At 40.8% G+C, this 50,279-nt stretch carries 40 protein-coding genes; 37 read left to right on the top strand and 3 right to left on the bottom strand.

What is annotated here, in order from left to right; translation table 11 throughout:
• The 21 genes from DWW23_RS15855 to lptB form a co-directional block, all read left to right on the top strand.
• A partial coding sequence (locus DWW23_RS15855) for a radical SAM peptide maturase (RefSeq protein WP_233564361.1) occupies positions 1-1,460 on the top strand: 1,460 nt, incomplete at its 5' end.
• Between the two features lie 9 nt (positions 1,461-1,469).
• Positions 1,470-2,633: a TIGR04150 pseudo-rSAM protein gene (locus DWW23_RS15860; RefSeq protein ID WP_122354293.1), complete on the top strand. Its 1,164-nt coding sequence runs from the start codon at positions 1,470-1,472 to the stop codon at positions 2,631-2,633.
• A gap of 2 nt (positions 2,634-2,635) precedes the next feature.
• Positions 2,636-3,820: a 6-bladed beta-propeller gene (locus tag DWW23_RS15865; RefSeq protein ID WP_122354249.1), complete on the top strand. Its 1,185-nt coding sequence runs from the start codon at positions 2,636-2,638 to the stop codon at positions 3,818-3,820.
• Between the two features lie 12 nt (positions 3,821-3,832).
• Positions 3,833-4,612 carry a hypothetical protein gene (locus DWW23_RS15870; RefSeq protein ID WP_122354250.1) on the top strand — a complete coding sequence of 260 codons (780 nt, stop codon included), beginning with the start codon at positions 3,833-3,835 and terminating at the stop codon, positions 4,610-4,612.
• 13 nt (positions 4,613-4,625) lie between these two features.
• Complete coding sequence (locus DWW23_RS15875; protein WP_122354251.1) at positions 4,626-5,855, top strand: TIGR04157 family glycosyltransferase; 1,230 nt, start codon at positions 4,626-4,628, stop codon at positions 5,853-5,855.
• Between the two features lies 1 nt (position 5,856).
• Positions 5,857-7,929, top strand: coding sequence for a TIGR04157 family glycosyltransferase (locus DWW23_RS15880; protein WP_158583201.1), 2,073 nt, complete (start codon positions 5,857-5,859; stop codon positions 7,927-7,929).
• Between the two features lie 12 nt (positions 7,930-7,941).
• Positions 7,942-9,375, top strand: a complete 1,434-nt coding sequence (locus DWW23_RS15885) for a Gfo/Idh/MocA family protein (protein WP_122354253.1) — start codon at positions 7,942-7,944, stop codon at positions 9,373-9,375.
• 14 nt (positions 9,376-9,389) lie between these two features.
• The gene (locus DWW23_RS15890) at positions 9,390-10,781 is read left to right on the top strand and encodes a galactosyltransferase-related protein (RefSeq protein WP_122354254.1); all 1,392 of its coding nucleotides are present in this window, start codon (positions 9,390-9,392) and stop codon (positions 10,779-10,781) included.
• 40 nt (positions 10,782-10,821) lie between these two features.
• Positions 10,822-13,017, top strand: a complete 2,196-nt coding sequence (locus DWW23_RS15895) for a peptidase domain-containing ABC transporter (RefSeq protein ID WP_122354255.1) — start codon at positions 10,822-10,824, stop codon at positions 13,015-13,017.
• Positions 13,018-13,054: 37 nt separating this feature from the next.
• Positions 13,055-13,999 (top strand): HlyD family efflux transporter periplasmic adaptor subunit, encoded by a 945-nt coding sequence (locus DWW23_RS15900; RefSeq protein ID WP_122354256.1) that lies wholly within the window; start codon positions 13,055-13,057, stop codon positions 13,997-13,999.
• A 77-nt stretch (positions 14,000-14,076) separates the two neighbouring features.
• Positions 14,077-14,535 (top strand): hypothetical protein, encoded by a 459-nt coding sequence (locus DWW23_RS15905; RefSeq protein WP_233564362.1) that lies wholly within the window; start codon positions 14,077-14,079, stop codon positions 14,533-14,535.
• Between the two features lie 139 nt (positions 14,536-14,674).
• Positions 14,675-15,835 (top strand): 6-bladed beta-propeller, encoded by a 1,161-nt coding sequence (locus DWW23_RS15910; RefSeq protein WP_122354257.1) that lies wholly within the window; start codon positions 14,675-14,677, stop codon positions 15,833-15,835.
• Between the two features lie 316 nt (positions 15,836-16,151).
• On the top strand, positions 16,152-16,595 hold the full coding sequence (locus DWW23_RS15915; RefSeq protein WP_122354258.1) for an HU family DNA-binding protein: 444 nt from the start codon (positions 16,152-16,154) through the stop codon (positions 16,593-16,595).
• Positions 16,596-16,606: 11 nt separating this feature from the next.
• Positions 16,607-16,813 carry a hypothetical protein gene (locus DWW23_RS15920; protein ID WP_122354259.1) on the top strand — a complete coding sequence of 69 codons (207 nt, stop codon included), beginning with the start codon at positions 16,607-16,609 and terminating at the stop codon, positions 16,811-16,813.
• Positions 16,803-17,282, top strand: coding sequence for a D-Ala-D-Ala carboxypeptidase family metallohydrolase (locus tag DWW23_RS15925; RefSeq protein ID WP_122354260.1), 480 nt, complete (start codon positions 16,803-16,805; stop codon positions 17,280-17,282). The genes DWW23_RS15920 and DWW23_RS15925 overlap by 11 nt, the downstream gene beginning before the upstream one ends.
• On the top strand, positions 17,279-17,719 hold the full coding sequence (locus DWW23_RS15930) for a hypothetical protein (RefSeq protein ID WP_122354261.1): 441 nt from the start codon (positions 17,279-17,281) through the stop codon (positions 17,717-17,719). The genes DWW23_RS15925 and DWW23_RS15930 overlap by 4 nt, the downstream gene beginning before the upstream one ends.
• Before the next feature lie 134 nt (positions 17,720-17,853).
• A complete protein-coding gene (locus tag DWW23_RS15935; RefSeq protein ID WP_122354262.1) occupies positions 17,854-19,014 on the top strand; it encodes a 6-bladed beta-propeller in 1,161 nt (386 codons plus the stop codon).
• Positions 19,015-19,048: 34 nt separating this feature from the next.
• The gene (locus DWW23_RS15940) at positions 19,049-20,203 is read left to right on the top strand and encodes a 6-bladed beta-propeller (protein WP_122354263.1); all 1,155 of its coding nucleotides are present in this window, start codon (positions 19,049-19,051) and stop codon (positions 20,201-20,203) included.
• A 267-nt stretch (positions 20,204-20,470) separates the two neighbouring features.
• Positions 20,471-21,388 carry an endonuclease/exonuclease/phosphatase family protein gene (locus DWW23_RS15945; RefSeq protein WP_122354264.1) on the top strand — a complete coding sequence of 306 codons (918 nt, stop codon included), beginning with the start codon at positions 20,471-20,473 and terminating at the stop codon, positions 21,386-21,388.
• A 10-nt stretch (positions 21,389-21,398) separates the two neighbouring features.
• Positions 21,399-22,925 (top strand): leucine-rich repeat domain-containing protein, encoded by a 1,527-nt coding sequence (locus tag DWW23_RS15950; protein ID WP_122354265.1) that lies wholly within the window; start codon positions 21,399-21,401, stop codon positions 22,923-22,925.
• Positions 22,926-22,991: 66 nt separating this feature from the next.
• Positions 22,992-23,744: an LPS export ABC transporter ATP-binding protein gene (gene lptB, locus DWW23_RS15955; RefSeq protein ID WP_122354266.1), complete on the top strand. Its 753-nt coding sequence runs from the start codon at positions 22,992-22,994 to the stop codon at positions 23,742-23,744.
• A 4-nt stretch (positions 23,745-23,748) separates the two neighbouring features.
• Here lptB and DWW23_RS15960 read toward each other — a convergent pair whose 3' ends face one another.
• Together DWW23_RS15960 and DWW23_RS15965 are read right to left on the bottom strand one after the other, a co-directional pair.
• A complete protein-coding gene (locus tag DWW23_RS15960; protein WP_122354267.1) occupies positions 23,749-24,663 on the bottom strand; it encodes a CPBP family intramembrane glutamic endopeptidase in 915 nt (304 codons plus the stop codon).
• A gap of 81 nt (positions 24,664-24,744) precedes the next feature.
• Positions 24,745-24,990 carry an RNA-binding protein gene (locus DWW23_RS15965; protein ID WP_122354268.1) on the bottom strand — a complete coding sequence of 82 codons (246 nt, stop codon included), beginning with the start codon at positions 24,988-24,990 and terminating at the stop codon, positions 24,745-24,747.
• Between the two features lie 324 nt (positions 24,991-25,314).
• On the opposite strand from DWW23_RS15965, the gene tig reads away from it, so the two are divergent.
• The 16 genes from tig to DWW23_RS16045 all read left to right on the top strand — a co-directional run bounded on the left by tig (position 25,315) and on the right by DWW23_RS16045 (position 49,494).
• Positions 25,315-26,667, top strand: a complete 1,353-nt coding sequence (gene tig, locus DWW23_RS15970; protein WP_122354269.1) for a trigger factor — start codon at positions 25,315-25,317, stop codon at positions 26,665-26,667.
• Positions 26,668-26,857: 190 nt separating this feature from the next.
• Complete coding sequence (gene clpP / locus DWW23_RS15975; protein ID WP_122354270.1) at positions 26,858-27,526, top strand: ATP-dependent Clp endopeptidase proteolytic subunit ClpP; 669 nt, start codon at positions 26,858-26,860, stop codon at positions 27,524-27,526.
• Positions 27,527-27,592: 66 nt separating this feature from the next.
• Entirely contained in the window at positions 27,593-28,822 is a 1,230-nt protein-coding gene (gene clpX, locus DWW23_RS15980) for an ATP-dependent Clp protease ATP-binding subunit ClpX (protein WP_122354271.1), read from the top strand.
• Positions 28,823-28,850: 28 nt separating this feature from the next.
• Entirely contained in the window at positions 28,851-31,034 is a 2,184-nt protein-coding gene (gene recQ, locus DWW23_RS15985) for a DNA helicase RecQ (protein ID WP_122354272.1), read from the top strand.
• A 158-nt stretch (positions 31,035-31,192) separates the two neighbouring features.
• Entirely contained in the window at positions 31,193-32,668 is a 1,476-nt protein-coding gene (gene guaB / locus DWW23_RS15990) for an IMP dehydrogenase (protein ID WP_122354273.1), read from the top strand.
• A gap of 109 nt (positions 32,669-32,777) precedes the next feature.
• The gene (locus DWW23_RS15995) at positions 32,778-34,367 is read left to right on the top strand and encodes a peptidylprolyl isomerase (protein ID WP_122354274.1); all 1,590 of its coding nucleotides are present in this window, start codon (positions 32,778-32,780) and stop codon (positions 34,365-34,367) included.
• A 13-nt stretch (positions 34,368-34,380) separates the two neighbouring features.
• Complete coding sequence (locus DWW23_RS16000; RefSeq protein ID WP_122354275.1) at positions 34,381-35,235, top strand: peptidyl-prolyl cis-trans isomerase; 855 nt, start codon at positions 34,381-34,383, stop codon at positions 35,233-35,235.
• 21 nt (positions 35,236-35,256) lie between these two features.
• On the top strand, positions 35,257-36,627 hold the full coding sequence (locus DWW23_RS16005) for a peptidylprolyl isomerase (RefSeq protein ID WP_122354276.1): 1,371 nt from the start codon (positions 35,257-35,259) through the stop codon (positions 36,625-36,627).
• The gene (locus DWW23_RS16010; protein WP_122354277.1) at positions 36,624-38,369 is read left to right on the top strand and encodes an OstA-like protein; all 1,746 of its coding nucleotides are present in this window, start codon (positions 36,624-36,626) and stop codon (positions 38,367-38,369) included. The genes DWW23_RS16005 and DWW23_RS16010 overlap by 4 nt, the downstream gene beginning before the upstream one ends.
• A 25-nt stretch (positions 38,370-38,394) precedes the next feature.
• Positions 38,395-38,700, top strand: a complete 306-nt coding sequence (locus tag DWW23_RS16015; protein ID WP_122354278.1) for a hypothetical protein — start codon at positions 38,395-38,397, stop codon at positions 38,698-38,700.
• Complete coding sequence (mutL, locus tag DWW23_RS16020) at positions 38,697-40,604, top strand: DNA mismatch repair endonuclease MutL (RefSeq protein ID WP_122354279.1); 1,908 nt, start codon at positions 38,697-38,699, stop codon at positions 40,602-40,604. Before DWW23_RS16015 ends, mutL begins: the two co-directional genes overlap by 4 nt.
• 41 nt (positions 40,605-40,645) lie before the next feature.
• On the top strand, positions 40,646-41,182 hold the full coding sequence (locus DWW23_RS16025; RefSeq protein ID WP_122354280.1) for an RNA polymerase sigma-70 factor: 537 nt from the start codon (positions 40,646-40,648) through the stop codon (positions 41,180-41,182).
• Between the two features lie 83 nt (positions 41,183-41,265).
• Positions 41,266-42,273 (top strand): FecR family protein, encoded by a 1,008-nt coding sequence (locus tag DWW23_RS16030; RefSeq protein WP_122354281.1) that lies wholly within the window; start codon positions 41,266-41,268, stop codon positions 42,271-42,273.
• 217 nt (positions 42,274-42,490) lie between these two features.
• Entirely contained in the window at positions 42,491-45,736 is a 3,246-nt protein-coding gene (locus DWW23_RS16035; protein ID WP_158583202.1) for a TonB-dependent receptor, read from the top strand.
• A gap of 12 nt (positions 45,737-45,748) precedes the next feature.
• Positions 45,749-47,371 (top strand): RagB/SusD family nutrient uptake outer membrane protein, encoded by a 1,623-nt coding sequence (locus DWW23_RS16040; protein ID WP_122354283.1) that lies wholly within the window; start codon positions 45,749-45,751, stop codon positions 47,369-47,371.
• A 17-nt stretch (positions 47,372-47,388) separates the two neighbouring features.
• Positions 47,389-49,494 carry a hypothetical protein gene (locus DWW23_RS16045; protein WP_122354284.1) on the top strand — a complete coding sequence of 702 codons (2,106 nt, stop codon included), beginning with the start codon at positions 47,389-47,391 and terminating at the stop codon, positions 49,492-49,494.
• A gap of 86 nt (positions 49,495-49,580) precedes the next feature.
• Here the strand turns inward: DWW23_RS16045 and DWW23_RS16050 are convergent, their stop codons facing one another.
• Positions 49,581-50,192 carry an HU family DNA-binding protein gene (locus DWW23_RS16050; RefSeq protein ID WP_122354285.1) on the bottom strand — a complete coding sequence of 204 codons (612 nt, stop codon included), beginning with the start codon at positions 50,190-50,192 and terminating at the stop codon, positions 49,581-49,583.
• Positions 50,193-50,279: the final 87 nt, after the last annotated feature.

Genomic DNA, 50,279 nt, shown 5'->3' on the forward strand with positions numbered 1-50,279 from the left:
TTATTTATATATATTATACTATTCATATGATTTCCTCTATCATCCATACCTCAGAATATAAAAATTCATACATATATGATCACCAATCAAGGTTGTCAATGTTAATACATCCTGAATTAGAAAAAGCTTATCATAAATCAACAGATGTCGATCCGTACTATTTGAAGAAATATGAGTATTTAAAGAAACATAATTTTTTTTCAATATCCCAATCTTTGACTAATGGTAAAATTAATGAGTCAACAGTTATGGATACTATTGCTCAAACCTCTCAAATTGTATTTGAAGTAACAGATTTTTGTAATTTAGAGTGTACATATTGTGCATATGGTGAACTATATAAAGGATATGATATAAGACATCAGAAAGAAATTAATACCCACAACGCTATTAATTTTCTAAAATATATATTTAATCTAAAACACAAAAATAAAGACAACAAGTTGTTTATTGGTTTTTATGGAGGTGAGCCTCTTCTAAACGGTGGTTTCATCAAGCAAGTAATTGCAACTGTTAATCAATTGAAATCAAAAAAAGAGATGGAGGTAGAGTATAATTTGACAACAAATGCAACATTGTTACACAAATATATTCCTCTTTTAGCTGAAAATAATTTCCAGCTACTGATTAGTCTTGATGGAAATGAAAAAAATCATAGTTATCGTCCTTTTATTAAAAGTAAAAAAAATTCTTTCAAAAAAGTAATTGAAAATGTAGATTTACTACAAAGAACGTATCCGGAATATTTTAAGAGCCATGTTAACTTCAATGCAGTATTGCATGACAGAAACTCCGTTAAAGATATTTATGAATTCATCCATACGCGTTATAATAAAATTCCAAGAATTGCGGAGTTGTCGGCAAGTGACGTAAATCCAGATAAAGAAGCTCTTTATAATAAGATGTTTAAAAGCAGATGGAAAAGTGAGGTGGAATATCAAAAGGATAGCTCCAACCTGTTGGAGAAGAGTGAATTATCCTACTATCGTAATTTGATTAATTTTTTCAAATATAATTCTATTAATTTTTATGTTTCCAACATAACAGACTCATTGCATAATATAGAAAGAAAATTTCCTGTCTGTGCTTGTTTACCTGGTCAAAGAAAAATTTTATTTACTACTAATAACAAATTATTGCCTTGTGAAAGAATTAGCTCTAAATTTTCTGCGGGAGAAATGAATGAACATCTTATAATGGATATTCCTGAAATAACTCGTCGATACAATTCTTATTATGATCAAATGGAAGAACAATGTCAAAACTGTTATAATAGCTGGTCTTGTCTCGAGTGTCTATTTCATATGGACAACTTTGACAAATTGGGTACAGAAGAATTTGTTTGTAAACATTTTTGTGATTCAGAGGAGTATAAAAATAGATTATATAGATATTTTTCTTTCGTCGAAGTGAATCCGAAAGATTATGTAGAAATAATAGAAAATGTAGTAATTATTTAAATGACTATTATGGAAAATGCAACCAATTATTGGTTCACTGTTGAACCATTTGTATATATTGGCATGAGCAAGAATCATGCTTTGCTTTACAATACCCTTGATGGTATGAACATAGAATCAGATAAAATTGAAGTTCTTCAACTATTGGATGAAGTACTTCAAGAAGAGAACTGTGGCGTTGTTTTATTAACTCATGAAAGGACTAAACAAAAGGACATCAATGCTTTTATCAAAGAGGCTCGTGAAAAATACATGTGTGATATAATTGATGTGGCCTTATCTATTGGTAAACCTGTTCAGTTGTTACCTTATTACAATTTTTCGGATAAGTATGATGTATATAAAAAGAACAGTATTTTAACGAGTAGAAAAATCCTGGAATTCCTAACAGAAATCAGTATATATGTAGATCAATCTATCAACATAACAAATCTTATTCTATTTTTACAATCGTTGCCGGGAAATATAACATTTAATATTGTTGGAAATTTAGCGAATGTTGTGAATTATAAAGACTTGTTGTCTTTTTTTGATTTACATGACTCACCCAAAAATTTGTGTTGTTCATATTCTGACGTTATTTCTTTACAATCAATATCGAAAAGTAATTTTTCATATATCATATCAGCCCATTTTCCAATAGATGTGAAAAAGTGGAATCATTCCAGGCAACTTTTGCTTGATCAATCATTACCGGTTACCTATATTTTTGATGTATCATCTTTAGATGATTGTCAACAAGTAGAAGAACTTGTTGAACAGTTTCAAATTGAAAATTATCGGTTGAATCCTGTATATACAAAAGATAATATTGATTTTTTCAAGCAAAATGTTTTTCTAACAAAAAAAGATATTTTATCCTCATCTATATCGATAAAAAATATTTTTGCTAACCAGTCAATAAATATACATGACTTTGGAAAAATTAATATTATGCCTAATGGTGACGCTTACGCTAATCTAAATTATCCAATATTGGGAAATATTAATACGCATAGCATTCATGAGATCGTAGATAAAGAAATAAAAGAAGGTATGTCCTGGTTTCGTATCCGGAATCAGGCGCCATGTAATGAATGTGTTTATCAGTGGTTGTGTCCTTCACCATCCAATTATGAAATATCTATTGGCAAACCGAATCTTTGTCATGTAAAAACAATAACAAATCAATAGAAATGGTAAAAATAAACTCGTATTTACTTATTATTTTGTTTGCTATTACAGGGTGTAAAGAAAAAAAACAAGCAATTGATATAATTGGTGATGATTTAATTACAGTGGATGTCATGACTACAGATTATCCTATAAAAGAGCTGATACTTCAGGATTTTATGGATGTGGAGTATATTGCACTGGAAACAAATGACGATTTTATTACTCAGGGATATGTTCAGGCAATAGGTCAGAAAATTGTAGTAGTTAAAAACGGAATTAATGATGGGGATATTTTTATTTACAGCCGAAAAACAGGAGAAGCAATCCGGAGGATAAATCATAAGGGACAAGGAGCTGAAGAGTATGTAACTATTTCTGGAATAGTTCTGGATGAAGATAGGCATGAAATGTACGTTATTGACAACGTGGCAAAGAGAATGTTGGTATACAATTTAAATGGAAAATACAAGAGAAGTTTCAAATTTCAAAAAAATGCAATGTATAAAAAGAGTTACAATTTTGACAAGCAAAATCTGATATGTTATAATTTTAGTTCGAGCAATGAAGGGCAATCTTTTGCTATTGTATCTAAACAGGATGGAAGCATTACCCAAGAAATTCAAATTCCATTTGAAGAGAAAAAAACAATTTATATTTTTTTGAGAGATGAGGCAAACGATATGACCTATGGTGCAGCCCCTTCTGCTTATCCCATAATACCTGTCCCCAATAATAATTGGATATTGGTAGAACCTTCGTCTGATACTATTTATAGCTATTCATCTGAATACGAAATGAAGCCTTTTTTGACAAGAGTCCCATCAATCCAATCCATGAATCCGGAAGTATTTCTTTTTCCTAGTGTTGTAACCGACCGTTATTGCTTTATGGGAATCGTAAAAAAAGAATATTCTTTTAACACAGGCAAAGGATTCCCAAGTACTTATCTGATGTATGACAGGCAAGAAAAATCATTATTCAGATATACTGTGCACAATAATGATTATTCTTATAAAAATGTAGTAAATATGGTTATAACCCCAGAGAATAATGAAGTTGCATTCTATCATAAAATAGAGCCATACGGATTAATTGATTCTTATAAGAAAGGAGAACTGAAAGGCAAATTGAAAAAAATTGCTGCGACACTAGACAAAGACTCTAACCCAGTAATTATGTTGATTAAACATAAAAATAGTGATTAATAGTAAGTGAAAATGATACAATATCAAACGGAAACCATAGAAAAACAGTTGCAACAAATAGCCGATATGTTAGTGCTTAATGGGACATTAACCGAATGTCCTGGATTAGTACATGGGAAGATGGGAATATCTATTTTCTTTTTTCATTATGCAAAATTCACAGCTAATGAATTGTTTGCAGATTATGCTATGGATGTAATTGGCAAAATGCTGGATCAAATTCATGTCAATAGTTCTGCGGATTATGAGAAAGGAGTTGCTGGTATTGGTATGGGATTTAATTATCTTATTCGTAATAGTTTCTTGCTTGCAGATGATGATATTTTCGAGGATTTTGATGCTAGAATGAGGCGAGCAGTAATGTGTGAACAATGCTCGGATTTTAGCTTGTATGGCGGACTGACTGGATATGGACGATATTGGATTTCACGATTGTGTTATAGAGCTCCGGAAGTGTGGGCTCGAGAAAGTTTATCATATATCACAGATCAGATAGAAAACAAGTTTAATACAATTACACTTGAAGAGAAAACAGATGTGGTATATTTTCTTTCTGATTTGCGACAAATATCAGGTTTTGAGAAAAGGTCATCAGAACTAATTGAGCAGTTCCTGATGATCAGGGGAGCACAAACATCTAATAAAACGAAACTTTACGAGAAACAAATATCGAATTTGGATATGGAAAAGGCACCTACTGATATGGGACTTCTCAATGGATATGCAGGTGAAGGTATGTTGAGGTTGACTGCTCTGGATGAAACAAATATGTCTTGGGTGAATCTATTGTAATTCTAATAGTGAAATGAATCTATACATTTTCAATCAAACTCGTCGTGGTTCTTTATTTGGCGTGGGCACCTATATTCGTGAACTAACAACTGCGTTGAAAGGTAGTGAAATCAATGTTTGTGTGGTGAATTTAATATCAGATCGGCCTCAAATACATATAGAGCGAATAGATGGTATTGATCATTGGTATTTTCCATTAGCCATATTCGATCAACGAACTATAAGCCATCAAGAACAATGGGACTTATATTACCGTAATGTAGTATATTTGCTTAAATTACATATCAATGATAGAAAGAACTTGATATTCCATTTGAATTTTTTCGAAAGTGGTAAATTGGCTGAAGAATTAAAGGATGCATTTGATTGTAAGTTAATAACTGTTACTCACTTTTTTGATTGGGGATTTGCCATTTATGATAATCCGCAACGTTTGTGCCATATTCTGAAAGAAAAACATCCGGATGCTTTTGAAGAAAAATTACAAAGAACATTTGAAGAGGAGAAATTATATTATTTAAAGATGGATCATGTTATATGTTTGTCGGACTACATGAAAGAATTTTTGTGTCGGGATTATGGACTTGATATAACTAAGATATCCCTCATTCCAAATGGTTTAAGTGATATGTTTGATGTATCACCTGATATTGAACGTCTTCGAAAGAAATGGAATCTATCATCTCAAGAAAAAATTATCCTTTTTGCTGGTCGTATAGATGAAGTTAAGGGTGTGATTTATTTAATCAAGGCTTTTCGTGAAGTATTGAAAACAAATAAAGATTGTCGTCTGATAATGGCTGGTAGTGGCGATTACGATAAGTGCTTTCAGGAATGTAAAGATATTTGTTCTAAAATTACGTTTACAGGACTATTGAAAAAGGATGATTTGCATGAACTTTATCAGATGGCAGACATAGGTGTTATTCCTTCGTTATTCGAACCATTTGGTTATGTTGCGGTTGAAATGATGATGCACAATTTACCTGTTGTGGTGACTGCTACTTCGGGATTGGATGAAGTTGTGGATGATACTTGTGGGTTAAAAATCCCCCTCACTATATTTCCTGATTGTGTGGAAATAGATTCTAAATTATTGTCGGAAAAAATTATATATCTACTAGAACATCCGACTGAAGCCAAATTGATGGGAGATAATGGACGGAGAAGGTATCTTTACAATTATTCATCGAAGATATTCTGCAATAATATGTTACGAATATATAAAACGATATGCTTGTGATATGAATCTATATATTTTCAATGAAATTCGTCTTGGAGCAGTGTATGGAATTGGTACTTATATTCGAGAGTTAGTTGTTACTTTGAAAAATAGTGATATAAATGTTTGCGTAGTAAACTTAAATTCCGATAAACCACAGATAATATCAGAAGAGACAGACGGTGTCATTCATTTGTATTTCCCCTCACCAATACAATGGTCAAAAGAACTTTCGGAGCATTGGGACTTATATCATCGTAATGTAGTATATTGGCTTCAATTGCATATAAAAGACAAAGATAACCTGATATTCCATTTGAATTATAACCAAAAGAGTGGACTTGCTAAAGAGTTGAAAAATGTATTCAAATGTAAAATTATATTGACAGTGCATTACCTTGATTGGTGTTTCAAATTGTTAGGAAATCAAACTTGTTTCAAAACAATATTGGAAACGCTAGAAAAAGTTCAGGATGACAAAAATATAGAGCAGTTTAAGGAAACTTACCTAATAGAAAAAGATACTTTTCAGGTAGTAGATCATATCATTTGTCTTTCAAATAAAACACGACAAATATTACAGGATGATTATAAAATAAATTCTGACAAAATTGTGACCATATGTAATGGACTAACTGATACTACTTCTGTTTCTGAAAAATCCATGTTGCGGCAAAAATTTAATATACCATTAAATCTTCCTATCATACTATTTGTAGGGAGAGTAGATAATTGTAAAGGATTGAAGTATGCATTACGGTCTTTTCGAATTATATTAAAAATGTATCCTAATTGTCGTTTTATTATTGCAGGAAATGGAGACTTTGATCTTCATATGGCAGAATGTGAAGATATTTGGATGAATGTTACTTGGACAGGATTGATAAAGAAGGAAAAAGTCTATGAATTATATACAATAGCAGACATTGGTGTAATGCCTTCATTTCATGAACAATGTAGTTATGTTGCTATAGAAATGATGATGCATGGATTGCCAATCATTGGCACTTCTTCCTGTTTGGGAGAAATGATAGAGAATAATATTACGGGTTTGCATATTCCGGTAATAGAAAATAACGATAGAACAGAAATTGATAGTTCTCTATTAGCTGAAAAGATATTATATCTGTTGGAACATCCAACTGAAGCTAGACAGATGGGTGATAATGGTCGGAAAAGGTATCTCGATCGCTATTCTTCGAATGTGTTTCGTGCGAACATGTTGAATATGTACGAATCATGTTTACATTCTGGAGATAATAAAATTAAAACATTAATAGTAACAGGGCAAAGTAATCATAAATGGAAGGTCAGTTCTGTTGCAATCAAACAGATTCTTGAGAATTCCGGTCTCTTCGCAGTTAATGTCGCTGTATCGCCTGAAACCGGAAAAATCATGTCTAATTTTAAACCAGATTTTGCATCTTACCAATTGGTCGTACTCGACTACAACGGCGATAGATGGCCGGAAGAAACAGAAAAATCTTTTTTGGATTTTGTTGAAAAAGGAGGCGGGGTAGTAATCTATCATGCTGCGAATAATGCTTTCAAAGATTGGAAAGAATATAATCGGATAATCGGTTTTGGGGGATGGGAAGATCGTAATGAAATGGCCGGTCCTTATATTTATATGCGGGATGGTCGGTTGGTGTATGATAAGGAATCTCCCGGATGTGCCGGTTCGCATGGCTTTCAGCATGAGTTCGTACTTAATTGCAGCAATCCGGAACATCCGGTAACGAAAGGTTTGCCTGTGGCATGGCGTCATGCACAGGATGAATTGTACGATCGTATGCGTGGTCCGGGTATCGTTAAGGATGTTTTATTTGGGGGATATTCCGATCCGGCAACGAAAGGTTCCGGGCGTGATGAGATGGCTATATTTACAGTCGATTATGGGAAAGCACGTATTTTTCATACGACTTTAGGACATGCAGGAAATACACTAGATGATAATATAGCAATGCAATGTACAGGATTTCAAGTCACATTGCTGCGCGGTGCCGAATGGGCGGCAACCGGCAATGTTACACAGCCAGTACCTGACGATTTCCCGACGGAGACAACTATTTCATTGCGTAAAAATTATAAATAAAAACAGTCTGATATGCAAATAGCTTCCAATTCTATTTTAGGCAAAAGCCATGGACATACAGCTCCTTCGGACAAATTGAATATTGCTGTCGTTGGTATTGGTGGTATGGGGATTACAAATATTCAGCATGTTTTTGAAACGGAAAACATCGTAGCTCTTTGTGATGTAGACTGGAAGTATTCAAAACCTGTCTTAAATTGTTTCTCACGGGCAAAAAAATATAAAGACTTTCGTAGGATGTATGATGAGATGGATAAAGATATTGATGCCGTTATGGTTGCAACACCTGACCATACTCATGCTATTATTGCTGCTACTGCTATAACATTAGGTAAACATGTGTATGTCCAGAAACCATTAACTCATTCGGTCTATGAATCAAGATTGCTTACAAAGTTGGCTGCAGAATATAATGTCGCGACACAAATGGGAAACCAGGGAGCTTCTGACGAAGGTATTGATCTGATATGCGAATGGATCTGGAACGGTGAAATTGGGGAAGTAAAGAAAGTTGAAACCGCTACCGATCGTCCTATGTGGCCGCAAGGATTGGAAACTCCTTCCAGAATACATAAAATACCTTCTACATTAGATTGGGATTTGTTTATCGGCCCAGCTAAAATGAGACCTTTCAATTCTATTTATCACCCTTGGAACTGGCGTGGCTGGTGGGATTTCGGAACCGGTACTTTGGGGGATATGGGGTGCCATGTTCTGCATCCTGCATTCAAAGCGCTTAAATTAGGTTATCCTGTGTCAGTGGAAGCAGCCTCTTCACCAGGGTTTATCGATTGCGCTCCACAGTCTGAGTATGTGAAATTTGTTTATCCGGTTCGGGAAAGCATGCCTAAAGTGGATTTCCCGGAAGTGGAAATTCATTGGTATGATGGTGGTTTTATGCCAGAGCGTCCGACAGGATTTCCCCAGGGACGTCCGCTGATGGGAGTGAGTGGTGGTTTGACAATTTTTCATGGAACGAAGGATACGTTGCTTTGCGGCTCTTACGGACTCAGGCCCTGGCTGCTCTCCGGACGTGTACCGAATATTCCCAAAACGATTCGCCGTGTAGATAGAGCGATGGAGGGTGGTCATGAACAGGATTGGGTACGTGCATGCAAGGAAAGTCCGGAAAATCGTGTAAAAACCAAATCTGATTTCTCGGAAGCGGGTCCGTTCAATGAAATGATCATGATGGGGGTATTAGCAGTTCGTCTGCAATCTTTGAATAAAATATTGGAGTGGGATGGAGCGAATATGGAATTTGTGAATATCGGTGACAATGAACAAATCCGGCAGATGATTTCAAACGGTTTTATAATCAAGGCTGGTCATCCTTCGTTTAATGCTAAAATGTCGGATCCGATCAATGCTAAAGAGTTTGCTGCCGGATTGATTAAACATAATTATCGTACGGGGTGGAATCTTCCTTTGGGGAATATCCTGTAAAAAGAACTGTAATTATGGAAGCTCCTCAGAATATACATCCGGAAATCTTGTCTGCCATTCGTTTATTGTCGGAAGACAGAAATATGAATATGGATACAGCCGTATCAATAATAGAAGATACTGTGTATAATTGTGATTTAAGTATATATCCGGATTTTTCAACCGGTTTAGCTGGTATTGGATGTGGCATCCAGTATATGATTTGTACCGGGTTAATAGAAGGGCGGGCTGATGAGGTTCTTGAAGAATGCGATCAGTATCTTTTTTCTGTAGTTTGTTTTCGTATGCATACTGATTTAACCCATGCAACAGGGTTGATGGGAATAGCTTCTTATTTTTTAGGGAGATTAGAAGATCTCCACGCTGGTGATGGTAATTTGAGTACTGTGACAAGCAAATCTGTATTGTTATCTATTTTGGATATTTTGTTGATTCGATTGGGAGTTGAAGGCTATGCTTCTTTTGAAATCAGAGAACAATCCCCGATCAGTACGATTGAAAAGCAGGATATCAAATTGTTCATACGGCATTTTTTACAGCATAATATATGCAATGAACTGGCTTTGAAATTATGGGATAGGATGGAACAAAAAGATATTTTACCGGCAAGGAAATGTGAGAATTCGATCTGTACGGATATGGGGGACGTAACTATTGTTATACCGATACGTGTAGATAGTAGTATCCGGATAGCAAACTTGCTAACTATAATTCGTTTGTATTCGGATCTTGAAAATATACATTTTATAATCTGGGAAGCAGATAACTTGCAGCGTCTTTATATAGAAGAGAGTGAACGAATTGATTATTTGTTCTGTCGGGATAATAATCCCGTGTTTCATCATACTCATTATCGAAATGAGATGATAAAACAGGCAAAAACTCCGATTGTAGTAGTGTGGGATGTGGATGTTTTAGTCCCTGAGGAACAGTTGTATAAAGCAGTAAATGATATAAGAAATAGGCATGCTATTTTATCCTATCCTTATGATGGCGTTTGTTATAGTCTGTCGTCTGATATTAGTGATAATTTCAGGGAGACGTTGGACTGGGGAGTTTTACTTTCTGAAAAAGAAAAATTTCCGACCATGTTCGGGCAATTGACTGTCGGAGGTATATTCGTTGTCGATCGTGAAAAATACATGCAGGCCGGAATGGAAAATGAGTATTTTATCGGTTGGGGACCGGAAGATATTGAACGGTTAAAACGGCTTACGATTTTGGCTCTGCCTGTATCCCGGGTCACAGGGAGTATCTATCATTTATACCATCCTAGAAAGTTAAACTCTGGATATGTGGATCAATCTCAAAATTTGTCAGCAAAACAAGAACTGCTTCGAGTATGCAAAATGAGTAGAGGTGATTTATTGAAAGAGATCGCTGATTGGTCATGGATTTGTAAGTAGAATTTTGTGATAATTAGTTATAAAATCGAATGTTAATCCCATGAAAAGAATATTTCCTCATTATCACCAACTAGATGCTTTTGACTGTGGCCCAACCTGTCTCCGCATGATAGCGAAGTACTATGGTCGTACCTATTCGGTTCAATATTTACGTGAACATGCTTTCATCTCACGTGAAGGAGTATCGATGTTGGGTATTAGCGATGCTGCGGAACTAATCGGATTTCGAACAATGGGGGTGAGGATTACATTGGAACAATTGCGGACAGAAGTTCCCATGCCATGTATTTTGCATTGGAACCAGGAGCATTTCGTTGTTTGCTATAAAATAAAGAATGGAAAATATTATATTGCGGATCCGGCTAACAAGAAAGTTGCCTATGATGACAAGGAGTTGGAACGTTGCTGGTGTAGCACTTTGGTACAAGGGAAAGATACCGGAGCAGCTTTGTTATTAGAACCCGGACCGGACTTTTATGATCGCGGAGAAATGGAGGAACGAAAAGATAGGAAATTTTCTTTTTTCTTTCGTTATCTGACTCCTTATAAGCGGGAACTTTTTCAGTTGATACTCGGAATGCTGACGGCAAGTATCTTGCAGTTAATCATGCCGTTTCTAACTCAAAGCCTGGTTGATACCGGTATTCGGGATAGTAACCTGAATTTTATTACTCTGATTCTGATTGCTCAGTTAGTTATTTTTATTGCCAGGTTGTCAGTTGATTTTATCCGTAGTTGGATTTTATTACATGTTAATACCCGAATCAATATCGCTTTGATTTCTGATTTTCTGGCGAAGCTGATGCGTTTACCCCTTCATTTTTTCGATACGAAAAAGGTAGGGGACATTATGCAACGTATTGGGGATCATAACAGGATAGAATCTTTTATGACAGGTTCTTCAATTAGCACTTTATTCTCTTTTGTCAATTTTATAGTTTTTGGTTTTGTCCTGGCATATTACGATCTGTCTATACTTGGACTTTTTTTGTTGGGGAATGGCTTGTATGTCGCCTGGATCTTAGCATTTATGAAATATCGACGTGACTTGGATATCAAACGTTTTGCACAAGCTTCCAATGAACAGAGTAATCTATTCCAATTGATCACCGGTATGCAGGAAATCAAACTGAATAATTGTGAAACAGAAAAACGCTGGGAATGGGAACGTATCCAGGTGAAATTATTTAAGATTAGTATTAAAGGGTTAGCTTTAGGGCAATATCAACAGCTCGGGTCGGTGTTTTTTAACCAAACTACCAATATCCTTATCTCCTTTCTCGCCGCCCGGGCTGTTGTTTCCGGAAAAATGACGTTAGGTATGATGATGTCATTGACTTATATTGTGGGGCAGCTGACGGCTCCTATTGAACAGTTTATTGGTTTTGCCCGTTCGTTCCAGGATGCGAAGATCAGTCTGGAACGTTTGGGCGAGATCCACCAGCGAGAAGACGAAGAACAAATGTTAGCTATGAAAGTGAACACTTTGCCTGAGAACCGGGCTTTGCATATTGAAGATGTGAGTTTCAGTTATGACGGGGCGGATCGGGATTATGTATTAGAGAAGGTAAGTTTGACAATTCCACAACATAAAGTGACGGCGATTGTCGGTGCAAGCGGAAGCGGGAAGACGACGCTTATCAAGTTATTGCTCGGTTTTTATGATCCTAACAAAGGACATATAAAGGTGGGTGATCTGTTGTTGAAAAATATCAATCCGCATGTATGGCGGGCACGTACGGGGTGCGTGATGCAGGATGGCTTTCTCTTTTCAGATTCGATCGCAAAGAATATTGCGATAGGCGCGGAGGTGATCGATAAGGAACGGTTGTTGCATGCAGTGACTGTCGCTAATATCCGGGATTTTATCGATTCGTTGCCGTTGGGTTACAATACGAAGATCGGTATGGAAGGAAACGGAGTGAGCCAGGGGCAGCGACAACGGATCCTGATCGCACGGGCGGTGTATAAGAATCCGGAGTTTATTTTTCTGGATGAAGCGACAAATGCGCTGGATGCGAATAACGAACGGGAGATCATGGAACATCTGCATCAGTTCTATAAAGGAAGGACAGTGGTTGTTGTAGCTCATCGGCTGAGTACGGTACGGGATGCAGATAAAATAGTGGTGCTGGATAAGGGACAGGTTGTGGAAGAAGGTACGCATGAGGAACTGACGGCACAACGAGGCGTTTATTATAAATTGGTGAAGAATCAGTTGGAATTGGGTTCGTAGGGGTGGTTCGCGAACCACCCTTACAGGGGACAGTCATATGGAAACAGGAAAAAAAATAGAATTACGCAGTGAAGAGGTACAAGAGGTGATGGGGCAAATCCCTGCCTGGATTGTACGATGGGGTATTACGTTGTTGTTTGTCGTGGTACTGGCTCTTTTGGTGGGTAGTTATTTTTTTATTTATCCGGATGTGATTGAGACGGAGATGACATTGACAAGCCGGGAACCGGTGGTGAAGGTCGTGGCTCGTTCGTCGGGAAAGATCAGCGGACTTTATGCCTTTAACGGACAGGAAGTGAAAATGGATGCTCTGCTGGCTGTGGTGGAGAATCCAGCGAAGACGGAAGATGTACTTCGATTAAAGAAATTATTAGCTCGTTATATGGGTGAGCCGGAACGACTGAGTTATTATTTATTACAGGATGTATGGTTGCTGGGTGATATTCAACCGGCATATATGGATCTGGCATCGAAAGATGTTTCTGCCCGTGATTACCGTGCTTCGGTCGGGCAGTTGCTGGCGGCGATCCATGCCTGGGAGATGTCGTATTGTCTGATAGCACCCTCGGACGGACGAGTGCAACTGCTTGTTCAGGAGGCTCCGAATCAGTATTTATCGTCGGGCGATGTGTTTGCGCGTATTGTACCCAAAGAGGGAGAAACCTGGGTCGGACGGGCATTGCTGCCGTTACAACGGTCGGGAAAGGTGAAGACCCGGCAGCGGGTGATCGTGCGTTTTACGAATTTCCCGGATCAGGAATTTGGAATTGTGAACGGCATCGTTTCGACGATCTCGTTGGTGCCTGCGGAAGACAATTATATGGTGGAGATTGCCTTCCCGAACGGACTGACCACCAATTATGGGAAGTGCTTGCCCGTATCTCATGAAATGAAAGCCACCGCCGAAATTGTAACTGATGATTTACGTTTGATAGAACGCTTCTTTCAACCACTGAAAAAGATACTGAAAGAGGGGTTCTAAAATCTTTTCGTAGCCAATATATCTCGTTTAGTGGCTTTCGTGCCGGGAAGGATGAATAATCCCCTTCCCGGCACTTTATGAAAAATTCACTGATGGTACAGCTGGGTGCCAAACCTACCCTCCAGCATTTCCGCAAAATAGTGATGAACCTGCCGACGAGAGAAAGAGCCGGTTTTATGAAAGAGGCTTTCGGATTGGCTTTCTCTGAATGGAGAAGTCTGGATGTCGTTTATCAAAAGTTTCTGGTTGCGCTGATAAAAAGTGAACGGCAACAGTTTGTAGAGTTTGTACGTAAGGAGACTGTCCTGGGTGAATTCCTGTATGACCTGAAAAACGAAGACCTGTTTGTAAGAATCCTGAATCTTCTGGAACGGCCGTCTAAAAAGCATAAAACCTCTTATTCCAGGTTGGCTTTTTCTGTTTTATTTGCGTTTAATGTGGATTGGGAAATAAAAGGTTTATCGGATAAGATCAGGTATGCGAAAGTGGATAGGGATGATCTGTTTGAGTTGTTTGAAGGGATAAAGATTGACTGATCGGTTATACCAGTCAATTAATTTATTCGGATATTGATTTTTGAATAGGATTATGCCCTGAATATGGTGCCTTCTCACTATATTTGTGATTATTGCTGCTCTTTTCTTTCTTGGGGTTTAATCTTAAAAAGACGAAATTATGAAGACAAAGCACTTTCTTTTGATGATATTCTTTTATCTTATGGGAAGTCAGGTAATAAGCTCTCAATCGGAAAAGAGTCATTTACCGGTAATTGATATTTCAAAAAGTTATCCTAAAAAAGAGATACGTCTTCAAGATATCGCTGATAGTGAATATATTCCGCTTGAAACAACAGATGATGTTTTGTTAGGGAATAGACTTGCTCTTTCTTATGTTTCTGACAAATATATTCTTATTCATGAGCCTATACGAGGATATATTTTTATATTCAATCGTGATGGAACAATATACTCTCATTTCAATAATAAGGGGCAAAGCGGTAAGGAATATGCATGGATTGGAGATGCAGGTGTAATTTTTGATGAAAAAAATGAGGAAATATTTGTGTGTAACCAATCTATTCAGGTCTATTCACTGAAAGGAGAATATAAACGGACTTTGAAAATAAATACTGTTGATAATTATTCGAAAGTTTTTAATATTGATGATGAAGCACTGCTTGTATATGATGATGTGATTGTAGATCCAGGCCTTGAAGGTAATACAAAAGAATATCCTTACCGGCTTGTGTCAAAAAAAGATGGCAGCTTGATTTCTGTTTTGAATATTCATTTCCCTAAAAGATATTCAACTCGTCTTGCTAAAACAGATAAAAATAGTTGGAGTTTTGTTTATCAGTTTTATACTGAAAGTATGTATTATGGTCGAGATATTATGATTGCTGATATATCGTCTGATACACTCTATCAGTTGACTCCAAACAGAAAGTTAATTCCCATATTGACTCGTAAGCCATCGGTTCATCTATCTGGAGATCCAAGGAATGTATGGGTTACTTTTTTAACAACCGATAAATTTATGATAGTTGGTACTATTCTTTTGGATTTCAATTCCGCAGGAGGAAAAATACCGTTTTTTATGTATGAGTTTGAAACCGGAGAAGTGACCAGAGTGTCATTTTTTGATGCTGAATATGCCACGAAGTGGGGACCAGGAAATTCTCCTGCCATAGCCAAGAATAAGATTGCCAGTTTGATTCAGCCATCGTCAATAATAGATGCTTATGAGAAAAAGCGACTAAACGGGAATGTAGATAAGTTTATAAAGACGCTTAGCGAAGATGATAATCCGGTAGTAAGGATTTTAAAATTCAAGTAGAGGAAAATATACATAACTTATTATACCTATGGCTTAGTCTTGGGGAGATTTGTCATGATCTTATAAAGGATTTATGATTGTTTGACATATTATTCCAATTTACCCTTGTCGATCTTAATGATTGTGAAATATCGCTGCTTTTGAAAAGCAGTAAGAGCTGTGTTTTCAATACCTTTTTAAGATTTGTTATAATGTTAGTCTTTTGTACATTAGTTTGTTACGTCTTTTTTTAGCCCTATTCTTATTGCTTTTTAGCCTTTTTCTGCCAACATACCTTTGTGTCGTACTTAATTATTCACTAAAAACATTTTTAATTATGGCACAAGGTTACAAGTTGGTTCTGCGCCCGTCAGAACCGGGAGTCAAAGATTCCAAGAAGTTGTATTATGCAGTATCTAAAAGTACAGGATTTACGGATATCAGACGCTTATGCAAGTTGGTTGCTGCGAGAAGTACGGTATCGAGCGCGGATGTGAAAGCGGTACTGGATAATCTGAATTATATTCTGGATCTGGAATTGCAGGATGGTCGTATTGTTCAGTTGGGGGAATTCGGTAATTTCCGTATTACGGTCGGGAGCGAGGGCGTAGAGGATAAAAAGAAGTTCTCTGCAAGTATGATTCGTGCTCCGAAGATTGTTTTCACTCCTGGGTTTGATTTACGTGAGACTAAGAAAACGATGGGCTATTCTTTGATTACTCCGGAAGTAGAAAAAGCGGAGAATCCCGGAGGTGGTGGGGATCGTCCGGAAATCGAGTAAACCGGTCGAGGATGAAAAGAATGAATGTTCAACTGGTAATGGCCGTGCTGCTTTGTGCAGCCGGTCTTATCCTGGTCTTTTCCGGTTTTTGGGTGGCTCCGGCTGGAGAGATACATAACAGTGTGTTAGTAGCTTTCGGAGAGATCAGTACGTTTGCCGGAGCATTATTTGGGGTAGACTATTCATATAAAATAAAAAAGAACGAAAATGAAAAATAAAGAATTTACATTTGAAAAGCCTTTGACTGTAAAGCAACAAGCATGGAGATGCAAACATCCGGATTGGATCAGTGATCATTTTTACATGGGGGAGTTTATCTACAGTGCAGTTGCTGTAGAACAGGGCCTGAACAATACTCCACCACCGGAAGCGCAGAAAGCGATTAGAAATCTGGTTAGAAAGTTATTGGAGCCGCTTCGGGAATATGCGGATTGTCCTATGGGAATGCATATTTCCAGTGGCTATCGGAGTGAAGAATTGAATCGTCTGGTAAGAGGTGTTGCTAACTCGCAGCATATGACGGGAGAAGCAGCCGATATTTATACATTCGGAAGTTGCCGCTTGTTGGAGGCTTTACAGAAAAGCCGTTTGAATTTCGACCAGGCAATTTATTACCGTCGTCGTGGGTTTATCCATTTGTCATTAAAATTGACGGGTAAGAACCGTCGCCAGGTGATTATCAAATGAGAGCTGTTCTTTACTTGTTTTTGGCGGTGATAGGATTATCCGGCTGTGTGACACGCAATCGAAGCAGGGAGCAGTTTTATGCGTATAAGGATTCGATGGTGTATATACAGTTGGATACATCCTGTTTACATTATGATCGGCAGAAGCATTTGCGGGGTAACTCCCGATTGAAGGAAATTTATTTTTCTTCACCGGATAGCTCAGGCAAGCAGCATGTGGAACGTGTTGCGTATGTTACGGAAGAATGGAGCATGACGGATTCAGCAGAAGTCCTTTCTACAAAGAAGAGTGCAACAGAAAAGCAGGACATTAATAGCATTATATCGACGGAGAAAGTGATGACAAAACATGAACCGGGACATATTGCCGGATGGGTGTTGGTTCTGTTTTTGCTTTCTTTTGTCTATTGGTTATGGAAAAAATGGAGGATTAAGTAACTTTTATCTTTTTATTTACGAAATGTTCGGAATAATATGTATATTTCGGAAATAACAGAATGTTAGCCTGCAAAGTGGTGATTATACAACAAATAAGGAAGTGCATTAGGTATTAATATTTAATTATAATAAGTATGAAAAGTATGTATTCAATTTTATTCATCCTCCTGTTGTTTATGGCGGGGGGCGAAGGAAACAAACAATCGGCTGATGATTTCATAACTGTTGATGTTACTGCAAAATATCCTTATAAAAAACTGATTTTGCAAGATTTCATGGATGTAGAATATATTCCGTTGGAGACGAATGATGAATTTGTCTGTGGCAATTTTGTTCGAGCTGTTGGTCGTAATCATGTTATTGTGACGAACCGTAGTAATGATGGAAACATCTATGTTTTTGATCGGAAGGGAAGAGCCCTGAGAAAGATAAACAGGAAAGGACAAGGTGGGGAAGAATACAATGGATTGTCAAGCATTGTGTTAGATGAGGATAACAATGAACTGTTTATTAACGATTCATATTCAAACAAGATACAAGTGTACGATTTGAAAGGAAATTTTAAACGAAAATTATCGACCAATAAGGATTTCTTATTTGTTGATATGTATAATTTTGATGAAGAACATTTAATTTGTCATGATTCTTTTAATGATAACAGTACTGTTGCTTTTCATGCCGGACAATCATTTATGCTAATATCAAAATTGGATGGTAGCATCTCTAAAGAAATTCAAATACCCTATGAAGAGAAAAAATCGATTGTGATAAAGACTCCTAAAGATGAAAAGACTGGATTATATCATGCATTTATGCCTTCAACCGTCCATCCTATAGTCCCTTATTTTGCAGATTATGCGTTGAATGAGATTTCAGCAGATACAATATATTGTTTCTCAGATCACATGATGAAGCCATTAGTTGTAAGAACGCCTTCTGTTTGTTCTATGACTCCGGAGCGATTTCTGTTGTTGAGTTTGCTTACCGATCGTTATTATTTTATGGAGGCTATAACTAAAGAAATAGAATTCTCTCCTACAGATTTAGTATATGATAAGCAGGAAAAGGCCTTATTCAGATATAAAGTATATAATAGTGATTACACAAATGATAAAGAAGCTTTCCTGAAGTCAACACCTTTAAATGGTGAAATTCCTTCTTGTCAATATTTAGAAGCTTGGGAACTTGTTCAGAACTACGAGGGAGGACGTTTAAAAGGTAAATTAAAAGAAGTTGCAGCAAAATTGGATTCGGAGGATAATCCGGTGATCATGTTGATAAAACATAAAAAATAAGGCTTTGGCGTGTTAAACTATAATATAGTTGTTAATGAAAAACTTAATTTTAATTTTTATCCTATTCATAATGGTAGGATGTAGAGAAAATAAACAATCTGCAGATAAATTTATTTCTGTTGATGTTACTGCAAAATATCCTGAGAAAGAGTTGGTTTTGCAGGATTTTATGGATGTCGAATATATACCATTGGAAACGAATGATGAATTTATATGTCAAGGTTTAGTTATGGCTATAGGTAAGGATATTATATTAGCTAGAAACTATATTAATGATGGTGTTCTTTTTGTTTTTGATAGAAAAACAGGTAAAGGGATAAAGAAAATAAATCGTAAAGGACAAGGTGGAGAGGAATATACTTTTATACAAAGAGTGGTTCTTGATGAAGATAAGAAGGAAATATTTATTCATGATCATTTTGCCAAGAAAATAGTTGTGTATGATCTGGATGGAAACTTTAAGCGGAGTCTTAAACACGATGATGACCTTTATTTTGCTCATATCTATGATTTTGATCGGGATAATTTGATTTGCAATAATTATTGGGTTACTGATAGAGAATCGTTTATGATTGTATCTAAACAAGATGGAAGTATTATTCAAAAAATTCAAATACCTTTTGATAGAAAAATTTTAATGGATGTAAGTACAAAAGATGAGTCAAAAAATATGACTTATAGTGTGGTTCCTCGTACGTATTATCCAATAATATCTACTCCAAATGGGTATGTTTTAGTAGAGCAGTCGTCTGATACCGTATATCAATATCATTTTGACCATAGTATTGTACCAATTTTAGTTAGAACTCCAGTCATTAGATCAATGGATCCGGAAGTTTTTCTTTTTTTGAGTATTATTACTGACCATTATTATTTTATGGAAACGGTAAAAAAGGAATATGATTTTAGTAGTGGTTCTGGATTTTTTGGAAAAAACTTGATGTATGATACTCAAAAGAAGGCTATTTTTGAATACAAAGTATATAATGATGATTACTCTGAAAAGAGAGTCGTAAATATGAAAACGACTCCTGTAAATAAAGAAATAGCATCTTGGCAAAGCATGGAAATAAGTCAGCTTATAACTGATCATCGAAAAGGAAAGTTGAAAGGTCAGTTAATGGAAATTGCTTCACAATTAGACGAAGAATCTAATCCGGTGATCATGTTGATTAAACATAAAAAATAAAATGTGACATAATATCCTCTATGGCGATAGAAGAGTAGTTGTCTCGCTTGTTTTGCACTGTGAGAGTGCATTTCTTAGTATATATAGCCCAATATTCTATCATATTTCGAATTTTCAGATTGAAGAAAGAACTTTTGAAGTTAGGTGAAAGCACTTAGAATATATGTGGATTGGTGATATAGGTATGATTGGTTTATTCATTGAAGGGAAAATACAAACGAATTTTGAAAATAAAATATTACCTTGCATTCGTTAATTATACAAGCCATGAAAAAGATCATTTATTCTTTTGTTTTTATTTTTTGCGCCTTACTGACTTTACAGGCGCAAACAATGATAGTTGGATCCTATAATCTGAGGTATGCCAACAATGGGGATTCAACAAAGGGAGACGGTTGGGGACAACGTTATCCTTATATTGCTCAACTGGTACAGTTTCACGGTTTTGAAATATTCGGAACCCAGGAAGGTTTATATCCTCAGTTACAGGATTTGAAACAAGCCATGCCTGGCTATGATTATATCGGTATCGGACGTGAGGATGGCAAACAGGCAGGGGAACATTCTGCTATTTTTTACCGTACGGATAAGTTTGAAGTGCTGGAACATGGGAATTTCTGGTTATCTGAGATAACGGACCGTCCGAATAAAGGGTGGGATGCAGTTCTTCCCCGGATTTGTACCTGGGGAGAGTTCCGGGATAAACAGACTGGCTTTACCTTTTTGTTTTTCAATCTCCATATGGACCATGTGGGGGTACAAGCCCGTGCCGAGAGTGCGAAATTGATTTTGAAGAAAATAAAAGAGTTTCCTAAAAAGTTACCTGCTATCCTGACCGGTGATTTTAATGTCGATCAAAACAGTGAGTCTTATAAATTGTTGGACGGTTCCGGTGTCATGCGTGACTCGTATGAAATTGCGGATTTCCGCTATGCGCCAAATGGAACATTTAATGGTTTTCATACGGATCGAAAGACCGAAAGCCGTATCGATCATATTTTCCTGACAAAAGAGTTCGATGTGAAAAAGTATGGGGTATTAACCGATACCTACCGTTCGGAAGTGGCTGAAAGTTCTCAGAAGGAACAGAATGGTAATTTTCCCAAAGAGGTATCTTTGAGTAAATATAAGGCTCGCACCCCCTCAGATCATTTTCCTGTGATGGTCGTTTTGTCAATCTTATAAATGAATTATTATGAAAACACCTAAGACAACTTTTTCTTTCTTCTTTCCAACTTTGTTGGTATTGGTACTATTATTGGTTTCCGGCGAAAAGTTATCGGCGGAAGATCTTGGTTATGAACTGAAGGATGGTACATTGACTATTTTGATGTATGGTGGTTTTGATGATTGGAAAAAGGCTAGTGTAGCTGATAGGAACTCTGTCACTCAGATTACGATAGAGGAAGGAGTTCCCATTGTTCCGAATCAGATATTTAAATATATGTCGCATGTAAAAACCGTGCATATTCCATCGTCCGTGACTTCGATCGGAGCAGGAGCCTTTTTAGCTTGCAGGGATTTGTCATCCGTAACATTTGCAGAGAATTCCAATTTGAAATTGATCGGAAGATATGCTTTCTATCAGACATATCTGGCTTCGATCACTGTTCCGACTACTGTGGAATGGATCGGGAAGGCTGCTTTTAGAAATTGTTCGAATCTGTCGTCAGTGCAATTTGCAGAAGAGGCGTGTTTGAAGACGATCGGAGAGTGGGCTTTTTATGAGACAGCTCTCAAGTCAGTTGCTATTCCTTCTTCTGTAGCAACAATCGGGAAGGCTGCCTTTTGGGGATGCAGAAAATTGTCGTCCATAGCATTTTCCGAGAACATGAAGCTTGAAAAGATCGGTGATGGTGCTTTTTCCAGAACGGCTATAATATCTGTTACCATCCCGTCTTCTGTCGTGGCTATCGGAGAGGGGGCTTTCAGACTCTGTAAAAGATTGTCGTCGGTCACTATTGATGGTTCGAAACTGGAAACGATCGGGGGACGGGCTTTTTCCGAGACTTCTCTGACTTCTTTTTCGATCCCGTCTTCTGTTACTACGATTGGTGCAGGCGCTTTTGCGAAGACGTTTCTGAAATCGATAGTGGTCCCTTCTTCGGTGACAAATATAGAAGGAGCGGCTTTTACGGATTGCAGAAGATTATCCTCTGTTACATTTGCCGGAAAATCGGAGTTGGAACAGATTGGAGCTGCCGGATTCTACGGAACAGCTTTGGAATCATTGGAAATTCCTTTTTCAGTGAAGACAATCGGAGCAGGTTCGTTTTCTCATTCTGCTCTTAAATCGGTTACCATACCTGCTTCTGTTACAAACATAGGGCGTGCCGCCTTTTATGAAACATCTCTGGCTTCTGTTATTATACCGTCATCTGTACGAACGATCGGAAAAGAGGTTTTTTATAACTGCACCAAGCTGACAGACGTTACTTTTTTGTCGTCGGAAGCTCCGGCCGGTTTTGAGGAGAATGTGTTTGGAGGGTGTTTCTCTTTGGAGGCTATTAATGTTCCGGAAAGTGGTTCCGGCTATTCGGGAGGACCTTGGGCTAAGTATGAAGATATTATCAAACGTCAGGTCATATCTATATCTTCCGGTTCGTTAACTGCATTATATAATTGGTTTTCTGTTGGCGGAATGGGGAATTGGAGTGTCTTTAATCCTCTGCTCTATATTCTCTTATTAACTATATACATCCTGAGGCTATACATCCTTTAAGAAATGATAATAGTCTTGTGGAAAACTAATTAATTGCGTTTCTTTGTACCCGTAAATAATTAGGATATGGCAGACGAACAACAGATGGTGCTCCGGACGGAGGACCTGGTGAAAAAATATAGAACACGTACGGTGGTGAACCATGTTTCTATCAATGTGAAACAAGGGGAGATTGTTGGATTGCTCGGTCCGAACGGGGCGGGGAAGACGACAACATTCTATATGACTGTAGGACTGGTCACACCTAATGAAGGGAAGATCTTCCTGAATGATATGGAGATCACCAAGTTCCCGGTTTATAAACGTGCCCGTAACGGTATCGGTTATCTGGCCCAGGAGGCTTCGATTTTCCGTAAGATGACAGTGGAAGATAATATCCGCTCCGTATTGGAAATGACGGAGACGACTCCGGAATATCAGAAAGAGAAGCTGGAAAGCCTGATCGCTGAGTTCGGTCTGAACAAAGTGCGGAAGAACCTGGGAGACCAGTTGTCGGGTGGTGAAAGGCGTCGTGCTGAGATTGCCCGCTGTCTGGCCATCGACCCTAAATTCATCATGTTGGATGAACCGTTTGCCGGTGTCGATCCGATTGCCGTACAGGATATCCAGACCATTGTTGCCAGACTGAAACATAAAAATATCGGTATCCTGATTACCGACCATAATGTGTACGAGACGTTGAGTATCTGTGACCGTGCTTATTTGTTGTTCGAAGGAAAAGTGCTTTTCCAGGGAACGGCAGAACAGTTGGCAGAGAACGAGATCGTCCGCGAAAAGTATCTGGGTAAAGACTTCGTATTACGGAAGAAAGACCTGTAATCAGTTATTGATAATTGTTGGATTGTTTTTGTTTTGAAAGTCTTCTGATATGCTGTACGCATACAATGAATAATAATAATGTAATGACGGCCAGTGCCGAATAAGGTAACAGATTGGCATTGGATATGTCTCCGGAGATAAATTCATTTTCTTTCAACCGGCTATCCGACATACCGATCACGGCAAATGCGTTGTTGACGAAATGGGCAAATACAGGGACCCAGATGTTTCTGCTCCAGTATAACAAGTAGCCGAAATAAGCTCCCAGCAACATACGGGGAAGGAATCCGTAGAACTGCAGGTGGAATGCGCTGAATATTATGGCGGCTGACCAGATAACAATGTGATGGTTGGTGGTCCACTGTCCGATAATACGTTGTAATGCTCCCCTGAATAAAAACTCTTCGGTGATACCAGCCATCACGGCCATAACAAGCAGATTGGATAACACTATCAGGAGTCCGTCGCCTGCTAAAAGTGTATTGGTCAACTGTTCGGCAAGTGCTTCCTGCGTTTGCATCCAGTTTTCAATAGGCGCCATGAATGAGGGTAATACCATTTGCTTGTTCAGCAATGCAGTCAGGGTGGTTGTCGGCGACATCAGGACCATACTCACCAGTACGAGCGCCAGGACACGGTTATCCGTTTTTCGTTTTATACAAAGGTAATCTGCCGGATCGGGGCTGCATAACCAGGCTACAGCTAATGCCGGGAACAGGAATGTCCCCACTGCTGAAACAAACTGCATCATCCGCATCATGCCGGGGTATTGAGATAGATTACCGGAGATGCCATGAAACGTGAAAAATATTCCCGTGCCGATCAGGGATGAAAGGATGGCTCCGAACAAAAGACAGAGTAGCAGGAGCAATAACTGGAACAGTGCCGGTTTACCGGCGTATATACCTTTTAATCTCATTTTGAATATAAATATACGGACATAAAAAAACTTCTGCCCAAATATAGGTAGAAGTTTTTTATTTTTTCGAGGTAGAGTGAATTACATTTTCGGTCTGGCTTCTTTTACCACCATCTGACGACCTTCGAATTCAGCTTCGTTCAATTCTGCAATAGCTTTTTTCGCTGCTGCATCATCAGGCATTTCTACGAATGCAAAACCTTTCGATTTACCTGTTTCACGGTCTATGATGATCTTTACAGAATCTACCACTCCGTATTCTTCCATTACTTGTTTCAGATCTTCTTCCCGAACACGATAGTTCAGGTTACCAATGTAAATGTTCATAAAAATAGAAATAATTAAAAAATAAAATTGTTACTGATGAAAGTAGTAAACCGGAATTTCGTAACAATGATAGATAAATCGACAAGTAACAAGTAAATGAAGAAATAAAAACAATGTTATTTACGTTCAAGGTAATTCCCCTTTCACATTACAAAGGAATACATTTATTTTAGATAAACAAGATTTTGGGTTGAAAAAAATAATATGTGTCTAAATTGGGCTTACTTAGAACAAATTAAGTAAACAATTTGCGAGATTAAAAGAATAACTCTAATTTTGCAGCCTAAAATTCGATACGACTATTAATTAAATAAATCATTCAGAATGAACGTTTCGCTTAAGAACATTGATGCCGTTAGCGGTATTGTGAAATTAGAAATAGTGAAGGCTGACTATGCTGAACAGGTTGAAAAGAGCCTGCGCAACTTCCGTCAGAAAGCAAATGTACCGGGTTTCCGTAAAGGAATGGTACCGATGGGTATGGTAAAAAAAATGTATGGAAAGCACGTGCTGGCTGAAGAAGTTAACAAGTTGGTTTCTGAAAATCTATTCAATTATATCCGCGATAACAAATTGAACATTTTAGGCGAACCGATGCCTAACGAAACAGAACAACAGCCTATTAATTTCGATACGCAGGAAGATTTCGAATTTTGTTTTGACGTAGCTTTGGCTCCGGAGATCAAAATCGAACTGAGCAAGAACGATAAGCTTCCTTACTATCAGGTTGCCATCGATGAAGAGATGATGAACCAGCAGGTAGATGCTTATACTGCTAACTTCGGCGCTTACGACCAGGTTGAAGAAGTAGAAGAAAAAGACATGGTAAAGGGTACTGTTGCCGAACTCGAAAACGGATCTCCGAAAGAAGGCGGTATCGTTGTCGAAGATGCAGTACTGATGCCTTCTTATATGAAGGATGAGGCTGAAAAAGCGAAATTTATCGGTGCAAAGACTAACTCTGTGATCGTTTTCAACCCGAACAAGGCTTATGAAGGAGCTGAAGCAGAGATCGCTTCTTTCCTGAAAGTCGATAAAGAAGCTGTTGCCGGTATCACTGGTGACTTCAGTTTCGAGATCAGTGAAATTACACGTCACAAAAAAGCGGAACTGAACCAGGAGTTGTTCGACAAAGTATTCGGCGAAGGTGTTGTTACCAGCGAAGAAGAATTCAAGAACAAGATCAAAGAAGCATTGGCAGAACAGTTTGTTCCTCAGAGCGACTTCAAATTCCTGCTGGATGCACGCGAAATATTGGTACAGAAAGCCGGCGAACTGCAGTTTGCTGACGGATTGCTGAAACGTTGGTTGCTGGCTGCAAACGAAAAGAATACACCGGAAAAACTGGACGAAGAATATCCTCAGATCATCGAAGACCTGAAATATCAGCTGATCAAGGAAAATCTGGTGAAGGGCAATAACCTGAAGGTTGAAGATGCAGATATCGAAAGCTTTGCAAAACGTGTGGCTAAAGCTCAGTTTGCACAGTACGGTATGCTTTCTGTTCCTGAAGAAGTATTGGCTAACTATGCAAAAGACATGCTGAAGAACAAGCAGACTTTGCAGAACATTATCGACCGTGCAGTAGAAGAAAAACTGGCTGCCTGGTTGAAAGAACAGGTCGAACTGGATGTAAAAGAAGTTTCAGCAGAAGAGTTCAACAAACTCTTTGAATAATATTATTCTTCGGAAACTATAGTATTTATTATGGTTTCAGTAAGAAAAAGGGGTTTCTCTCTAAAAAATATCTTAGCGGATAGCAAATAAGTTGTTTCTTTCAGAAATTTATTTATAACTTTGTTATTCCGATAAGTCAGAGGGAAATCCCTTTTTTTATGACTTTCGGTTATACAATAAACAGTAGACTATGGACGATTTTAGAAAGTATGCAACAAAACATTTGAGGATGAACAGTAATGCGCTGGATAGTTATATGAATATCACCAGCAGTTATATTTCTCCGACGATTATTGAAGAACGTCAGCTGAATGTTGCGCAGATGGACGTGTTTTCCCGCTTGATGATGGACCGTATTATCTTCCTGGGAACGCAGGTCGACGATTATTCGGCCAATGTGATTCAGGCACAATTACTATATCTGGATTCAAGCGACCCCGGTAAGGATATATCCATTTATATTAACTCTCCCGGTGGTTCCGTATATGCCGGTTATGGTATTTATGATACTATGCAGTTTATCGGTTGTGATGTTTCTACTATCTGTACAGGTATGGCCGCTTCTTTTGCAGCCGTATTGCTGGTAGCCGGAACGAAAGGTAAACGTATGGCGTTGCCTCATTCACGCGTGATGATCCACCAACCTCTGGGCGGTGTACAAGGACAGGCTTCGGATATCGAGATCACAGCTCGTGAGATCCTGAAGGTTAAGAAAGAACTGTACACTATTATCTCAACTCACTCAGGAAAACCTTATGAAGAAGTGGAACGCGATAGCGATCGCGACTATTGGATGACTGCCGAAGAAGCGAAAGCTTACGGTATGGTTGATGAGATCCTGGTTCGTAATAATAAATAACAAACATAGAGACAAGGCCCTTTTTTGTGCCTTGTCTTTTTTGACAATTTAATAAACAAAAAATCTATGGCCAAAACAGGCGACGTTTGTACGTTTTGTGGAAGGAGCAGCCGGGACGTTAACATGCTGATAAATGGGATATCCGGTGCTATCTGTGACGAGTGTGCACAGCAAGCGTATGAAATTGTAAAAGAACAACAGCCTGCCAGGAAAAGCTCTTTAGGGCTTGACCAGGCGGAACTGCCGAAGCCGGAGGATATAAAAAACTTTCTGGACCAATATGTGATAGGACAGGATGACGCCAAGCGTTATCTTTCTGTTTCTGTATATAACCATTATAAGCGGTTACTTCAGAAAGTCACTTCGGATGATGTGGAGATCGAGAAGTCTAATATTATTATGGTTGGCGCAACCGGTACGGGAAAAACCTTGCTGGCGCGTACGATCGCAAAATTGCTGCATGTGCCGTTTGCCATTGTGGATGCGACGGTGCTGACCGAAGCCGGTTATGTGGGAGAAGATATTGAAAGTATTCTGACTCGCCTGTTGCAGGCTGCCGATTATGACGTGGATGCTGCACAGCGGGGGATTGTATTTATTGATGAGATAGATAAGATCGCGCGTAAAAGTGATAATCCGTCTATAACCCGTGATGTAAGCGGAGAAGGAGTACAGCAGGGATTATTGAAACTGTTGGAAGGTTCGATCGTAAACGTGCCTCCCCAGGGCGGAAGAAAACATCCTGAACAGAAAATGATTGCGGTAGATACGAAAAATATCCTGTTTGTCTGTGGCGGAGCGTTCGACGGTATCGAGAAGAAAATAGCCCAGCGTCTGAACACCCGTGTCGTAGGATATTCTGCCAGCAAGGAAACTGCCCAGGTAGACAGGAACAACTTCCTGAAATATATTACGCCGACAGACCTGAAATCGTTCGGGTTGATCCCGGAGATTATCGGTCGTCTGCCTATTCTGACTTATTTGAACCCGCTTGACCGGAGCACGCTACGCAGCATTCTTACAGAGCCGAAGAATTCGATCATCAAGCAGTATGTCAAGCTGTTCGAGATGGATTCCATTAAACTGTCGTTTGATGAAGACGTTTATGAATATATCGTAGACAAAGCTCTGGAATTTAAGCTGGGAGCCCGTGGTCTTCGTTCGATAGTCGAGGCCATCATGATGGATGCTATGTTCAGCATGCCGTCTGAAAAGAAAAAGAAACTCCATGTTACTTTGGAGTATGCGAAGGAGAAGTTTGAAAAATCAGATGTAAACCGTTTGCAGATAGCGTAATGCCTGCGGTTTGTAAAATATAATAAGTATGGCGAAGAAGGATAGTATAACTGAGCATTTAAAGACTCATTTTGGTTTTGATACCTTTAAAGGGAATCAGAAAGCAATCATTGAAAATGTGCTGGCCGGGAATGATACCTTTGTGTTGATGCCCACCGGTGGAGGTAAGTCTCTCTGTTACCAGTTGCCTTCTATTATGATGGAAGGTACGGCGATCGTAATTTCCCCCCTGATCGCTTTGATGAAGAATCAGGTGGATGCCATGCGTAATTTCAGCGAAGAAGACGGAGTGGCCCATTTTATTAATTCATCACTGAATAAGTCGGCGATCGACCAGGTGAAGGAAGATATTATGGCTGGCCGAACGAAGCTGCTTTATGTTGCTCCCGAATCACTGACAAAGGAAGAAAATGTCGAATTCCTGCGCAATGTGAAAATCTCATTTTACGCAGTGGATGAGGCCCATTGTATCTCTGAATGGGGGCATGATTTCCGCCCGGAATACCGGCGGATACGTCCGATCATCAATGAGATAGGAAAACGTCCGTTGATTGCGCTGACTGCTACCGCGACTCCGAAGGTACAACATGATATCCAGAAAAACCTGGGTATGATAGATGCTTCAGTTTTCAAATCCTCCTTTAACCGTTCTAATTTATATTACGAAGTTCGTCCGAAGGATGAAAATATAGACCGCGAGATCATTAAATATATTAAAGCCAACGAAGGTAAATCGGGTATTGTTTATTGTCTGAGCCGCAAGAAGGTAGAGGAGTTTGCCGATATTCTGAAGGCAAACGGGATCAAAGCGCTTGCTTATCATGCCGGAATGGATTCGCAACAACGGTCGGCCAATCAGGATGCGTTCCTGTTGGAAAAAGCAGACGTTATTGTGGCTACTATCGCATTCGGTATGGGGATCGATAAGCCGGACGTGCGTTATGTCATTCATTACGATATACCGAAGAGTCTCGAAGGTTATTACCAGGAAACAGGCCGTGCCGGCCGTGATGGCGGCGAAGGGCAGTGTATCGCCTTTTATGCTTATAAGGATTTACAGAAGCTGGAGAAGTTTATGCAGGGTAAACCTGTAGCGGAACAGGAGATCGGCAAGCAACTGTTGCTTGAAACAGCCGCCTATGCTGAAACATCCGTATGCCGTCGTAAAGTCCTGCTGCATTATTTTGGTGAAGAATACCTGGAAGATAATTGTGGAAATTGTGATAATTGTTTGAACCCCAAAAAGCAAGTGGAAGCGAAAGAGTTATTGAGTGCGGTACTTGAAGTGATAAGTACTTTAAAAGAAAAATTTAAGGCAGACTATATTGTCAGTATGTTGGTCGGGAATGAGACCTCCGAAATTCAATCTTACAAACACAATGAAATGGAAATCTTCGGTTCCGGAACGGACGAAGACGACAAGACCTGGAATGCGGTGATCCGTCAGGCACTGATCGCCGGCTATCTGACAAAAGATATCGAGAATTATGGTTTGCTGAAAATATCGCCGAAGGGAAAAGACTTCATGAAGAAACCGGTATCTTTCAAAATAACGAAGGATAACGAGTTTGAAGAGGAAGAAGAATCAGAAGTTCCTGTACGCGGGGGTGCTACCTGTGCCGTAGACCCGGTCCTTTATTCTATGATGAAGGATTTGCGTAAGAAATTATCCAAACGGTTGGAAGTTCCTCCTTTTGTGATTTTCCAGGATCCGTCATTGGAAGCGATGGCAACGACTTATCCGGTCACTTTGGATGAGTTGCAGAATATCCCCGGTGTTGGTGCCGGTAAGGCAAAACGCTACGGACAGGAATTCATAACACTGATCAAGAAGCATGTCGAAGAAAATGAGATCGAACGTCCGGAAGATTTGCGTGTCCGTACTGTAGCCAATAAGTCGAAGCTGAAAGTTTCCATTATCCAACGGATCGACCGGAAGGTTGCCCTGGATGAGATCGCATTGACGAATGGCCTTGAATTTAACGAATTGCTGGATGAGATCGAAGCGATCGTTTATTCGGGAACACGTATCAATATCGATTACTTTGTAAATGATGTGATGGATGAAGATCACATAGAAGATATCTATGAATATTTCAAGGATTCCGAAACGGATGACCTGGAAGATGCGATCGAAGAATTAGGCGGCGATTATACGGAAGAAGAAATTCGTCTGGTACGCATTAAGTTCCTTTCCGAGATGGCCAATTAATACACGGATCATTTCCGACGGGAATTAAAAAGGTTCCTTCCCACAAACAAAAGGGAAGGGGCCTTTTTAATTTTCTTTCGAAAGGATTTTTTTAATCGTTGCATAGTTCCCGGAAAAATCGTATATTTGCGCGCAATAATTTTTAAAGCATACGTTTTATGTCATTTATTGCAGACAGGTTAGTTATGGACGGATTAACATTCGATGATGTATTGTTGATCCCTGCTTACTCAGAAGTTCTTCCACGAAATGTCGACCTCACGACAAAGTTTTCACGAAACATTACATTGAATATCCCGATGGTATCGGCGGCCATGGATACGGTTACCGAGGCAAAAATGGCTATTGCTATTGCCCGTGAAGGTGGTATCGGTGTAATTCACAAGAACATGACGATCGCTGAACAGGCAAAGCAGGTTCAAAGCGTTAAACGTGCGGAGAACGGGATGATTTATGATCCCGTAACGATCACGAAAGGAAAACGTGTGGCCGATGCGTTGGCCATGATGGCGGAATATAAGATCGGTGGCATACCTGTTGTGGATGAAGGCGGTTACCTGGTAGGTATCGTGACCAACCGTGACCTTCGTTTTGAAAGAGACATGAACCGTTCGATCGATGAGGTGATGACGAAGGAAAACCTGGTGGTAACAGACCAGTCGACGGATCTGGAGGCTGCTGCCCAGATACTTCAGGAGCACAAGATCGAAAAGTTGCCGGTGGTAGACAGTCATAATAAACTGATCGGCCTGGTCACTTATAAAGATATTACAAAAGCAAAAGATAAACCGTCTGCCTGTAAAGATACTAAAGGACGTTTGCGTGTCGCAGCCGGAGTCGGTGTGACGTTCAATACTTTTGAACGTGTTGCCGCTTTGGTTGAAGCCGGTGCCGATGCCCTGGTGATTGATACGGCGCACGGACATTCGAAAGGGGTGGTCGATGTACTGAAACAGATCAAAGCCCAATACCCGGGTATTGATTGCGTGGTAGGTAATATCGCGACAGGCGATGCTGCAAGATACCTGGCGGATGCCGGTGCTGATGCCGTTAAAGTGGGTATCGGACCGGGTTCTATCTGTACGACCCGTGTTATTGCCGGAGTCGGCGTACCGCAGTTATCGGCTATCTATGATGTAGCGAAAGCGTTGAAAGGGACAGGTATTCCTTTGATTGCTGATGGCGGACTTCGTTATTCGGGTGATATCGTGAAGGCGATCGCTGCCGGCGGATCATCCGTTATGATGGGATCGTTGCTGGCCGGAGTGGAAGAATCGCCGGGTGAGACAATCATATTCAACGGACGTAAATTCAAATCATACCGCGGTATGGGATCGCTGGAAGCTATGCAGAAAGGATCGAAAGACCGTTATTTCCAGGATGTGGAAGATGATGTGAAGAAGCTGGTTCCGGAAGGTATTGCAGCCCGTGTGCCTTATAAAGGTTCTTTGTTTGAGGTTATCTACCAGATGGTCGGTGGTTTACGTGCCGGTATGGGATATTGCGGAGCTCATAATATTGAAGCACTGCATCAGGCCAAGTTTACCCGTATCACCAATGCCGGTGTACAGGAAAGCCATCCGCATGACGTAGCAATTACGCAGGAAGCGCCTAATTATAGCCGTGGTGAATAATAAATGCGCATAAATGCCGTTATATAAAAAACACTAATTTAATAGGGTAGCATACTTTTTGGGGATGCTATCCGTTAGATTAGTGTTATTTTTGTAATGTGTACGTAGTATGATAAACGGATTTTTGATGAAAAAGTTACTTGTATTATCTTTGTTATTCGCTTGTTTAACCGGAGAAGCCGCTAATAAGGCCGACTCTGTAGTAATGACTGTGGCAGGAAAACAGGTTCTCTTGGATGAATTTGTTTTTATGGCGCGGAAGAATGGTGAAGTTAATTTATCTGATCGTAAATCGTTGGAAAATTATGTGGAGTTATATAAGAACTTCAAATTGAAAGTGGCAGCTGCAGAAGCAGAAGGTCTCGACAAAACGAAAGAGTTTACCGACGAGCTGGAAGGATACCGCGCTCAGTTGACATCGAGTTACTTATCGGACAAGGAGGGGGAAGATGCTGCTGTCCGTGCAGAATACGATCGCCTGGGAGAGGTGCTGGAATTAAGCCACATTCTCTTTCGTCTGCCCGAGAAAACGGTTTCGAAAGATACGGTTGCTGTCTACGAGAGGGCGATGAAGGCTTATGAACGTATAAAGAACGGAGAAGATATAGCCGCTGTCGGCCAGGAACTTACCAGGCAGGATTCAACAAAGCAGACCGGGTACGAGTATGCACGTTGCCTGTTGCCTATGCAGACGATAAAAGCATTTGAAAATCAGGCATACGCTATGAAGCCGGGTGAATTATCCATGCCCGTTCGTACTACTTTGGGATTTCATATCATCAAATTACATAGCCGTAAACCCAATCCCGGAATGCGCCACGTTGCCCATATTCTGATCCCGTTCCAGAAAGACTCTGTCACCCGTAGCGATAGCGAAACGCTTGCTCTGGCTGAAGAGGTTTATCAGAAAGTACAGAATGGTGCTGATTTCGGAGAGCTGGCAGAGGAAAATTCTTCGGATGGTGCTTCTGCACGGAAGGGGGGAGAATTACCCTGGTTCGGTGTCGGAGAGATGGTCGAGCCGTTTGAGAAAGCTGCCTTTGCCCTGAATACTCCGGGCGAGTTGTCAAAACCTGTTAAAACACGTTTCGGCTATCATATCATCAAACTGATCGGCAAAAGCGGAATACCCTCTTTTGAAGAAAAGAAAAAATCCTGGTCACGTCTGATGGCACAGGGAGAACGTAATTTTGAATATTATAAGGCGTTCGACGAACGGATGAAAAAAGAATACGGGTATGTATTCTATCCGGAAGCTTATGACGAACTGGTTGCTTTGTGCAATGATTATTTTCCGACCGATAAGGAATTCTATGAAAAGGCAAAGGATATGAATAAGACGCTGATCCATCTGGTGGATACGGATTTTCCGCAGAGCGAATTTGCCTATTATATCCAGCGTTGCCCGTTCTCGACAAAAACGTATGCCGGTGATTTTATGCAGGAGGTATTCGATTTGTTCGTACGCGATATTGTAACTACGTCAGAACGCAAAAATCTTATCACGAAGCATCCTGAATTTACACATCTCATGCAGGAATATCGTGATGGCATCCTGTTGTTCAATATCAGTAACCGGCAAGTATGGAGTAAACCTGCCGCCGAGCAACCTGAGTTGGAAAAAGCCTGGTTGAAAGAGTTGAACAAGGAATATCCTGTTACGATTAATTGGAAATTGTTGAAAAAACTAAAGAAATAAGAAAGAGAAGGTTATGAAGTATTGCTTCATTTTTATAGCATTCGTATCTTTGCTGTGTTCTTGTAAACGGACCCAGCCTACCGATGATGCGGATGTGCTGGTAAGAGTGAAGGACCGGACGTTGAAACGTTCGGAAGTGGTTAGTCTGATTCCGCGGGGGGCGTCCTCTGCGGATAGTTTGTTGTTAGCCGAAAGCTTTGTAAAAAAGTGGGTCAAGGATGCACTGGTTTACGAAGTTGCCCAGCGGAACCTGGGAAACGAAAAGGAAGAGGTCGACAAGCTGGTAGAAGAATACCGCCATTCGCTGGTCCGTTACCGGTATCAGGAGCGCCTGATCAAAGAAAAGTTGTCGGCTGATATCCGCGAAAGCGATAAGCTGAACTATTATGAAGAGAATCAGAAAAAGTTTACACTTGACAAAGCCCTGATCAAAGGACTTTTCCTGAAAATACCGGTGGATGCTCCCGGTTTATCGGATGTAAAGGGGTGGTACAAATCGACTTCTGAGGCTTCTTTGGAAAAAATTGAGAAGTATAGTGTGCAGAATGCCGCTATTTATGACTACTTTTACGACAAATGGGTGGATTTTGACGAGGTGATGGATAATATCCCCGTTCATGTATCCAATCCGAATGCTTATTTGAAGGCGAACAAGTTCGTGGAAGTGGCTGATAGTAGTTATTGTTATCTGCTGAATATCAAGGAGTATCTTTCGGAAGGGAGTGTGGCTCCCTATGATTATGCAAGTTCGCAGATCACAGAGATGCTGATCAATCAGCGGAAAGTGGATTTTTTGAAGACGTTTGAAGAAGAGTTATATAAAGATGGAATCAGAGGAGGTGATGTAAAGTTTTATACGGAACCGTAATTTGTAACTTATAAAGGTAATATGATGAAAAAGATTTTAACTGTATTCTTTCTTGCCTGCTTATCTTGTGTGGCAATGGCACAGGATAAGGATAATGTGATTGATGAGATAGTGTGGGTGGTAGGAGATGATGCTATTTTACGTTCGGACGTAGAAGCGAGACGTTTGTTTATGCAGAACGAAGGAAAACGTCTGGATGGCGATCCCTATTGTGCGATTCCTGAGCAGATGGCAATACAGAAATTGTACCTGAACCAGGCGAAGATCGATAGTATCGAGGCCAGTGAAAGCCAGGTGATACAACAGGCCGACCAGTGGATAAACTGGGCGATCAACGAGATCGGATCGAGGGAAAAGCTAGAGGAATATTACGGAAAGAAGGTTTCGCAGATCAGAGACGAGCAAAAGGAACAGTTTCGCGAACAGCAGATCGTATCGGAAATGCAGCGTAACCTGATCGGTGAGATCAAACTGACTCCTTCCGAGATCCGTAAGTTCTATAACCAGTTGGCGAAAGACAGCCTGCCGACTATCCCGACAACAGTGGAAGTGCAGATCATTACGTTTGAACCGAAGATCCCGTTCGATGTAACCGATGCCATTAAAGCCCGTCTGCGCGATTTTACTGAACAGATCAATAGCGGTAAGATGGAATTTTCCACATTGGCCCGTTTATATTCGGAAGACCCGGCCTCTGCACCCCGTGGTGGTGAAATGGGATTTATGAGTAAGACAGACCTGGTGCCCGAGTTTGCAAATGTGGCATTCAACCTGTCTGACCCGAAACGTGTGTCGCAGATCGTTCAGACTGAATATGGATACCATATCATCCAGTTGATCGAAAAACGTGGTAACCGTATCAATTGCCGCCATATTCTGTTAAGGCCGAAAGTATCTGAAAAGGAACTGACAGAGGCCACAGTGCGTATGGATTCCCTGTATACGGATCTGAAAGCCGACAAATTCTCGTTCGAGGAAGCCGCTACATTCGTTTCCTATGATAAAGACACCCGTAACAACAAGGGATTAATGGTTAATCAGAACCATGAAGGAAATAATTACGGTACTCCGAAGTTTGAAATGCAGGAACTTCCCCAGGAAGTAGGTAAGATTGTATATGATATGCAGGTGGGTGACATCTCCAAGCCATTTACCATGATTACTAACAAACAAAAGGAAGTGGTTGCTATCGTGAAACTGAAATCCCGTACAGAACAGCATAAGGCAAATCTTTCTGATGACTTCCAGGCAATGAAGAATTTAGTGGAACAACGGAAAAGAGAAGAATTATTGGACGAGTGGATCAAGAAAAAGCAAAAGACAACCTATGTACGTATTGCCGAAGGATGGCGTAATTGCGATTTCAAGTATCCGGGTTGGGTGAAAGAATGAAAATTGTAAACAAGTTTTTTCTTACAGGACTATTCTGTCTGCTGACGGTTTGTGTATTTGCACAAACGCAGGATTCTATTCCCGTCAGGCAGGATTCGGTATCTGCTAAAGCTAAGGTCGTTAAACAGGATACGATCCCCGTTAAGGTGGATACCGCGACTGTTGAACCGCAGAAAAAGATACAGCCTGTAATGAAACAGGATACTATCTCCCATCAGGGAGAGACACTTACCGCCGATACGGTTACACCTCAAAAAACATTGGTGTATCTGATCCATGCCAATACCTTGTCTTTTGATAAGGAAGTCAAGGCGGATGCCCAGTTTTTGCGGGGAGATGTCGTTTTCCGGCATGACAGTTCATACATGTACTGCGACAGTGCTTACTTTTTTGAGACGACCAACTCGTTGGAAGCTTTCAGCAATGTGCGGATGGAGCAGGGGGATACCTTGTTCGTGTATGGAAATTACCTGTTTTATGACGGGAATACGCAGATCGCTTATCTGAGGGAAAATGTTCGTATGGAAAACGGGCAGGTGACGCTTTTTACCGATAGCTTGAACTATGAACGTATTCCTGATATCGGTTATTACTTCGACGGAGGTCTGATCGTTGACTCCCTGAACCAGTTGTCTTCTTTCTACGGACAATATTCTCCGGGAACGAAGCTGGCTATTTTTAATGATAGCGTACGTCTGGAAAATCCGAATTTCACGCTTTATTCGGATACGCTTCATTACGATACGGAGTCGAAGATCGCAACTATACTGGGACCTTCCATTATTGTTTCCGACAGCGGAACGATCCACTCTTCCCGTGGATGGTATAATACGGAGACGAATACCGCTTTGTTGTTGGACCAGTCTGAAGTCTATTCGGGTAACAGGGTCCTGATCGGTGATTCTATTTCGTATGATAAGGATGCTGGTTTTGGTGAGGCATTCGGGAATATGTGTCTGCGTGATACGGCCCAGAAAGTGACGCTGGAGGGCCAGTACGGTTTTTATAATGAACGGACGGAGTATGCTTTTGCTACCGATAGTGCACGTTTCCTGGAGTATTCACAGGGAGATACATTGTATCTGCATGCCGATACACTCGAGATGATGACGATCGATTCGACCGCCCGTGAGATAAAAGCTTTTTATGGTGTACGTTTTTATCGTACCGATATGCAAGGTGTTTGTGATTCCATGCAATTTAATTCGCGTGATTCTATATTATATATGTATAAGGATCCGATTCTGTGGAATGAGCAATATCAGATATCCGGCGATACGATCGTTATTTATATGAATGACAGTACGATCGATTATGCACATGTGATCCAGTATGCGTTTGCGGTGCAGCATCTCGATTCGTCTTATTATAATCAATTGAAGGGAAATGACCTGAAAGCATATTTTGAAGGTCAGGCTGTCCGGCAGATCGATGTCGAAGGGAATGCGGAATCTATCTTCTACCCGCTGGATAATGGGGCGATGATCGGTTTGAATGAGACCAAGAGCGGATTCCTGACAATCTGGGTGAAAGAGAATGCGCTTGAGCGGTTGAAGATATGGCCCAGTCCGCAGGGAAGTCTTACCCCGATACCCGACTTGAAGCCGGAACAGAAAACGCTGAAGGATTTTTATTGGTTTGATTACCTGCGTCCGAAAAACAAAGATGATATTTATCAGGTGATGAGAAAGAAGGTTGAAGACGCCCCGGTTCGAAGCAATAAGTTTAAACATGAGCAATAGCATTAATTATTAAATTTATTAAGTCATGGCACTTTTCTCATTTTATAATACACGTAAGCCCCGGCAGTTCAATCATAAGCCGATCTATTGGGATCCCCATAAAGAGGCGATGGAAGAACGCGTGCGTAAAATTAAGCGCGAGATAGGAATGGATGAGTCTTTGGAAGAGTATAAACCCCAAATCAAAGGAACATTTATCGAAGGTACGTCGCATCTGAAGAAAAGTCATGACAGAGGCGATAACGAACGTAGCCGTACCTATAAAAATGTGAAACTACTCGTGGCACTGGCTGTGTTAGGAGCATTGTTCTGGTATTTGTTTTGGTCATGAGCGATATAATTCATTTACTCCCCGATAGTATAGCCAACCAGATAGCGGCCGGTGAAGTTATTCAGCGTCCTGCTTCCGTCGTAAAGGAGCTGGTTGAGAATGCGATCGACGCAGGTGCCGGTCATATCCAGGTGAACATAAAAGATGCCGGCCGTACATTGATCCAGGTGGTCGATGACGGGAAAGGTATGTCCGAAACGGATGCCCGTATGGCGTTCGAACGGCATGCGACTTCCAAGATTTCTTCGGCCGAAGACCTCTTTTCTCTTCATACCATGGGATTTCGCGGAGAAGCATTGGCTTCTATTGCTGCGGTAGCCCATGTGGAACTGCGTACGCGTCTGAAAGGTACCGAACTGGGCACGAAACTATCTATCGCCGGATCTACCCTGGAGGATATAGAGCCGGATGCCTGTACCGAGGGTAGTATTTTTTCGATCAAGAATCTATTTTTTAATGTACCAGCCCGCCGTAAATTCCTGAAATCGAATGAGACGGAGTTTCGTAATATTATCAACGAATTCGAACGGATCGCGTTGGTCAATCCGCAGGTTGGTTTGGTACTGAACCATAATGATACGGAAATATTTAATTTGCCGGAGTCAGGTCTGCGCCAGCGTATCATCAATGTATATGGCAAAAACCTGAACCAGAAGTTGCTTTCTGTGGATGCACAAAGCTCGCTGGTTACTATTTCCGGTTTCGTAGGCCGTCCCGATTCCGCCAAGAAGCGGGGGGCGCTGCAATACTTTTTCGTGAACGGTCGTTTCATGAAGCATCCCTATTTCCATAAGGCTGTTATGCAGGCTTATGAACAGTTGATCCCTCCCGGCGAACAACCCAACTATTTTATCTATTTCACGCTTGATCCTTCTACGATCGATGTAAATATCCATCCGACCAAAACCGAGATTAAATTTGAAAATGAGCAGCCTATCTGGCAGATCCTGATGGCGGCCACCCGTGAGGCACTTGCCAAATCGAGTGCTATTCCTACCATTGATTTTGACGTGGAAGATGCGATAGATATTCCTGTCTATAATCCTATCAAGGAGGCTGATAGCTTTAAAGCTCCTACCGTGCAGCTCGATTCGGGATATAATCCGTTCAAGTCGACGGCTACTCCGTCTTCTTATTCTCCTTCATCGTCATCGGCTTCGCCCTCTTCGTCTTCCCGGAAGTCGGAGTTCGACTGGTCCCAACTCTACCAGGGCTTTGAGAGTGACCGGGATGCCGTGCGTAAAGATCTGGAGATGATGGGAGAGGTGATCGATACAGAGGCAAATGCTATGCCGGAACCGGTTCAGCCGTCTGCAGGTGGCGAGGCCTTGTTTGCCGACACGATTACTCCTTGTTACCAGTACAAAGGCCGTTACATCATTACTTCGTTAAAGTCTGGATTGGCCTTGATCGATCAGTACCGGGCACATATCCGTATTTTGTTCGACCAGTATCTGAATAATATGCGGCAGCAGAAGGGGGCATCTCAGCAAGTCCTTTTCCCGGAAATAATCGAATTTACAGCAGCTGAAGCAGCCGTATTACCCGCTTTGCTGGAGGATATGCGTTTTATCGGTTTTGAATTGTCAAACTTGGGAAACAACAGCTATGCAGTCAACGGATTGCCGTCCGGATTGGAAAATGTGGATCAGGTGGTGCTGATAAAGGATATTGTGAACCGGGCGATCGAGACCGGCTGTGAGGTGCATGAAGAGATTTGCGAATCAATCGCATTGTCTCTGGCTAAAGCAGCCGCCATACGTCCGGGTAAAAGCTTGTCGGCAGATGAAATGGATCATCTGATCGCTACCTTATTCTCCTGTCCTGACTCCAATCTGACACCGGATGGAAAGACGATCATTTCCCTGCTGACCGACGAAGAATTGGAGAAACGGTTCAGATAACTAAATAATATAGTATATTTGCTCGTCTAATATTTAAGGGGATGAGTGAACAGGAGTTCCATAGTATATATAAATTGTACCATGAAAAACTGTGCTATTTTCTCAATTACTATACTCACGATGAGCAAGCTATTGAGGAAGTCGTACAGGATGTTTTTGTATATCTTTGGAAAGAATCCGCCAATTTGAATATTACTTATCTCAAAACCTATCTGTATAGCAGTGCCCGGAACAGAATGTTGAACTACTTGCGAAATGAACATACACGAACGATCGTATTGGAGCGATGGGCTAAAATGGAACTGGAAGAAAGGCAGGCGCAGGATTGTATCGACCGGGCAGAATTTTTTTTATTATTACAGGATACGATCGAGACTTTACCCCCTAAATGCCGGGAGATCTTCCTGATGAGCCGCGATGAGAAAAAAACTTATAAAGAGATTGCGGAAGAGAAAGATATTTCAGTAAAAACCGTTGAAGCCCAGATGGGTATCGCGTTAAAAAGAATAAGGGAGAGGATGTTGTCACATTATAAAGAAGGAGGAGATATCTTCATGTTCCTGCTCACTTTGTTGTAATTTTCAGGAAATCAGAAAAAATATTATTTTGCTTTAAGGGTATTCTTTGGTGGAATGTGTCTATTATATAGAAACATAAAAAAATGGATCAGAAAATACCTCATACACTATTGGCGAAATACTTCGTAAACCAGGCTTCTGAAGAGGAATCGGAGGAAGTAAGAGTATGGCGTGCCCAATCACCGGAAAATGAAAGATTGTATCGGGAATATCAGCATGAATGGGAAATAGTACATGCTGATTTTTCCAGGTTTGTAGTGCCTGACAGTGAGAAGATGTGGGGTAACATACTATCCCGGATCAATGAACCGGTAAAGACAATATTATATACCAGGAAGAAACTATATAAAGCTGTTGCTGTTGCGGCTTCTATCGCTTTATTGGTTGGACTTTCCTTCTCTGTCTGGCTTTCCGCCTTTTACCGTACGAATGGAAATGATCTGACTGCAGAAGCGGTATTTATTGTTCCTTCCGGACAAAAATCCCAGCTGATATTGCCTGACGGGACGCAGGTATGGATGAATTCCGATTCCAAATTGACTTATCCGGCAGACTTTTCTAAAACCCGGCGATTGGTAAAACTGGAGGGCGAAGCTTACTTCGATGTCGTGCATGATGAGAAGAATGAATTTATAGTGAATACTGGTACAGTCAATGTCCTGGTGCACGGCACATGTTTTTCTGTGACTGATTATCCTGCCGATCCCTTTATTTCAGTGGCCTTGGATAAGGGAAGTGTCTCTGTGGAAACTACACGGGAGCATGACTTGCTGACCAGGTTGGTCCCGGGGCAGAAAGTTCAGATTGCTAAATCGGATATCAGCTGGAATGTCTCTGCTTTCGATGCAGAGACTTATAATATCTGGATGTTGAATAAATTGCAGTTTAAAGGAGATTCCCTTTATGACGTCTTTAGGAAAATTGAACGTTGGTATGGGGTAAAGATCAGGTTGGAGAATGAAAATCCGTCTTATTCTTATTGGTTTACTCTGAAAACGGAGTCATTGACTGAGATGTTGAACCTGATTGATCAAATAACTCCTATAGACTATAAAATAAACGGAGAGGAGGTGACCATAAGATATAAATAGCAGATGCCCCTTTATTTGCCTGTTGGTATAGTAAAGAAGAGGCATTATGAACCGTCATTCATAATGCCTGCGACCTTCAATATAACTCTTGTTCGAAGATTCTATTCGTCGTAATGAATAGAATAGGGAGCTTATATTCAAGGGCAAAGATACGATTTTTATTATAACCTTAAATTTTAAGAAGATGTTTAAGATAAGAAAAACGTTAATAATTACGTTGTTATCAATAATTTTTACCAATGTAGGATTTGCCCAATCCGTGAAAGTGACCTTGTCACTAAAGAATAGTACCTTAAAAGAACTGGTCTCTTCTGTAGAGAAACAAACAGATTATACATTTGTCTTTTATAATGAGATCAATTCGGATTTGCCTGTCTCTGTATCTTCTACTAATGAAACTCTCAAATCGGTTTTAGATAAAGTGCTGCCTCCGCTTAAAATATCTTTTGAAGTATCAGGAAATCATCTGATTCTGAAGAAAGCAACGGAACAGGCTCAAAAGAAAGTGAGTGGATATGTCAAAGACGACAGCGGGGAAGGTATTATTGGAGCGAATGTCGTAGAAAAGGGAACGACCAATGGCACAGTTACGGATATGAACGGATATTTTGAATTATCGGTTGCTGCTGATGCCGTTTTGCAGGTAACCTATATCGGCTATAACCCGAAAGAAATATCTGCCAATAACCGACAACCTATGGCTGTTCAATTAGATGAAGATTCAAAGCAGATAGATGAAATTGTCGTTATAGGATATGGTACACAAAAAAAGATATCTGTTACCGGGTCGGTTGTTTCATTGAAAGGAGACGAAGTGATGAAGAGTCCGTCGATCAATGTCGCTAACTCTCTGATAGGACGTTTGCCCGGTGTTATTATCAATAACCGTTCGGGAGAACCGGGGCGGGACGATCCGTCCATTTTCATCCGTGGTAAAAGTACGACGGGAGATTCCTCTCCTCTGGTCCTGATCGATGGTGTGGAACGCGGAGGTCTGGGTGAGATCAATCCGAATGATATTGAAAATATATCTGTGTTGAAAGATGCTTCGGCAGCGATTTATGGTGCAAGAGCAGCCAATGGTGTTTTATTGGTAACAACCAAACGCGGAAACACCATGAAGCCTTCTGTCAATTTCTCTTACAATCAAGGATTTTCGGAATCCACACGTACCCCTAAAATGGCAGACTCCTATACTTATGCTAAAGTATATAATGAAATAGAAGAAGGCGAAGGACGTGCTCCGAGATACACTGTGGATGAATTGGAGAAATACAGGAACGGTTCGGATCCGAATTACCCGAATACGGATTGGTATGGTTTTATTACCAAGAAGTTGACGCCGCAGCATCGGGTGAACTTATCGGTATCGGGAGGTAACGAACGTTTGAAATATTATTTGTCGCTGGGTGAGTCTCACCAAAGCGGACATTATAAGAATGGAACAACGGATGTCAGATTATACAATCTGCGTTCCAATATCGATGTGCAGGTAACTAAATACCTTCAGATAGGGATGAATCTGGCAGGAAAAGTGGATGACAATCATTATCCGTTTTTCTCGACGAATGAAACCTATAGCCATATCTTTTTATATCTGCCCAGCTGGCAACCTTATTGGCCCGGAACCGATAAGTTGATGCCTAACCGTGGGAGTGAAAATATCCTGAATATGGTCAGCGATGCCGGCGGAACACGGGATATAAAGACCACAGCCCTTCAGAGTACGGTTTCCTTCAAGCTGGATATTCCCTGGGTGAAAGGTCTGTGGCTGGATGGTAGTGCCAGTTACGATGCCGGCTATGTTTTTACCAAAGACTTCCAGACCCCTGATTATGTTTATTATAAGGATGAAAATACAGGTGAATTGTATAAAGGACGTTCTGGTATGGGAAGCGATAAAGCTAATTTGTCGGAGAAATATGAAAACCCGACTAATCTGTATATGACGGCAAAGGTTAATTACGACCAGACCTTTGGCGCTCATCATGTCGGTGCCATGATTGGTTATGAGCAGAGTGAAACGAAGGGGAACTATCTTCAGGCTTACAGAGGTGATTATGTTTCAACCTCGATACCGGAAATTTTTGCCGGTAGCAGTGATAAAAATAAGCAAAGCAATGATGGTAGCTCGTCACAGACGGCGCGGCAGAATATCTTCGGACGTTTATCTTATGATTATGCAGGGAAATATCTAGGACAGTTTACTTTCCGTCGGGATGGTTCTCCTAATTTTCCGGAGAATAAACGGTTTGGCTTCTTCCCCGGCTTTTCTTTAGGGTGGAGAATCTCGGAAGAACCGTTTATGAAGAATTTGCTTTTTCTGGATAACCTGAAGATACGCGGTTCTTACGGAAAAATGGGTAACGACCAGGTGGGAGCTTATCAGTATCTGACAACTTATAGTTATGGTAGTAATTATGTAATAGGAAAGAACGATGTAACCGGACTGGTTCAAAACGGTGTTCCAAATCCTAATATCACCTGGGAAGTAGCCAAGACGACCAATATCGGTTTTGACTCCCGCTTATGGAATGGGTTACTGGGGATTGAGTTTGATTATTTTAAAACCAGACGTTCCAATATCCTGACAAAACGTTCGGCTATTATCCCGGATTATACAGGATTGAAGTTGCCGGATGAGAATATAGGTATTGTAGATAATAAAGGATTTGAAATGATCGTTTCTCATGAAAACTATGCAAATCCGCTGAAATACCGACTGTCGGCAAATATTTCCTTTGCCCGTAACAAGGTCGTTTTCAGTGATGAACAACCGGCTGCTGAACCTTACCAATATGCAACCGGTCGACCGATAGGATCTCAATTATACTATCATGCAATTGGTATTTTTGAATCGGCAGAACAGATCGAGTCGTTGCCTCATTTATTGAATGCACAACCGGGGGATATCATCTATGAAGATGTCAACAAGGATGGACAGATCGACTCGAGAGACCGTATCCGTGTGGACCAGACAAGTACTCCCGAAATTGTCTATTCCTTTAATGCGAATTTCGAATATAAAGGTTTTGACCTCTCATTGCTGTTCCAGGGGCAGGAAAATGCAAAACAATATTTCGGAAGTTATTTCCCGGTAATGAGTTATTCACTGGGTAACTTTATGGAATGGCGTGCCAATGATAGATGGACACCTGAAAATCCCAAGGCTTCTATGCCGCGTGGAAGTTCGAGCATGTGGAATAATAATACAGAAGCTTCGACCCAGTGGCTGTTGAACGCCGGTTTCCTCCGTTTGAAAAACCTGGAGTTCGGTTATACGCTGCCTGCTTCTGTTTGTGAGAAGTTATGGGTGAAGAATCTGCGGGTTTCTTTCAGTGCGAATAACCTCTTTATCATTTACGATCATATGAAAGAATTAGGATTCGATCCGGAAACGACTGACTTCTGGTATTATCCACAACAGCGGACATATAACTTCGGTATAAATGTAACATTCTAAATACTATTTGATATGAAAAAAATAATCTATATATTAGCGGCTGTATTAGCTTTCAATTCCTGTGATGTCTTGGATATGAAACCTTTGGATAAAGTTTCGGATGCCGATGTATGGGAAGACAGTGCATTGATAGAACTTTATGTGAATGCTTCTTATAATTCTATTTACCATGAGTTCGGACAGGATATGCTGAGTGATGCGAGTGACGAAACATATTGTATCCATAACTGGGGAAATATGTGGGTTGTCCAGAAAGGTGAAATGACCTCTGATAATGTGACAGGTGTTTCCGTAAAGGTCAATTACTGGAGTAATGCATATAGTAATATTCGTTCGATCAATGTTTTTTTCGACCGGATTGATGATGCTCCGGTTGAGACGGATTTAAAGAACAGAATGAAAGGGGAGATGAAGTTTATCCGTGCCTGGATCTATGCGAATCTGATTTGGCGTTATGGTGACGTTCCTTTGATCACAAGCTTGTTCGAGTTGAATCAGGATTATAAGGTGACACGCGATTCTTATGGCGATTGTGTGGATTTTATCACGAAGGAGTTGGATGAAGCGATCTCTTTATTACCTGCAAAATCGAGTGGCGAGACATTGGGACGTGCTACAGGTGATGCTTGTAAGGCTTTAAAAGCGAGAGTTTTATTATATGCAGCCAGCGAGCAGAATAATCCTTCCCATTCAAAAGAAAAATGGGAAGCAGCGGCAGAAGCGACGAAGGCCGTTTTGGATGCCGGATATAGTTTGGGTAATGATTATCAGTCTGTCTTCCTGGAAGACAATGATGAAATAATCTTTGCGCGTTATTTTACACAGGCTAATTCTACAGACTTTATGTTGTGGAACGGTCGGAACGCTTCAAATGGATGGACCGGAGAGAATCCGACGCAGAATCTGGTGAATGCGTATGAGATGACGAATGGTGAATTACCCTATCTGAATGAGGAACTGCCGTTGAAGATAAATCCGGCTTCAGGCTATGATGAGTCGAACCCGTATGCCGGACGTGATCCGCGTCTGGATGCTTCGATCTTGCATGATGGTTCTATGTGGGCTGGACGGGAGACGGAAACCTGGCATGGCGGACTCGATTCGCCGGAGAGCAGTATCGGTTCATGGAATGCCTCGAAGACGGCTTATGCATTCAAAAAGTTTATGGTCGAATCCATTCCACCTACCGGATCATCGATAAAGCCTGAAAATCCCTGGATATTCTTCCGATTGGCTGAATTTTACCTGAATTATGCAGAGATCATGTATGAGTTGGGGAATGAGGAACAGGCTCGTGAATATGTCAATAAAGTGCGTGGCCGCCAGAGTGTGAATATGCCGCCTGTTACTGTTTCAGGCGAAAAGCTTCGGGATAAGATCCGGAACGAACGCCGTGTAGAGCTGGCATTTGAAGGACATCGCTTTTTTGATGTAAGAAGATGGGGAATTGCCGATAAGACAGAGAACAGGGATCTGCTGGCGATGAATATTCAAAAGAAGGAGGATGGCTCCAAAACGTATGAAATTTCATTATTATTGAAGCGGTCGTTCCTGGAACAGCATAAGCTGGTACCTATTCCCCGTACGGAGATAGATAAGAGCGAAGGTTCGCTGGTGCAAAATCCAGGTTATTAATAATAAATTAATTCTCAATGAAAAAACTGATTAGTGTTCTTATTTGTGTTTTGTTTGCAAGTGCAGGCATAAGCGGTCAGGTGAAGATCGACCGCAAGGCTGTTGTTGACAGGCATCGTATCGTGACAACGAAGACCGATCCCCGGAGTCCGGCTCAGGTAGGTAACGGAGAGTTTGCCTTTTCTGTGGATATTACCGGGTTACAGACTTTTGTTCCTTTCAATACGATGTCGCAGTGGAGTTGGCATAGTTTTCCTTTGCCGGAGGGGTGTAAGGTGGAGGATTTTAAAAGGCTTACGATGGATACGCATGGAAGGGATGTTCCTTATGAACTGCCTAATCCCGAACAACCGGAACTTTCGGCGTGGCTGGCAGGAAACCCGCACCGTTTTAACCTGGGACGTATCGGGTTGAAACTGACAAAGCCGGATGGAACGGCGGTGACCGAAGCCGATCTGTCGGATACCCGCCAGGAGGTGGACTTGTGGACAGGCATTATTCACAGTCAGTTTAAGTTGGATAGCATTCCTGTTTCAGTCAAAACAGCTTGTCATCCGACATCGGATGCGGTAGGTGTTTCTGTGGAAAGTCCTCTGATCCGTAAAGGGCAATTGACCATATTTCTTGAATTTCCGTATCCCGTAAAATCCGAGTTTCAGGACTATTTGGGAACCAACGACCAAGCGGAGAGGCATCAGACCGTTCTTAAAGAACAAGCGAAGGACCGTGTACTGATTGCCAGGCAGATCGACGACACCCATTATTATACTACACTGAGATGGACATCTCCGGCCCGCCTGCAACAGGAAGCCGGGGATACTCCCCATCATTTTGAACTCTGCCCCGAAAATACCGACCGTCTGGACTTTTCCTGTCTTTATTCCCGTGAAGAGGAAAAAGGAGCTCCGGCGGCTGACCGGATATTCGGAGAAAGTACTGCAGGTTGGAAATCTTTCTGGGAGTCGGGAGCGGCAATCGACCTGTCCGCCAGTAAAGATCCCCGCTGGAAAGAATTGGAGAGAAGGATCGTATTGTCCCAGTTCGTAATGAAGATAAATGAGGCAGGTTCGCTTCCTCCCCAGGAAAGCGGACTGGTTAATAACGGTTGGTACGGGCGTTTCCATTTTGAAATGATTTGGTGGCATGGTGTCCATTATGCGTTATGGAACCGTTGGGACTTGCTGGATAAATCGCTTTCCGTTTACCGCGATTATTTGCCGACTTCTGTAGAGAGGGCTAAAAGACAGGGTTATCAGGGTGCCCGCTGGCCGAAATGTACGGCAGATTTCGATCGTGAATGGCCTAACCTGATCCATGCGACACTGATCTGGCAACAACCCCATCCGATTTATTTTGCAGAGTTGGATTATAGATTGCATCCTACCCGGGAAACCCTGGAGAAATGGAAACAGGTTATTTTCGGTACGGCTGATTTTATGGCCGATTATGCTTTCTATGTGAAAGAGCGGGATCAGTATGTCTTAGGTCCTCCTGTATTTATCGTTTCTGAAAATACAAAGCCTGAAGAAACGATGAATCCGGCCTTTGAACTGAGTTATTGGAAATTCGGTTTGCGGGTAGCTAACGAATGGCGTAAACGTCTTTCACTTCCGGTAGAGGAAAACTGGAAGCGGGTCGAAGAAAAACTATCTCCGCTACCGGTTGAAGACGGTGTATATGTGACCCATGAAGGTATTCAGGATATGTGGACCAAATATTCTTTTGAGCATCCGGCATTGATCGGAACCTATGGCATGTTGCCGGGAGACGGAGTCGATATACCGGTCATGGACAAGACATTATCCAAGGTTCATAATACCTGGAAATTGCATGATACGTGGGGATGGGATTTCCCAATGCTTGCCATGTGTGCGGCTCGTTTATCTCATCCGGATAAAGCGATTGATTACCTGCTGAATTACCCGGCTTTCGATTTTGACGAACATGGTCTTGTCGGAGGAGGCAGGGCACCTTTCCCTTATTTCCCCGGAAACGGTGGATTGCTCACGGCTATCGCTATGATGGCAGGCGGATGGGATGGTTGTCCGGCTATGAAGGCACCGGGTTTTCCTCAGGATGGTTCGTGGACTGTAAAATATGAAGGCTTTAATAAATCACTGTAAGTAGATACGGAGTTTGTCCTTTCAGGTTTCAGCCACCTTTCAGCCTTGTAAAACAAACGGTTTGGCTGAAGGGTGGCTGATTTGCCTTATTTTCTGTAATTTCCCGGTACCGGAGCATAAACCGGGAATTTGTGTAGCCCTTCTTTCTTCAATTTCCCCTCTTTTACCAATTCGGCCAGGCGGCGATTGGCCGTCCCTTTTGTGAATCCGCAGAGTTGCTGGAATTCCTGACGGGCGATCGATTCGTGGGTAGAGTAATAGCGGGTCAATAATTCGTCTATCTCTGCTGCCGAGCGGTTCTTCGAATGCTTTTTATAGACCGCCCTGACGAACCGGGTGGTGCTCAATTCTTTTTTCAACCCTATTTCCGGACGAAACGCCACCGACTTGAACTGGATGGATTCGGCGCGTATCTCCTTTGGATCTTTTATCGCAGGACATTGCAAAGTCATTTCAAGATACCCCAGTCCCTTGATATGTATCCTGTTCCCTTCTTTCAGGTTACGAATAATCATTTTACTTAGCATGGTTATTGTAGCTTCCACATCACCGGGGGTCAGGCTGCTGGCATCGTGTATTTCTTCTGCAAGCATATCTGAGTCGACTGTGCCTCTCGGTACGATACGGGCGTGCAAACGCGGTTTTCGATTGCTTCCTTTCGGTATGGGATTTTTGTAGAAGTCGTATTCTGCTGACATATTCTTACTGTATTAATGAATAATTCCTATCTGAATGACTTGTACTGAAAAAAGTTTACACAATCACAAAAAGAAAATGTGTAAACC

The organism is Parabacteroides sp. AF14-59 (assembly GCF_003479515.1).
Lineage (GTDB): Bacteria > Bacteroidota > Bacteroidia > Bacteroidales > Tannerellaceae > Parabacteroides > Parabacteroides faecis.

Bases quoted from the DNA above. Each gene is read 5' to 3' on its own strand.
- DWW23_RS15860 (WP_122354293.1), top strand. From the start codon at position 1,470: ATGGAAAATGCAACCAATTATTGGTTCACTGTTGAACCATTTGTATAT.
- DWW23_RS15865 (WP_122354249.1), top strand. From the start codon at position 2,636: ATGGTAAAAATAAACTCGTATTTACTTATTATTTTGTTTGCTATTACA.
- DWW23_RS15870 (WP_122354250.1), top strand. From the start codon at position 3,833: ATGATACAATATCAAACGGAAACCATAGAAAAACAGTTGCAACAAATA.
- DWW23_RS15875 (WP_122354251.1), top strand. From the start codon at position 4,626: ATGAATCTATACATTTTCAATCAAACTCGTCGTGGTTCTTTATTTGGC.
- DWW23_RS15880 (WP_158583201.1), top strand. From the start codon at position 5,857: ATGAATCTATATATTTTCAATGAAATTCGTCTTGGAGCAGTGTATGGA.
- DWW23_RS15885 (WP_122354253.1), top strand. From the start codon at position 7,942: ATGCAAATAGCTTCCAATTCTATTTTAGGCAAAAGCCATGGACATACA.
- DWW23_RS15890 (WP_122354254.1), top strand. From the start codon at position 9,390: ATGGAAGCTCCTCAGAATATACATCCGGAAATCTTGTCTGCCATTCGT.
- DWW23_RS15895 (WP_122354255.1), top strand. From the start codon at position 10,822: ATGAAAAGAATATTTCCTCATTATCACCAACTAGATGCTTTTGACTGT.
- DWW23_RS15900 (WP_122354256.1), top strand. From the start codon at position 13,055: ATGGAAACAGGAAAAAAAATAGAATTACGCAGTGAAGAGGTACAAGAG.
- DWW23_RS15905 (WP_233564362.1), top strand. From the start codon at position 14,077: ATGAAAAATTCACTGATGGTACAGCTGGGTGCCAAACCTACCCTCCAG.
- DWW23_RS15910 (WP_122354257.1), top strand. From the start codon at position 14,675: ATGAAGACAAAGCACTTTCTTTTGATGATATTCTTTTATCTTATGGGA.
- DWW23_RS15915 (WP_122354258.1), top strand. From the start codon at position 16,152: ATGGCACAAGGTTACAAGTTGGTTCTGCGCCCGTCAGAACCGGGAGTC.
- DWW23_RS15920 (WP_122354259.1), top strand. From the start codon at position 16,607: ATGAAAAGAATGAATGTTCAACTGGTAATGGCCGTGCTGCTTTGTGCA.
- DWW23_RS15925 (WP_122354260.1), top strand. From the start codon at position 16,803: ATGAAAAATAAAGAATTTACATTTGAAAAGCCTTTGACTGTAAAGCAA.
- DWW23_RS15930 (WP_122354261.1), top strand. From the start codon at position 17,279: ATGAGAGCTGTTCTTTACTTGTTTTTGGCGGTGATAGGATTATCCGGC.
- DWW23_RS15935 (WP_122354262.1), top strand. From the start codon at position 17,854: ATGAAAAGTATGTATTCAATTTTATTCATCCTCCTGTTGTTTATGGCG.
- DWW23_RS15940 (WP_122354263.1), top strand. From the start codon at position 19,049: ATGAAAAACTTAATTTTAATTTTTATCCTATTCATAATGGTAGGATGT.
- DWW23_RS15945 (WP_122354264.1), top strand. From the start codon at position 20,471: ATGAAAAAGATCATTTATTCTTTTGTTTTTATTTTTTGCGCCTTACTG.
- DWW23_RS15950 (WP_122354265.1), top strand. From the start codon at position 21,399: ATGAAAACACCTAAGACAACTTTTTCTTTCTTCTTTCCAACTTTGTTG.
- lptB (WP_122354266.1), top strand. From the start codon at position 22,992: ATGGCAGACGAACAACAGATGGTGCTCCGGACGGAGGACCTGGTGAAA.
- DWW23_RS15960 (WP_122354267.1), bottom strand. From the start codon at position 24,663: ATGAGATTAAAAGGTATATACGCCGGTAAACCGGCACTGTTCCAGTTA.
- DWW23_RS15965 (WP_122354268.1), bottom strand. From the start codon at position 24,990: ATGAACATTTACATTGGTAACCTGAACTATCGTGTTCGGGAAGAAGAT.
- tig (WP_122354269.1), top strand. From the start codon at position 25,315: ATGAACGTTTCGCTTAAGAACATTGATGCCGTTAGCGGTATTGTGAAA.
- clpP (WP_122354270.1), top strand. From the start codon at position 26,858: ATGGACGATTTTAGAAAGTATGCAACAAAACATTTGAGGATGAACAGT.
- clpX (WP_122354271.1), top strand. From the start codon at position 27,593: ATGGCCAAAACAGGCGACGTTTGTACGTTTTGTGGAAGGAGCAGCCGG.
- recQ (WP_122354272.1), top strand. From the start codon at position 28,851: ATGGCGAAGAAGGATAGTATAACTGAGCATTTAAAGACTCATTTTGGT.
- guaB (WP_122354273.1), top strand. From the start codon at position 31,193: ATGTCATTTATTGCAGACAGGTTAGTTATGGACGGATTAACATTCGAT.
- DWW23_RS15995 (WP_122354274.1), top strand. From the start codon at position 32,778: ATGATAAACGGATTTTTGATGAAAAAGTTACTTGTATTATCTTTGTTA.
- DWW23_RS16000 (WP_122354275.1), top strand. From the start codon at position 34,381: ATGAAGTATTGCTTCATTTTTATAGCATTCGTATCTTTGCTGTGTTCT.
- DWW23_RS16005 (WP_122354276.1), top strand. From the start codon at position 35,257: ATGATGAAAAAGATTTTAACTGTATTCTTTCTTGCCTGCTTATCTTGT.
- DWW23_RS16010 (WP_122354277.1), top strand. From the start codon at position 36,624: ATGAAAATTGTAAACAAGTTTTTTCTTACAGGACTATTCTGTCTGCTG.
- DWW23_RS16015 (WP_122354278.1), top strand. From the start codon at position 38,395: ATGGCACTTTTCTCATTTTATAATACACGTAAGCCCCGGCAGTTCAAT.
- mutL (WP_122354279.1), top strand. From the start codon at position 38,697: ATGAGCGATATAATTCATTTACTCCCCGATAGTATAGCCAACCAGATA.
- DWW23_RS16025 (WP_122354280.1), top strand. From the start codon at position 40,646: ATGAGTGAACAGGAGTTCCATAGTATATATAAATTGTACCATGAAAAA.
- DWW23_RS16030 (WP_122354281.1), top strand. From the start codon at position 41,266: ATGGATCAGAAAATACCTCATACACTATTGGCGAAATACTTCGTAAAC.
- DWW23_RS16040 (WP_122354283.1), top strand. From the start codon at position 45,749: ATGAAAAAAATAATCTATATATTAGCGGCTGTATTAGCTTTCAATTCC.
- DWW23_RS16045 (WP_122354284.1), top strand. From the start codon at position 47,389: ATGAAAAAACTGATTAGTGTTCTTATTTGTGTTTTGTTTGCAAGTGCA.
- DWW23_RS16050 (WP_122354285.1), bottom strand. From the start codon at position 50,192: ATGTCAGCAGAATACGACTTCTACAAAAATCCCATACCGAAAGGAAGC.